The sequence below is a fragment of the [Micrococcus luteus] ATCC 49442 genome (assembly GCF_010367585.1).
Lineage (GTDB): Bacteria > Actinomycetota > Actinomycetes > Actinomycetales > Micrococcaceae > Arthrobacter > Arthrobacter luteus_A.
In genome coordinates, this window is the sequence record NZ_JAAAXP010000001.1 from 2849418 (window position 1) to 2905971 (window position 56554).

The 56554-nt window shown below is 65.3% G+C and carries 55 protein-coding genes (2 of these 55 only partly in view); 19 read left to right on the forward strand and 36 right to left on the reverse strand.

The annotated features are described in order from the left end of the window. The 6 genes in view from GUV69_RS12960 to GUV69_RS12985 are tightly spaced (at most 57 nt apart) and all read right to left on the reverse strand, a layout consistent with a single transcriptional unit that may run on beyond the window. Nucleotides 1–618 carry the 5' portion of a Gfo/Idh/MocA family protein gene (locus GUV69_RS12960; protein ID WP_164202945.1) on the reverse strand. It extends 402 nt beyond the left edge of the window, so 618 of the gene's 1020 nt are visible here — the first part of the coding sequence; the start codon lies at nucleotides 616–618; its stop codon lies off the left edge, out of view. Between the two features lie 39 nt (nucleotides 619–657). Next, the gene (locus GUV69_RS12965; protein ID WP_164202947.1) at nucleotides 658–1674 is read right to left on the reverse strand and encodes a LacI family DNA-binding transcriptional regulator; all 1017 of its coding nucleotides are present in this window, start codon (nucleotides 1672–1674) and stop codon (nucleotides 658–660) included. Nucleotides 1675–1720: 46 nt separating this feature from the next. After that, nucleotides 1721–3163, reverse strand: coding sequence for a GH1 family beta-glucosidase (locus tag GUV69_RS12970; protein ID WP_164202949.1), 1443 nt, complete (start codon nucleotides 3161–3163; stop codon nucleotides 1721–1723). Beyond that, complete coding sequence (locus tag GUV69_RS12975; protein ID WP_208786711.1) at nucleotides 3163–4053, reverse strand: carbohydrate ABC transporter permease; 891 nt, start codon at nucleotides 4051–4053, stop codon at nucleotides 3163–3165. Before GUV69_RS12975 ends, GUV69_RS12970 begins: the two co-directional genes overlap by 1 nt. A gap of 23 nt (nucleotides 4054–4076) precedes the next feature. Further along, entirely contained in the window at nucleotides 4077–5096 is a 1020-nt protein-coding gene (locus tag GUV69_RS12980; protein ID WP_164202953.1) for a carbohydrate ABC transporter permease, read from the reverse strand. Nucleotides 5097–5153: 57 nt separating this feature from the next. Continuing rightward, nucleotides 5154–6476, reverse strand: coding sequence for an ABC transporter substrate-binding protein (locus GUV69_RS12985; protein WP_431197110.1), 1323 nt, complete (start codon nucleotides 6474–6476; stop codon nucleotides 5154–5156). A 179-nt stretch (nucleotides 6477–6655) separates the two neighbouring features. Here GUV69_RS12985 and radA point away from each other — a divergent pair, with 179 nt between their 5' ends. Next, nucleotides 6656–8029: a DNA repair protein RadA gene (gene radA, locus GUV69_RS12990; protein ID WP_164202957.1), complete on the forward strand. Its 1374-nt coding sequence runs from the start codon at nucleotides 6656–6658 to the stop codon at nucleotides 8027–8029. A 45-nt stretch (nucleotides 8030–8074) separates the two neighbouring features. Here the strand turns inward: radA and GUV69_RS12995 are convergent, their stop codons facing one another. The 12 genes from GUV69_RS12995 to GUV69_RS13050 all read right to left on the reverse strand — a co-directional run bounded on the left by GUV69_RS12995 (nucleotide 8075) and on the right by GUV69_RS13050 (nucleotide 19998). Continuing rightward, nucleotides 8075–9190, reverse strand: a complete 1116-nt coding sequence (locus tag GUV69_RS12995) for an L-idonate 5-dehydrogenase (RefSeq protein ID WP_164202959.1) — start codon at nucleotides 9188–9190, stop codon at nucleotides 8075–8077. Then, entirely contained in the window at nucleotides 9190–9960 is a 771-nt protein-coding gene (locus GUV69_RS13000) for an SDR family oxidoreductase (protein WP_164202961.1), read from the reverse strand. The genes GUV69_RS12995 and GUV69_RS13000 overlap by 1 nt, the downstream gene beginning before the upstream one ends. After that, nucleotides 9957–10901, reverse strand: a complete 945-nt coding sequence (locus tag GUV69_RS13005; RefSeq protein WP_164202963.1) for a 2-hydroxyacid dehydrogenase — start codon at nucleotides 10899–10901, stop codon at nucleotides 9957–9959. Before GUV69_RS13005 ends, GUV69_RS13000 begins: the two co-directional genes overlap by 4 nt. A 43-nt stretch (nucleotides 10902–10944) precedes the next feature. Beyond that, nucleotides 10945–11694, reverse strand: a complete 750-nt coding sequence (locus GUV69_RS13010) for an SDR family oxidoreductase (protein ID WP_164202965.1) — start codon at nucleotides 11692–11694, stop codon at nucleotides 10945–10947. Nucleotides 11695–11744: 50 nt separating this feature from the next. Then, nucleotides 11745–13085, reverse strand: a complete 1341-nt coding sequence (locus GUV69_RS13015; protein ID WP_164202967.1) for an MFS transporter — start codon at nucleotides 13083–13085, stop codon at nucleotides 11745–11747. A gap of 76 nt (nucleotides 13086–13161) precedes the next feature. Further along, the gene (locus GUV69_RS13020) at nucleotides 13162–14169 is read right to left on the reverse strand and encodes a 5-oxoprolinase subunit C family protein (protein ID WP_164202969.1); all 1008 of its coding nucleotides are present in this window, start codon (nucleotides 14167–14169) and stop codon (nucleotides 13162–13164) included. Continuing rightward, entirely contained in the window at nucleotides 14166–14897 is a 732-nt protein-coding gene (locus GUV69_RS13025; RefSeq protein ID WP_164202971.1) for a 5-oxoprolinase subunit B family protein, read from the reverse strand. Before GUV69_RS13025 ends, GUV69_RS13020 begins: the two co-directional genes overlap by 4 nt. A 1-nt stretch (nucleotide 14898) precedes the next feature. Next, entirely contained in the window at nucleotides 14899–15687 is a 789-nt protein-coding gene (locus GUV69_RS13030) for a LamB/YcsF family protein (protein ID WP_164202973.1), read from the reverse strand. Between the two features lie 317 nt (nucleotides 15688–16004). Next, nucleotides 16005–16820 carry an ABC transporter permease gene (locus GUV69_RS13035; protein ID WP_164202975.1) on the reverse strand — a complete coding sequence of 272 codons (816 nt, stop codon included), beginning with the start codon at nucleotides 16818–16820 and terminating at the stop codon, nucleotides 16005–16007. A gap of 2 nt (nucleotides 16821–16822) precedes the next feature. Beyond that, the gene (locus GUV69_RS13040; protein ID WP_164202977.1) at nucleotides 16823–17743 is read right to left on the reverse strand and encodes an ABC transporter permease; all 921 of its coding nucleotides are present in this window, start codon (nucleotides 17741–17743) and stop codon (nucleotides 16823–16825) included. Next, nucleotides 17740–18867 (reverse strand): ABC transporter ATP-binding protein, encoded by a 1128-nt coding sequence (locus GUV69_RS13045; protein WP_164202979.1) that lies wholly within the window; start codon nucleotides 18865–18867, stop codon nucleotides 17740–17742. The genes GUV69_RS13040 and GUV69_RS13045 overlap by 4 nt, the downstream gene beginning before the upstream one ends. Before the next feature lie 48 nt (nucleotides 18868–18915). Continuing rightward, on the reverse strand, nucleotides 18916–19998 hold the full coding sequence (locus tag GUV69_RS13050) for an ABC transporter substrate-binding protein (RefSeq protein WP_164202981.1): 1083 nt from the start codon (nucleotides 19996–19998) through the stop codon (nucleotides 18916–18918). Nucleotides 19999–20310: 312 nt separating this feature from the next. On the opposite strand from GUV69_RS13050, the gene GUV69_RS13055 reads away from it, so the two are divergent. Both GUV69_RS13055 and GUV69_RS13060 read left to right on the forward strand, forming a co-directional pair. Next, nucleotides 20311–21231: a LysR substrate-binding domain-containing protein gene (locus GUV69_RS13055; protein WP_164202983.1), complete on the forward strand. Its 921-nt coding sequence runs from the start codon at nucleotides 20311–20313 to the stop codon at nucleotides 21229–21231. A 594-nt stretch (nucleotides 21232–21825) separates the two neighbouring features. Then, nucleotides 21826–23391: an HNH endonuclease signature motif containing protein gene (locus GUV69_RS13060; RefSeq protein ID WP_164202985.1), complete on the forward strand. Its 1566-nt coding sequence runs from the start codon at nucleotides 21826–21828 to the stop codon at nucleotides 23389–23391. A gap of 224 nt (nucleotides 23392–23615) precedes the next feature. On the opposite strand, the gene GUV69_RS13065 is transcribed toward GUV69_RS13060, so the two are convergent. Together GUV69_RS13065 and GUV69_RS13070 are read right to left on the reverse strand one after the other, a co-directional pair. Next, on the reverse strand, nucleotides 23616–24293 hold the full coding sequence (locus GUV69_RS13065) for a 4-carboxy-4-hydroxy-2-oxoadipate aldolase/oxaloacetate decarboxylase (RefSeq protein ID WP_164202987.1): 678 nt from the start codon (nucleotides 24291–24293) through the stop codon (nucleotides 23616–23618). Between the two features lie 25 nt (nucleotides 24294–24318). Then, nucleotides 24319–25527: an aspartate transaminase gene (locus tag GUV69_RS13070; protein WP_164202989.1), complete on the reverse strand. Its 1209-nt coding sequence runs from the start codon at nucleotides 25525–25527 to the stop codon at nucleotides 24319–24321. A 217-nt stretch (nucleotides 25528–25744) separates the two neighbouring features. On the opposite strand from GUV69_RS13070, the gene GUV69_RS13075 reads away from it, so the two are divergent. Next, a complete protein-coding gene (locus tag GUV69_RS13075) occupies nucleotides 25745–26296 on the forward strand; it encodes a hypothetical protein (protein WP_164202991.1) in 552 nt (183 codons plus the stop codon). On the opposite strand, the gene GUV69_RS13080 is transcribed toward GUV69_RS13075, so the two are convergent. Continuing rightward, nucleotides 26283–27512 (reverse strand): beta-ketoacyl-[acyl-carrier-protein] synthase family protein, encoded by a 1230-nt coding sequence (locus tag GUV69_RS13080; protein ID WP_164202993.1) that lies wholly within the window; start codon nucleotides 27510–27512, stop codon nucleotides 26283–26285. The genes GUV69_RS13075 and GUV69_RS13080 overlap by 14 nt on opposite strands. Nucleotides 27513–27580: 68 nt before the next feature. Then, nucleotides 27581–29194 carry a peptide chain release factor 3 gene (locus GUV69_RS13085; RefSeq protein WP_164202995.1) on the reverse strand — a complete coding sequence of 538 codons (1614 nt, stop codon included), beginning with the start codon at nucleotides 29192–29194 and terminating at the stop codon, nucleotides 27581–27583. A 528-nt stretch (nucleotides 29195–29722) separates the two neighbouring features. Here GUV69_RS13085 and disA point away from each other — a divergent pair. After that, the gene (disA, locus tag GUV69_RS13090; protein WP_164202997.1) at nucleotides 29723–30799 is read left to right on the forward strand and encodes a DNA integrity scanning diadenylate cyclase DisA; all 1077 of its coding nucleotides are present in this window, start codon (nucleotides 29723–29725) and stop codon (nucleotides 30797–30799) included. Nucleotides 30800–30879: 80 nt separating this feature from the next. Here disA and GUV69_RS13095 read toward each other — a convergent pair whose 3' ends face one another. Beyond that, nucleotides 30880–31581, reverse strand: coding sequence for a hypothetical protein (locus tag GUV69_RS13095; RefSeq protein WP_164202999.1), 702 nt, complete (start codon nucleotides 31579–31581; stop codon nucleotides 30880–30882). 323 nt (nucleotides 31582–31904) lie between these two features. On the opposite strand from GUV69_RS13095, the gene GUV69_RS13100 reads away from it, so the two are divergent. The 5 genes from GUV69_RS13100 (at nucleotide 31905) to GUV69_RS13120 (ending at nucleotide 34699) form a co-directional block, all read left to right on the forward strand. Beyond that, nucleotides 31905–32741, forward strand: coding sequence for an HhH-GPD family protein (locus GUV69_RS13100; RefSeq protein ID WP_348272266.1), 837 nt, complete (start codon nucleotides 31905–31907; stop codon nucleotides 32739–32741). A 65-nt stretch (nucleotides 32742–32806) separates the two neighbouring features. After that, the gene (locus GUV69_RS13105; RefSeq protein ID WP_164203001.1) at nucleotides 32807–33238 is read left to right on the forward strand and encodes a DUF3592 domain-containing protein; all 432 of its coding nucleotides are present in this window, start codon (nucleotides 32807–32809) and stop codon (nucleotides 33236–33238) included. A 12-nt stretch (nucleotides 33239–33250) separates the two neighbouring features. Continuing rightward, a complete protein-coding gene (locus tag GUV69_RS13110; RefSeq protein WP_164203003.1) occupies nucleotides 33251–33670 on the forward strand; it encodes a DUF3592 domain-containing protein in 420 nt (139 codons plus the stop codon). A gap of 40 nt (nucleotides 33671–33710) precedes the next feature. Beyond that, entirely contained in the window at nucleotides 33711–34202 is a 492-nt protein-coding gene (locus GUV69_RS13115) for a hypothetical protein (RefSeq protein WP_164203005.1), read from the forward strand. 185 nt (nucleotides 34203–34387) lie between these two features. Then, entirely contained in the window at nucleotides 34388–34699 is a 312-nt protein-coding gene (locus tag GUV69_RS13120; protein WP_164203007.1) for a DUF3040 domain-containing protein, read from the forward strand. Between the two features lie 3 nt (nucleotides 34700–34702). On the opposite strand, the gene dhaM is transcribed toward GUV69_RS13120, so the two are convergent. The 8 genes from dhaM to lysS form a co-directional block, all read right to left on the reverse strand. Further along, entirely contained in the window at nucleotides 34703–35395 is a 693-nt protein-coding gene (dhaM, locus tag GUV69_RS13125) for a dihydroxyacetone kinase phosphoryl donor subunit DhaM (RefSeq protein WP_164203009.1), read from the reverse strand. Next, nucleotides 35392–36024, reverse strand: a complete 633-nt coding sequence (dhaL, locus tag GUV69_RS13130) for a dihydroxyacetone kinase subunit DhaL (RefSeq protein WP_164203011.1) — start codon at nucleotides 36022–36024, stop codon at nucleotides 35392–35394. Before dhaL ends, dhaM begins: the two co-directional genes overlap by 4 nt. Nucleotides 36025–36026: 2 nt before the next feature. Then, nucleotides 36027–37028 carry a dihydroxyacetone kinase subunit DhaK gene (dhaK, locus tag GUV69_RS13135; RefSeq protein ID WP_164203013.1) on the reverse strand — a complete coding sequence of 334 codons (1002 nt, stop codon included), beginning with the start codon at nucleotides 37026–37028 and terminating at the stop codon, nucleotides 36027–36029. A gap of 216 nt (nucleotides 37029–37244) precedes the next feature. Further along, a complete protein-coding gene (locus tag GUV69_RS13140) occupies nucleotides 37245–37754 on the reverse strand; it encodes an amino-acid N-acetyltransferase (RefSeq protein ID WP_164203015.1) in 510 nt (169 codons plus the stop codon). Between the two features lie 118 nt (nucleotides 37755–37872). Then, nucleotides 37873–40365, reverse strand: coding sequence for an ATP-dependent Clp protease ATP-binding subunit (locus GUV69_RS13145; protein WP_164203017.1), 2493 nt, complete (start codon nucleotides 40363–40365; stop codon nucleotides 37873–37875). Between the two features lie 664 nt (nucleotides 40366–41029). Then, a complete protein-coding gene (locus GUV69_RS13150; protein ID WP_164203019.1) occupies nucleotides 41030–41359 on the reverse strand; it encodes a histone-like nucleoid-structuring protein Lsr2 in 330 nt (109 codons plus the stop codon). A gap of 132 nt (nucleotides 41360–41491) precedes the next feature. Beyond that, nucleotides 41492–41671, reverse strand: a complete 180-nt coding sequence (locus GUV69_RS13155) for a hypothetical protein (RefSeq protein WP_164203021.1) — start codon at nucleotides 41669–41671, stop codon at nucleotides 41492–41494. 2 nt (nucleotides 41672–41673) lie between these two features. Beyond that, nucleotides 41674–43206, reverse strand: a complete 1533-nt coding sequence (gene lysS / locus GUV69_RS13160) for a lysine--tRNA ligase (RefSeq protein WP_164203024.1) — start codon at nucleotides 43204–43206, stop codon at nucleotides 41674–41676. A gap of 67 nt (nucleotides 43207–43273) precedes the next feature. Here lysS and GUV69_RS13165 point away from each other — a divergent pair, with 67 nt between their 5' ends. The 4 genes from GUV69_RS13165 to GUV69_RS13180 all read left to right on the forward strand — a co-directional run bounded on the left by GUV69_RS13165 (nucleotide 43274) and on the right by GUV69_RS13180 (nucleotide 47154). Next, on the forward strand, nucleotides 43274–44158 hold the full coding sequence (locus tag GUV69_RS13165) for an alpha/beta fold hydrolase (RefSeq protein ID WP_164203026.1): 885 nt from the start codon (nucleotides 43274–43276) through the stop codon (nucleotides 44156–44158). Nucleotides 44159–44221: 63 nt separating this feature from the next. Beyond that, complete coding sequence (locus tag GUV69_RS13170; protein ID WP_373458678.1) at nucleotides 44222–45085, forward strand: alpha/beta hydrolase; 864 nt, start codon at nucleotides 44222–44224, stop codon at nucleotides 45083–45085. A 34-nt stretch (nucleotides 45086–45119) separates the two neighbouring features. Then, nucleotides 45120–45953 carry an alpha/beta fold hydrolase gene (locus tag GUV69_RS13175; protein ID WP_164203029.1) on the forward strand — a complete coding sequence of 278 codons (834 nt, stop codon included), beginning with the start codon at nucleotides 45120–45122 and terminating at the stop codon, nucleotides 45951–45953. A 109-nt stretch (nucleotides 45954–46062) separates the two neighbouring features. Continuing rightward, on the forward strand, nucleotides 46063–47154 hold the full coding sequence (locus GUV69_RS13180; RefSeq protein WP_164203031.1) for an alpha/beta hydrolase family protein: 1092 nt from the start codon (nucleotides 46063–46065) through the stop codon (nucleotides 47152–47154). A gap of 53 nt (nucleotides 47155–47207) precedes the next feature. Here GUV69_RS13180 and GUV69_RS13185 read toward each other — a convergent pair whose 3' ends face one another. Continuing rightward, a complete protein-coding gene (locus GUV69_RS13185; protein ID WP_164203033.1) occupies nucleotides 47208–48695 on the reverse strand; it encodes an MDR family MFS transporter in 1488 nt (495 codons plus the stop codon). A 127-nt stretch (nucleotides 48696–48822) separates the two neighbouring features. Here GUV69_RS13185 and GUV69_RS13190 point away from each other — a divergent pair, with 127 nt between their 5' ends. From GUV69_RS13190 to GUV69_RS13205, 4 genes are all read left to right on the forward strand, one after another. Beyond that, a complete protein-coding gene (locus GUV69_RS13190) occupies nucleotides 48823–49716 on the forward strand; it encodes a LysR family transcriptional regulator (protein WP_164203035.1) in 894 nt (297 codons plus the stop codon). A gap of 153 nt (nucleotides 49717–49869) precedes the next feature. After that, complete coding sequence (locus tag GUV69_RS13195; protein WP_164203037.1) at nucleotides 49870–50967, forward strand: tartrate dehydrogenase; 1098 nt, start codon at nucleotides 49870–49872, stop codon at nucleotides 50965–50967. Nucleotides 50968–51087: 120 nt separating this feature from the next. Beyond that, nucleotides 51088–52578: a C4-dicarboxylate transporter DctA gene (dctA, locus tag GUV69_RS13200; RefSeq protein WP_164203039.1), complete on the forward strand. Its 1491-nt coding sequence runs from the start codon at nucleotides 51088–51090 to the stop codon at nucleotides 52576–52578. A gap of 1 nt (nucleotide 52579) precedes the next feature. Next, nucleotides 52580–53740 carry a glycerate kinase gene (locus GUV69_RS13205; protein WP_164203040.1) on the forward strand — a complete coding sequence of 387 codons (1161 nt, stop codon included), beginning with the start codon at nucleotides 52580–52582 and terminating at the stop codon, nucleotides 53738–53740. Between the two features lie 60 nt (nucleotides 53741–53800). Here GUV69_RS13205 and GUV69_RS13210 read toward each other — a convergent pair whose 3' ends face one another. The 3 genes from GUV69_RS13210 to GUV69_RS13220 form a co-directional block, all read right to left on the reverse strand. After that, nucleotides 53801–54256, reverse strand: coding sequence for a transferase (locus GUV69_RS13210; RefSeq protein ID WP_164203042.1), 456 nt, complete (start codon nucleotides 54254–54256; stop codon nucleotides 53801–53803). 82 nt (nucleotides 54257–54338) lie between these two features. Next, on the reverse strand, nucleotides 54339–54905 hold the full coding sequence (locus GUV69_RS13215) for a type 1 glutamine amidotransferase domain-containing protein (RefSeq protein ID WP_164203044.1): 567 nt from the start codon (nucleotides 54903–54905) through the stop codon (nucleotides 54339–54341). Between the two features lie 117 nt (nucleotides 54906–55022). Next, on the reverse strand, nucleotides 55023–55643 hold the full coding sequence (locus tag GUV69_RS13220; RefSeq protein WP_164203046.1) for a TetR/AcrR family transcriptional regulator: 621 nt from the start codon (nucleotides 55641–55643) through the stop codon (nucleotides 55023–55025). Between the two features lie 130 nt (nucleotides 55644–55773). Here GUV69_RS13220 and GUV69_RS13225 point away from each other — a divergent pair, with 130 nt between their 5' ends. Beyond that, the gene (locus tag GUV69_RS13225) at nucleotides 55774–56055 is read left to right on the forward strand and encodes a hypothetical protein (RefSeq protein ID WP_164203048.1); all 282 of its coding nucleotides are present in this window, start codon (nucleotides 55774–55776) and stop codon (nucleotides 56053–56055) included. 50 nt (nucleotides 56056–56105) lie between these two features. Here the strand turns inward: GUV69_RS13225 and GUV69_RS13230 are convergent, their stop codons facing one another. After that, nucleotides 56106–56554 carry the 3' portion of a GAF and ANTAR domain-containing protein gene (locus GUV69_RS13230; protein WP_164203050.1) on the reverse strand. Its footprint extends 262 nt past the window's final position, so only the last 449 of its 711 coding nucleotides appear in the window; its start codon lies off the right edge, out of view; it ends in the stop codon at nucleotides 56106–56108.

Here is a 56554-nt window from a genome sequence, read left to right on the forward strand (position 1 = left end):
GTCCGGAAAGCCCAGCATGCTCACCGCCCAGGTCAGCGGATAGGCGGCGAGATCCAGCAGGGCACCGCCGCCGGCCGCCGGATCCCAGAGCCTGTCGCGGGGATCGTACGTGGCCGCAAAGCCGAGATCGGCCTGCACCCAGCGGACTGTGCCGATTCCGCCGGCACGGACCACTTCAAGCGCCCGCCGCGTTGACGGCAGGAACCGCGTCCACATCGCCTCCATGAGGAACAGTTCCTGCTCACGCGCCAACAGTATGAGCTCCTGGGCTTCCCGGGCGTTGACCGTGAGCGGTTTCTCGCACACGACGTGCTTGCCTGCTTTGAGGGCCGCCGTGGCAACCTCATGGTGCCGGGCATGCGGCGTCGCGATGTAGACCACGTCCACGTCAGGATCAGCAAAGAGTTGCTCATAGGCTGTCGCCCCGGGCTGGTCGTGATAGCTCGTGGCGAAGCCATACTGCCCCGCGAACGTCTTCGCCGCGGCCGCGCTCCGCGAGCTCACAGCATGCAGGACCGAGTTTTCCAGGCGGGCGAGGTCGGCGGTGACGCGGTGCGCGATCCGTCCGGTGGCCACCACGCCCCAGTTCAGGGGTTGATTTTGGGCAGCAGGGATCATGGGTGGGTTCCGCTCGATAGGTGTGGCCGGCCTTAAAGGTCAGGCAGATGCCCGTATGACCAGCGACGTGGGAATCCGGGTGACCCTGTCCGCGGGTTTTCCGTCGATCAGCTCAACCAGTGTCTCTGCCATTTTTTTGCCCATCTCGATGACGGGGTGATGCACGGTTGTCAGCGGCGGATTCACGGAGGTGGCAAACGAATCGTCGTCGAACCCCACCACCGCCACGTCAGCCGGGATCCGGATCCCGCGCTCCTGGAGCACGGTGTAGGCGCCCGCGGCCATCTGGTCATTGGCCACGAACAGCCCGTCGATGGGCTTGCCGCGCTCAAGGAGCCGCCGCATGGCCTTGGCGCCGGAGGAAAGCGTGAAGTCCCCGTACTCCACCAGGGAATCGTCCAGTCCGGACGCTTCCATGGCCTTCCGCCAGCCGGTAAAACGGTCGACGCCGGGCGGCATGTCCTGCGGTCCGGCGATGGTGGCGATGTGGGTGCGGCCGCCCTCAACCAGCAGCCGGGTTGCGCCTTCGGCGGCGGCCTCGTTGTCAACGTCCACGTAGTAGCTTCCGCCCTCGGCCAGCGGCCTGCCCGCGAAAACCATGGGGATGTGGTCGCTGACGTGGGCCCAGGACCGGTCTCCTGCGTGGTGGGAGACCACCAGGGCACCTGCGACGTTGCCGCCGAGCAGGAACGCCCTGGTCTTTTCGGGTTTGGCTTCTGATGCGATGACCATGTTCAGCGTGTAGTCGGTGTCTGCGAGATAGAGGGCCACGCCCTGGACAACGGAGGCGAAGAACGGATCTGCGAAGACCTTGGAGGTGGATTCCGGCACGATCAGGCTGATGGAATTGGGCTTCCGGCTGGCGAGGGACCGGGCGGCCCGGTTGGGTGTGTAATTCACGGCGAGAATGGCTTGGCGGACCTTCGCGGCGATGTCTTCGTCCACGCTGGGAACGTGGTTAACCACGCGGGAGACGGTGGCTCGGGACACGCCGGCCAGCGCAGCCACCATTTCAAGGGTGGGCGCCGGCCGGCTTCCGCTGGGGTCTTGCTTCAAGATCTTCGCTCCGTGACGTTGAGCGGGCTTCGCCCGGTACTCCAGTTTAGGCAGAGCGCGAGGCCGGGAGCGCGCGGGCATGCTGCTTCGCGGCGGCGATTAGCCGTGCGTATGCGTGGCCGCTGGCCTTCACGGTGCGCTCGAAGGTGCCGTAATCCACCCGGACTATTCCGAAGCGCTTGCCGTATCCCCAGGACCATTCGAAGTTGTCCAGCAACGACCAGACGAAGTAGCCGCGGACATCCGCGCCCTGATCGAGCGCTTCCCCGACAGCCGCTATGTGGTCAAGGATAAAGCCGGTGCGCTCCGTATCCTGCACTGAGCCGTCCGGTTCTACGGTGTCGTCGTAGGCGGCGCCGTTTTCGGTAATGTACAGCGGCGGGAGGCCGGGGTATTCCTCGCCAAGGCGGACCAGCAGCTTCCGCAACCCGTCCGGGTTCACTTCCCAGTCCATGGCGGTCCGCGGCAGCCCCCGGCTGGGGAACGCGATGTCCTCGGACCCGATCCATGGTGAGGCGGCCACACGTTCGGCACCGCCGGAGTGTCCGTCCCCGCCCTCGTGGTCAGCGTGGCCGCTGATCAGGTCATCGTGGTAGTGGTTGACGCCCAGGAACTCCAGCGGTGCGCTGATTACTTCCAGGTCCCCGGGGAGGATGAGTTCCGGGAGTCCGAACGGCGCGAGATCCACCAGTGTGTCCTGCGGATAGCTTCCGAGCAGGATCGGGTCCAGGAAGATCCGGTTCTGCAGGGAGTCGAAGCGCCGGGCAGCGTCCAGGTCGACGGGGTCCGCCGGGTCCCGGGGAATGGAGTTGCTCAGGTTGAGGGTGATCCCCAGGTTTTGGGCGCCGCGTTCCCGCAGGGCGTTAACGGCCAGGCCGTGCGCCAGATGCTGGTGGTGCACCGCCGCGATGGCTGCCCGCGGTTCCTGGCGGCCCGGGGCGTGGACCCCGGAACCGTAGCCCAGCAACGAGGAACAGAAGGGCTCGTTGAACGTGGTCCAGTGCTGCACCCTGTCGCCGAGGACGTCGTAAACGTCGTTGGCATACTCGACGAACCGGTAGGCGGTGTCCCTGTTCGCCCAGCCGCCTTTTTCCTCCAAGGCCTGCGGGAGGTCCCAGTGATACAGGGTGAGCCAGGGCAGGATTCCCGCCTCCAGCAGCTCGTCCACAAGGCGCGAGTAGAAATCCAGGCCCTCCGGGTTTGCTGCCCGGTCCCCTGGCCGGACGCGGGCCCAGCTGGTGGAGAAACGGTAGGAGTCCAGCCCCAGCTCCTTCATCAGCCGGACGTCTTCGGGCATCCGGTGGTAGTGGTCCACGGCCTGCTCCAGGTTCTCGCCCTTGGCGATGGCGCCGGGGATCCGGGCAAAGTGGTCCCACACGGAGTCCTCCTTGCCGCCTTCGTGTCCGGCTCCCTCGATTTGGGCGGCCGCCGTCGCTGACCCCCAGATGAATCCGTCCGGCCACTGCCGTGAGTACGTCGAATGTGGCATTAGCCCTTCACTGCTCCTTGCATAATTCCTGAAATGAGTTGCTTTCCTGCAACGACGAACAGCACCAGCAACGGCAGGGTGGCAAGCACCGCACCTGATAGGACCACAGAGTAGTCCACGTACCGGGCCGACTGCAGTTGGCTGAGCGCCGTCTGCAACGTCGGGTTGCCCGCATCGAGCACCAGCAGCGGCCAGAGGAAGTCCGTCCACGCTGTCATAAAGGTGAACAGGCCCAGGATGGCCATTGCCGGGCGGGCTGCGGGAATCGCCACGTGCCAGAAGGTGGAGATCATGTTGGCTCCGTCCATGCGGGCGGATTCAATGAGCTCATCCGGGATGACATCCACCAGGTACTGCCGCATGAAGAACACACCGAAGGCGGTCACCAGGGTGGGCACCACAACGGCGCCGATCTCACCGGTCCAGCCCAGGGTCCGCATCACCATAAAGAGGGGGATGATGCCCAGCTGGGTGGGGATGGCCATGGTGGCAACGACCATCAGCATCAGTCCGTTGCGGCCACGGAACCGGAGTTTTGCGAAGGCGTAGCCGGCAAGGGTTGAAAAGCTGACCACCGAAACGGTGATGATGCCGGAGATCAGGACGCTGTTTCCCAGTGCCAGCCAGAACGGAATGGTGTCGAAGACCTCCGCTACGTTCTTCCAGAAGTTTCCGCCGGGCAGAAGGGGCGGCCAGGTCTCCCCCAGTGCTTCGTTTGACCGGCTGCCGATGACCACGGACCACCACAGCGGATAGGCGGAGGCTGCCAGGAAGGCCAGCAGCAGGCCGTAGCTGAGGAATCCGGGGCGTTCGCCGGTGCCGAAGACGCGCTTGCGGAACTGGGCGGGCTTCGCCGGCGGCGCTGCAGGGACCGGGCCCCTGCCTGCCATGGGTTCGGCACGGTCCATGATGCTCATCGTTCAGTCCTTTCAGCGCGCTTCCGAAGCGCCTTCCGCCGGGCAGCACGCGAAGGCTTGGGCGTGTCAGCTGTGGCAATCCGGCGGGAGATCAGGTAATTGACGAGGCCGAAAAGCAGGATGATCAGGAACAGCAGCCAGGCGATGGTAGATGCTTTGCCGAAGTTCTGGCGCTGGAAGGCCATTTCCCAGAGGTACAGGACGGTGGTTTGGAACTGGCGTTGCGATCCGCCTGCTGTGGCCGGGTCAAACAGCCTGGGTTCGGTGAAGATCTGCAGTCCGCCGATGGTGGCCGTGATAACAACGAACACCATGGTGGGCCGGATGCTGGGCAGGGTGATGCTGAAGAACCGGCGCATGGCCCCCGCCCCGTCCAGGGCCGCCGATTCGTAGAGATCCCGCGGCACCGCCTGCATGGCGGCCAGCAGGATCAGCGCGTTATAGCCTGTCCAGCGCCAGTTGACCATGGTGGCGATGGCGATGTGGCTGGGGAACGTTTCGTTTTGCCACAGCACAGGGTCAAGGCCGAAGTTGCCGAGGATGTTGTTGATCAGGCCGTACTGTTCGCCGAACATGTTGGTGAAGATCATGGCCACCGCAACCGGGGTCACGATGTACGGCAGCAGGACGCTCATCCGCCAGAAGGTCTTGGCACGGAGGTTCTGGTCCAGTACCGCGGCCAGGAAAAGCGCCACGGCCAGCTGCGGAATGGCGGAGAGCAGGAAAATGCTCATGGTGTTGAGAAGGGAATTCCAGAAGAAGCGGTCCTGCAGGACCTCCGCGAAGTTGTCCAGGCCTACGAACTGCCCTTGGCCTTTGAGGAGGTGCCAGTCAAAGAGGCTGACAAAGAAGGTGTAGACCAGCGGGAAAAGGCCCACGAGGGCGAACAGGATAAAGAATGGCGCGACGTAGAGGTATGGCGATGCCTTGACGTCGAAGATGCTCAGGCGTTGCCTGAAGGTGGCTTTGGGTTTGGTCACCGGGGGCTTGGCGGATCGGTTCAGGGTGGTTGTCATGGGTTCTCGCACTCCATCGGGGGGCCTCCCGGGCGGGAGGCCCCACAGCGGGTCCTGCTAGTTGTTGACGACCAGGTCGTTGAGGAGGCGCAGCGCTTCAGTCCAGGCCTGGCCCGCATCGGCCTTGCCGGCGTCGAGGCTCTTCAGCGCGGGGCCGAAGACGTTTTCCTGGATGACTGAATCCTGCGGGCCCTTGAATTGGGCCACTACACCCTTGGCGCGGTTCGCCAGGATAACGCCGGTGGGAGCGTTGTTGAACAGGACGTTGGGGGTGGCATCCGATACCAGCTTCTCCTGGGCCTTGAGCGTGCTGGGGAAATTGTTGGCTGCAGCGGACTGCTTGACCTGCTGCTCGGGAGCCGTCAGCCAGGCGGCCAGTTTTGCGGCTTCTGCGGGGTGCTCGGAGGTCTTGGGCACCGTGAGGAAGGCTCCGTCCCAGTTGGAGGCGCCGCCCGGGAAGACGTCCGCGAAGTCCCAGCCGCTGTCTGCGCCGCCGCCGGCCGATTCCAGCTGGCCCTTGATGGTGCCGAGCATCCAGCCGGGGCAGACGAAGGTGGCGAAGGAGCCGTCAACGAATGCCTTGCCTTTGCCCCAGTCGAACTGGGTCTGGTTGGCTGAGAGCCCGGCTGCGGTGCCGGCGGCAAGCATCTCGAACTTGCCCTTCATCTCGGCGTTACCGTCGATGTTCAGCTCACCGTCCTTGCTGTAGTACCCCTCCTCCATCTGGTTCACCATGGAGTTCCACACAAAGCCGGACTGGTCGTACCAGGCCTTGCCGGTGGCGGCCTTGTACTGCTTGCCCAGTTCGAAGTACTTCTCCCAGGTGGCGTCCTCGCCGCCAAACAGCTTGGCAACGGATTCGCGGTCGCTGGGCAGTCCGGCGGCTTCAAAGAGTTTGCCGTTGTAGCAGAGGCCTTGAGGCCCGATGTCGGTCCCGTATCCGATGACGCGGCCGTCAGGATCGGTTCCCTGCTTGAATTTCCAGTCCACCCAATTGGCTTTGATGTCGGCCGCACCGTGTTCGTTGAGGTCCGTGAACTGGTCCGAGACCTCCATGATGGAGCCCAGCCAGCCTTCCTCGATGGCTACCACGTCGCTGAGACCTGAGCCTGCGGCCAGCTTCGTGAAGGCATCGGTGCGGGCGTTGGCGCCGCGGTCAATGTTTGTCGCCTTGATCTTGACGCCGGGGTTTGCGGCCTCGTACTGGCCGTACAGGTCGCCGTAGCCAAATGTTCCGAACGTGGTGACCGTCAGCTCAACAGGGTTCTCTGAGCTAGCAGGCTGATCGGAGCTGCTCCCGCAGCCCGTGGCGATAAGGGCCAAAGCTGCTGCGCCCGCTATGGCGGCAGCGGTATTTCGTCGTGAAAATTTCACGTTCACTCCTTTGTGGGGGAAATTGCCCGGGCTGAGAGAGCGCTCTCTCGGAAGTTCCACAACTCTAAAGGTGGCGCTTATCACTGTCAAGAGAGCGCTCTCTCAGAGGTGTCTAATTGGCTGCCAGTACGTCGCTTCGCCGGACCGGGAGAGCAATGTCAGGCCCGGCCGTTAGGGTGGAACCCATGGCAACAAAGACTTCGCGCGCATCCAAGGCGCCCGCGTACAAATGCGCCGAATGCGGCTGGACCGCCGTCAAGTGGGTGGGGCGCTGCGGCGAATGCCAGGCGTGGGGCACCGTTGAGGAAACCGGCACGGCTGTGGCGCGCACGACGGCGGCAACAACAGTTGTGGAACCGGCGCGCCGGATTGCCGAGGTAGACGCCACCACGGCGGCTTTCCTGCCCACCGGCGTCGACGAACTGGACCGCGTTTTGGGCGGCGGGCTGGTCCCCGGCGCCGTGATCCTCCTGGCCGGCGAGCCGGGTGTGGGCAAGTCCACGCTGCTGCTCGATGTCGCCGCGAAGTTCGCCCGCACCGCGCAGGACGTCCTCTACGTCACGGGCGAGGAGTCCGCGGCCCAGGTGAAGCTGCGCGCGGAACGGATCGACGCCGTCGCGGATTCCCTCTACCTGTCAGCGGAAACGGACCTGGGCCAGGCCCTGGGGCAGGTCGAAAAGATCGAGCCGCGGCTGCTGATTGTGGACTCGGTCCAGACCCTCAGCAGCGCGGACGTGGACGGCAGTGCCGGCGGCGTATCGCAGGTGCGCGAGGTGGCAGCGTCCCTCATTGCGGCCGCCAAGCGGCGCAACATGACCACGCTGCTGGTGGGCCACGTGACCAAGGACGGCTCCATCGCCGGGCCGCGCCTGCTCGAGCACCTGGTGGACGTGGTGTGCCAGTTCGAAGGCGAACGCCATTCCCGGCTTCGGATGCTGCGCGCGGTGAAAAACCGGTACGGTCCCACGGATGATGTGGGCTGTTTTGACCTGAACGAGAACGGCATCGAAGGGCTTACGGACCCCAGCGGGCTGTTCGTCAGCCGAACCAAGGAGCCCGTTTCCGGCACCTGCATCACAGTAACCATGGAAGGCCGGCGGCCGTTGCTGGCAGAGGTGCAGTCGCTGCTGGCCGAAAGCCCCAACTCCCAGCCCCGGCGTGCCACCAGCGGCCTGGACAGTTCCCGGGTGTCCATGCTTTTGGCCGTCCTGCAGCAGCGGGCCGGCTGCCTCCTGCACAAGGACGATTCCTATGTAGCCACGGTGGGCGGCGTGAAGCTCAGCGAACCCGCCACGGACCTGGCCGTTGCCCTGGCCGTGGCCTCTGCCAAGGCCCGCAAGCCCCTGCCCATCCGCCTGATCGCCTTCGGGGAAGTGGGTTTGGCGGGCGAAGTGCGGCCCGTGCCCGGGATCAACCAGCGGATCCAGGAAGCGCACCGGCTGGGCTTCACGCACGCCGTGGTTCCCGCCAGCCATAACGGCCCCGGCCCTGTCCCTGCAGGGTTCTCCGTCCGCGAAGTGGAGCACCTCACGGAGGCACTGAGCCTGCTGATCGGGTAGCTGGCGGGATCTGGTTCCTCACGGGCCGGCCAGGTGGTGCCCCGCTCATTCCGGTTTGAAGTTGAGGAGGACTTTGCCGGATTGGGCGGAGTTTTTGGCGGTGGTGAAGGCGTCGAGTCCCTGGCTGAGGGGGTAGTCGTGGGTGATGACGGGCCCGATGTGCAAGGTGCCGTCGGCGAGGGCGGTGATGACGTCGTCGATCTCGTTGTTGAACCGGAATGAGCCTTTGAGGTCCAGTTCGCGGGTGATGGCCAGGGAGATCAGGACCGGCTGGGGTCCGGTGGGCAGCAGCCCGACCATGACCACTGTCCCGCCGCGGGCCGCGCCCCGGATGGCCGAGGCCAGGCCGTGGTGGCTGCCGGAGGATTCGATCACGATATCGGCCTGCACGGCCGCGATCGTGTCCGCGTCCGGTGCCTGCAGGACCGCGTCCGCCCCGACCGCTGTGGCGATCTCCAGCGGCCTGGGGTGCATGTCGACGGCGGTGATCCGGGCCGCGCCGGCACGTTTGAGGACCGCAACACACAGGGCCCCGATCGGGCCGGACCCGATCACCAGGGCGGACTTGCCGGCTACGTCCCCGGCCCGGGCCACCGCATGCCAGGCCACACTGGCGGGCTCGATCAGCGCCGCGGTGCGCAGGTCCAGGGCCTGCGGCAGGGCCCGGAGCATCCGGGCGGGCAGGTTCACGTACCGGGCGAACGCCCCGTCGGTGTGCGGGAACCGCGCCGCGGACCCCAGGTAGGTGCAGCCCGGAGACAGGTTCGGCCGGTCCGGCGGGTACCGGACCGTCCCGTCACCGGGGCCGGGGGTCGCCGGGTGGACCGCGACCGGGGTCCCCGCGGCCGGGCCCGTCCCGTCCACGGCGGCGACCACCACAACACCGGAAATCTCGTGCCCCAGCACCATCGGGGCCTTCAGGATCGACTCGCCGGCCGCGCCGTGGAGCCAGTAATGCAGGTCCGACCCGCAGATCCCGCCGTACGCGACCTCCACCACCGCCTCATCCGGTCCCGGCGACGCGAGCGGCACGTCCTCAATCCGCAGATCCCCCGCCGCGTACGCCACCACCGCCGGACCCGAGACGGGCAGGGCTGTCCCTGCTGCCGGGGCTGTCCCGTGGGTTTCCCGGGCTGACCCTGTCACCGCTGAGGCCTCCATCAGACCACCACCGTCATGCCGCCGTCGATAAAGACCGTCTGGCCGTTGACAAAATCCGACCCGTCCGAGGCCAGCCACACCGCGGGCCCGGCCAGGTCCTGCACGGTCCCCCACCGGTGCGCCGGGGTCCGGCCCAGGATCCAGGCATTGAACTGCTCATCGTCCACCAGGTTCTGCGTCATTTCCGTATGGATATACCCAGGCGCGATCCCGTTGATCTGCAACCCCGAGCCCGCCCACTCGGCCGTCATCGCCCGGGTCAGGTTCCGCAACCCGCCCTTGGCCGACACATACGGGGCGATCGTGGGCCGGGCCAGGTCCGTCTGCACCGAACAGATGTTGATGATCTTGCCCTTCCCCCGCGGGATCATGTGCCGGGCAGCCGCCCGGCCCACCAGGAACGCGCTGGTCAGGTCCGTGGCGATCACCCGCTCCCAATCCGCGACGTCCAGCTCCAGCATCGGCACCCGGTGCTGGATCCCGGCGTTATTCACCAGGACCCGCAACGGGCCCACATGCTCCTCCACCCACGCCACACCCCGGGCAGCCTCCGCATCACTGGTGACATCAAACGCGACACTATGGACCCGGCCCGGCGCGAAATCGGCAGCCAACGCAGCCTCCGCCGCCTTCAACCGCTCCGGATTAATCCCGTTCAACACCACCGTCGCCCCGGCCTCAGCCAACGCCCGCGCCAACGCAAAACCAATCCCCCGGCTCGACCCCGTCACCAAAGCAACCCGACCCGTCAAATCAAAAAGCCCGCTCATGCGAACGGTCCTGCCTGTACCAGGTTGGCCGGGGCCTGTCCCGCGGCCAGCGCCTCGAGCTGCTTCCGGAGGAGTTTCAGGATCCGCGGCTGGAACGCCGAGGCGTTGCCGCCGACGTGCGGGGTGATCAGGGCGTTGGTGGCGGACCACAGCGGGTGGTCCTGCGGCAGCGGTTCGGGATCAACGACGTCGATGGCGCAGTTCAGGCGTCCGGACAGAACCTCCGCGGTCAGCGCGGCGGTGTCCACCACGGAGCCGCGGCCAACGTTCACCACCAGGGCGCCGTCCGGAAGGGCCGCCAGGACCTCTTCGCCGATCAGCTGGTGGGTGTGCTCGTTCAGTGGCAGCACCGATACAAGAATGTCGTGCGTGGCGGCCAGCTCAGTCAGCTCGGACGAGGCATGCACGTCGCCGTGTTCGTCTGTGCGGGCCGAGCTGCCGACGCGGGTGACGGTGACTTCGAACGGCGCCAGGCGCAGGGCAATTTCGTGACCGATTCCGCCCACACCCACCAGCAGCACCCGACGGTCTGCCAGGGACTGGCGGCGCTCCGGCCGCCAGAGGCCGTACTGCGCATCGCGGACCGCCTGGTCGATGCCGCGCAGTTTGGCGAGGATCAGACCAATGGCAAGTTCCGCCGTCGCGGCCGCATGGACACCCGAGGCGCTGGCCACGCCGGCGGCCGGGCCGGCAGCCTCAATCACGCCGTCGTACCCCGTGGACTGCGTCTGCACGTACTTCAGGTTGGGGGCTTTGCCCAGGGATCCCAACACCGCGCCGGCGTTGATATACGGCAGGATGACGCCGTCAATCTCAGCCAGCGTCCCGCCGTCGGGATCCGATTCCAGGTCCCAGACCACTCCCCGCAGCCCTCCTGGCAGGGGTGAGAGATCGTCGAGGAGCTGCTGGTCGGGGAAGCTGACGGTGCGGACTGTTTGCATCGGGTAAACCTGTTTCAATCGGTGGTAGGTGGGTGCGGGCCGTTTAGCGCCGGTCGAAGGTGAGGCCGCCGGGGACCTGGAACGTGGGCATAAGCTCCAGCATGCCAACATTTACGTGCCGGGGTGTTTCGATGGCGTAGTCCATGGCGTTGACGATGTCGTCGGTGGTCAGCGACTCATAGCCTTCGTAGTAGGTCTTCCACGCCTGTTCCATGGCCTCGGGTGTGCCGCCCATGTTGCGCCCGAAAATTTCCGTTTCAACGCGGCCGGGGCAGATTTCGGTGACTCGGATGCGCTTGCCCACGGTGTCGTTGCGCAGCTGGCGCGAGATCTGGTGCACCGCGGCCTTGGTGGCGTGGTAGACCGTGTGGCCGTAGAAGTTGTAGAGGCCGGCGATGGAGCTGACGTTGACCACGTGGCCCCGGTCGCGTTCCACCATGCCCGGCAGGACCAGCCTGGTCAGCTGGAGGAGGCCACGCAGGTTGACGTCAATGAGTTCGTCGATGTCGCTCTCGCTGGAGTCCAGGATGTTGCCTGGCCGTGACACACCGGCACAGTTCACCAGGACATCCACCTCAAGATCACCGACGACGGCGGCCAGCGCGGCAGTGTCAGTCAGGTCCACCACGTGCGGGACGGCGCCGGTCTTGTCCGCCAGTTCCTTCAGGCGTTCCTCGTTCCTGGCCAGCGCGTGGACCGTGAGTCCCCGTTTGGTCAGGCGCTCGGCGATGGCGGCGCCCATTCCGGTGGAGGCACCGGTGACAACAGCCGTTGAGTAATCGGAAAAAGACATGAAGATCTCCTATGAGGGTGCAGCCCAGTGCTGCTTGATGAAGTGGAAGATTAGGCGTCGCGGAGCGGCAGGTGTGCCCGGTCCTTGACGGTGCTGACGGCCGCGAGGGTGCCCAGCGCCGTGATGACGGCGTAGAAGGCGGGCATGTAGATGTTGCCGGTGGTGGAGATGAGCCAGGTCAGCAGCAGCGGCGCCGTGCCGCCGAAGAGTGCCGAAGAGATGTTATAGCCCAGGCCGTAGGCGGAGTAGCGGACCCGGGTGGGGAACAGTTCGACGATCAGGATGTGGATCACGGCGGTGTGGCCGGCGAAGACCACAGCCATAAGGCAGGCGCCCAGGATGGCCAGTGCCATCTCGCCCGTGGCGATCAGGGCGTAGGCGGGTATGCCGATGACAGCCATGGCGATGGCCGAGCCGGCGATGACTTTCTTGCGGCCGATGCGGTCCGACAGGGCGCCCATGAACGGAATCGCGATGCAGATGACCACCAGGCTGCAGGCGGTCACGAGGAGTGCTTCGCCGATGGTGAAGTTCAGCTGCTTGCCCTTGAGGAACGTGGGCATGTAGGAGAACAGGACGTAGTAGCCCGAGCCGTTCATCAGCGGGATGAAGAGGGCCAACAGCATGGCGCGGCGGTGCTCAGGTGAAGCGAAGGCTTCCTTCAGCGGGTTATTGGACAGCCCGCCCTCTTCCTTCAGCTTCTCGAAGTTGGGGGTGTCGCTGATCGCCTTGCGGATGTACCAGCCAATGACGCCCATGGGGATGGCAACCAGGAACGGAATGCGCCATGCGAACGAACCGAAGCCGCCGCCGTCGATCGCTGCCTGCGTGAGCCAGGGCGACATGGAGAACGCGACCAGCGTACCGGTGAGCAGGGCTGCGAACGAGGCGATCTGGGCGTAGGAGGTGATGATGCCGCGCTTGCCTTCAGGGGCGTGCTCGGCGAGGAAGGTCATGGCGCCGGCGGCTTCGCCGCCAACGGAGAAGCCTTGGAGCATGCGGAGCAGCACCAGGAGGACCGGTGCGGCGATGCCGATGGCCGAGTAGGCCGGCAGTAAGCCGATGCCCGCGGTTGCCACACTGATCAGCAGGATGACAAAGACCAGCAGCTTTTGCCGCCCGATCCGGTCACCCAGGTAACCGCAGACCACGGCGCCAAGGGGACGTACGAAGAACGACACGGCGTAGCCGGCGAAGACGAACAACAGGGCGTTGTCCGGGTTGCCGGGAGCCAGGAAGACGAGGGCGAGTGTTCCAGCCATAAAGGCGAAGATGCCGTTGTCATAAAGTTCCACGAAGATGCCGACGCAGCCGGCCGTGACGACCTTGCGGGTCTGCTTGCTGCTGAGCCGCTCTTGGTGCGGCTGGGCCGCGTGCGTAGAGGTGGACATGGCGTTCCTTACTTATGGGGATGGTAACAATGCTTTGTGGATGAAGCGAGGGCTTTTAGCTTCCGGCAGCCGACGTTTAGCCTCCGGCGGCCGGCGCGAGCTGGTGCCAGCCCGGCTGGTCGCCGATGCCCAGGAGCGAGAACACTGTGCCGACGGTGGAACGCAGTGTTTCCAGTTCCCTGATCGCCGCCCGGTGTTTCGCAGTTGCTTCGGGGACGGTGGTTCTTCTGAACCGGATCTTGTGGCCCGGCCGGGCCTGGGCCAGGACGTCCAGCGAGCGGCTGGTGACAACGGCGAGGACGGGGTAGCCGGCGGTGACCCCACGTCCGCGGTGCAGCACCAGGAGTTCTTCGCGGGACGGCACCTCGATGGCTCCCACGGGGACGCCCCGGGACAGCACCTCGGCTGTGGACTGGCGTTCAGGGAGTGCTCCGCCCAACCGCAGGCCGATGTGGTTGCTCCGGCCGCTGACCGTATATTCGGTGCTGTAGAGCAGGTCCGCGGTGTCGCCGAACTCGTCCACATCCGGGCCGTCCGTCACGTCCACCACCGCAGTGCTGCTGAATTCCGGCCGGATGAGGCCCAGGCGGAACAGCGGGAGGTCGAAGTACGGCTGGCGGATCGGCGGGATAGTGCGGAAGGTCTTCAGTTCGGTGCCTTCCGTCAGCCGCAGCCCGAAGCCGACGACGGTGTCCGGCGCGCAGCTGCCCAGGAGGACCGGTGCCTCAACCGAGCCGTGGACAGCGACGTAGGCGCGGAGGCCGCCGTCGATCCTTCGCAGCGCTACGGTCTCCCCCGCCCGTACGGACACCGGCTCCCACTGCTGGCACTCGCGCCCGCCCACCGTGAGGTGCAGGGGTGCGCCGGTGACGGCGATGAGGATGTCCGTGGTGGCCTTCATGCGGAAATCCAGTGCGGTGGCCTCCAGCAATGGAGCGTTGTCAGCGTTTCCGGCCAGGATGTTGGCGGCCCGGGCGGAGAACTGGTCCAGCGCACCGTTGACGGGGAGCCCGAACCGGGGACCGCGGAAACGTCCCAGATCCGTGACCACGGTGTTGCCCGGCTGCTGGATGATCAGGCTCATTGCGCCGCCTCCATTTTCCGGCCTGCATACTGGGCGAACTCTTCGGGCTGGATCCGGTGGAACCGGAGGGTGTCGCCGGGGACGTAGGGAACCAGCGGCTCGGCTGTGGCGTCAAGGACGGTCAACGGGGTCTGGCCGATGACGCACCAGCCACCCGGTGCCACGGCGGGGGCGATGACCGCCTGCCGGCCGGCCACCGACACGGCGCCTGCCGGGACGGACAGCCGGGGGTCCTTCAGCCGCGGCACGGGGAAGGGAAAATCGGGACCGTCCATCATGGGCGAGCCGGCCGGAGCGCCGAGGCAGCGGATCACGTAGGACTTGGTGGTGTGAAGCTCGATGATCTGCTCGACCGAGAGCTGCTGCTGCCCGGCAACGCGCTCCAGGTCGGGGCCGTACTCGCCGCCGTACACCACGGGAACAATAAATTCGCGGGGTGTACGGGCGGGGGCACCGGTGAATTCGAGCTGGCGCAGGCCCAGAAGGACAAAGGCCCTGACCTGCCGCGCGGACGTGACGCCGGGATCAAATTCCACCAGCAGCGAGTCGTAGGTGGGCACTGCGCCGTGGACGCCGTCGGCACCCGCAGCATCCAGCCACTCAGCCAGGGCGTGGACGGTGGCCCAGTTGGCCTCCCGGTCCGGAGAGGACGCGACGACGCGCAGTGCGGCGTCGCCGGATTCAAACACCTCCACCGGAGGCAGTGCTGAAGTTGGCGTGGCGGTCATGTCAGGCGGCTTTCACTTTGGCGGCGAGCACCCGGGCGAGCGGGCCAATGGTCACGCCGGCGCGTTCCAGTTCAGCGCGGACCTGACGTGCCAGCTGGACGGCGCCCGGGGTGTCACCGTGGAGCAGGATGGTGTCTGCAACGATCGGCAGGTCGGTTCCGGCGACGGTCTCGATGACGCCTTCGCAGACCATGCGGATGGTTCGGGCCACGATGGTTTTGGGATCGTGGATCACGGCGCCGGGCCGGCTGCGCGGCACCAGGGTCCCGTCTGCTTCGTAGGCCCGGTCTGCGATTCCCACGATGCCCACGGGGAGCCGGCGGGCTGTGGCAGCGTCAGCGAGTTCGCCGTCCTGGGCCAGGACAATCAGATCCGGGTTGATGCGGGCGGCGGCGTCAGCCACGGCCTCCGCGTAGTCGGGGCGGGTGGCCACGAGGTTGCCCAGGCGGCCGTGGGGTGCGAGGTGGACGACGCCGGCGCCATGGTAGGCAGCGAAAGCGCTCAGCGCCCCGAACTGGTACAGGACGTCGTGGCGGACTTCATCTGCTGTGAGGTCCATGGCGCGGCGGCCGAAGCCGCGGAGGTCAGGGAAGCTGGGGTGCGCGCCGATGGCCACGCCGCGGCGCACGCATTCGGCGACAGTGGCGTTCATGATGTCCGGGTCGCCGGCATGGAAGCCGCAGGCGATGTTGGCGCTGGAGACCACGTCGAGCAGGGCCGCGTCGTCGCCCATCGAGTAGGCGCCGAAGCCTTCTCCGAGATCCGCTACGAGATCAACCATGGGTCCCATGTGAGCCCTCCTTGGGGGTGTTGGCACGGCGCTGGCCGGGCACAGCGGCAGCTGCCGGAAGCGGAAGTGGGTGGACCGGCCTGATGGAGCTTGGGTCCCGTGGCCCGGATTACCGGGCTTGTAGAAAAAGTCTGACACCGGGATTTGGATCACACAAAGACGTAATAGGTGTCACGGGATAGGTGCCGGTTATGACCCGCACCTCTTCCGGAGCATGACCCGGACGGCGTTCTGCCCGGTCCGCTGGCGCGGACCGGGCAGCACTGCTTGGTTGTTGGGTTGTTGGGGCTGGGTGGCTTGGCGGGTAGCCCGCCGCGCTAGCGGAGGGCCTTGCGGAGCCCCATGACGCGCTCCACAACCACCACCACGGCGAGCGAGATCAGGATCAGGATGACGGACAGGGCAGCGACGGCGGCATCGGCGGAGTTTTCGACATACCGCAGCACCTGCACGGGCAGGGTGGGCAGGCCCGATTCGGCCACGAACAGGGAGATCACCGCTTCGTCGAAGGAGACGATGAACGCTATGACGCCGCCGGCAATGACACCCGGCTGGATGATGGGCAGCGTGACTCGCCGGAACACCGTCCAGGAGCCGGCGCCCAGGATGCGGGCCGCCGCCTCGCAGGACGTGTCCGTGGTGGCCAGGCTCATCAGGGTGGTCCGGATGACGAACGGGATGGTGATGGCCACGTGGCCGATGATGATGCCGGCATAGGTGTTGTTCAGGTCCAGCGGCCCGAACAGCAGGACCATGCCCAGGGCCAGGACGATGCTGGGAATCAGCAGCGGTGAGAGGAAGAAAGACTGGACGGCCGCCTTGGCCTTGAACTCGAACCGGTCAAGGGCCAGCGCCACAGGCACCCCCAGGGCCAGCACAATGAGCGTGACAATCACGGCCACGATCAGGCTGACCTTCATGCCCTCCATGAACGTGCTTTCCTCCGGAAGCATCTCGTACCACTTCAGGGTGAACCCTTCGGGCGGGAAGGACAGGTACTGGTTGGAGGCGAAGCTCACCACGAACACGATCAGCAGGGGTGCCAGCAGGAAGAGGTAGAGCAGGAAAACCAGCAGTCCGAACGCGGGTTTGGCAGGGTTGAAGCGCGGCTTGAATACCTTGACGTCGCTCACGGTCAGCCTCCGATCTTCTTGGTGAGGCGCTGGTAGACGGCGATGATCAGGCCGAAGAGCACCAGCAGGATGACGGACAGGGCGGCGGCGAAGGGCCAGTTGAGCAGGCCGGTGGTCTGGTCGTAGATCTCCGTGGCGAGGACCTGCACGCTTCCGCCGCCCAGGAGCCGCGGCGTGATGAAGGTGCTGATGGAGAGCACGAAGACCAGCAGGAACGCGGTCAGCAGACCCGGGAGGCACAGCGGGAGCGTGACCCTGGTGAACACCCTGAACTTGCTCGCTCCCAGCGATCCGGCGGCTTCCTCGAGCTGCGGGCTGAGCCGGCCGAACCCGGAGATCATAGCCAGGATGGCGTAGGGCATAAAGATTTCAACCAGGCCGATTGTCACGCCGGTCATGTTGTTAGTGAGCTTCAGGGGCGTATCGATCAGGCCCAGCCCGTCCAGGGAGGAGTTGATCAGGCCGTTGGTTCCCAGGATGACCATCCAGCCGTAGGTGCGGACAACGGCTGAGGTGAGGAGCGGTGCGATCGCGATGGCAATGAGCAGCCCGCGGTACTTGCTGGTGCTGCGGGCCAGGAAAAGGGCCACCGGGTAGGACACGATGACACACAGGATGCCGACCGTGACGCCCATCTGGAACGTGTCCAGGGTGACCTTCCAGTAGTACGGGTCCGTCAACGGCTGGATGTAGGTGTCCAGCGTGAACGTCTCAACGATGACCCCGTCCGGGGCGCCCTGGTTGAAGGACATCCGCACCATGTAGGCCAGCGGGAAAACGAAGCTGACCAGCAGGCCGAGGAGGCCTGGCAGCAGGAGGGCAAGGTAGGTGCGGCGGTTGCGCCGTTCGGTGGCTTTCTCCAGCTGGCCCTCGTCCTGGCCCCGGGGCTTTTCAGTGGCTGCGGGGGTTTGCAGGAGGGTCATGCCGCCACCAGCTTTTTCGCGGCCACCGGGGTGGGGAGGAGGTAGGCGTCTTCGGGAGCCCAGGAGAGGTAGGCGGCGTCGCCGATGCGGGGCAGGTCCCCGCTGCTGGTGAGCATCTGTGCCTGGAGGTGCTGGTCCCCGACACGGACGGCCACGGCGAGGGCGTCACCGGTGTAGCTGACCCGCTCGATGGTCCCGGCGAGGGGTGCCTGTGCGGCCCCCGGGTGCAGGGCGACGTTCAGCCGGTGGGGGCGGATGACCAGCTCATGGGCGCTGCCTGTCAGCCCCGCGGATCCGACGGCGCCGAACTGGCCCAGGCCCTCGACGTCCACCGTGTAGTAGCTTTCGCCGGCCAGGCCGGCCCGTCCGCTTTCGGGACCCACGCGGGCGGTGAGGAAGTTGGCCTGGCCGATGAAGTTGGCCACGAAGTGCGTGCGCGGCCGTTCGTACACTTCGGTGGGGGAACCGAACTGTTCGATCAGGCCACCGTTCATGACGGCGATCCGGTCCGCCATGTCCAGGGCCTCGTCCTGGTCGTGGGTGACAAAGAGGGTGGTTGCCCTGGTGCGTTGCTGGATGGACCGGATTTCGGCTCGCATGGTTTCGCGGAGTTTGGCATCCAGGTTGGAGAGCGGTTCGTCCAGCAGGAGGAGCGTGGGCTCCACCACCAGGGCACGGGCCAGGGCGATGCGCTGCTGCTGGCCGCCGGAGAGTTCCTTGGTCTGCCGCTTGCCAAGGTGGCCAAGCTGGACCATATCCAGGGCCGCCGCAACGCGTGCCTTCTGCTCATTCTTGGGGACCTGGCGCATTTCCAGGCCGAATCCCACGTTCTGCTCCACGTTCATGTGCGGGAACAGGGCGTAGGACTGGAAGACCATGCCCATTCCCCGCTTGTTGACCGGGGTGTGGGTGATTTCCTTGCCGTCCACCACGATGGATCCGGCGGTGGGATCCATCAGGCCGGCAACCATGCGGAGGGTAGTGGTCTTGCCGCAGCCGGACGGGCCGAGAAGCGCCACCAGGTGCCCCTCCTCCACTTCCATGTTCAGGCGGTCGACGGCGGGTTCCAGACCTGCTGCGTATCGTTTGGTCAGATCTACGATCGACAGTTTTGATTCAGTCACGGGTTCAGTTCTCCTGAAGGGAAGTTTGGGGAGGGGCAGCGGCGGGCGCTACTTGGTGATGATCTGGCGCTTCCAGGTATCGGTCCACTTGTCGCGGGCCGAGGACAGGAAATCGACGTCCAGGGGGACGATGTTCAGGGAGCCGTCCGTGGGTACCACGCGGTCCTTGACGTCGGCGGGCAGTTCGGCGTTGGTGACCGAGGGTGCGTAGAACAGTGCTTTGGCAAAGGCCGTCTGTGCCTCGGCGGAGAGCGCGTAGTCGATAAACGTCTTGGCCGCCGCGGAGTGCGGGGCATCCTTCACCAGGTTGACGGTATTGATCTGGTAGACAGTGCCTTCTTTGGGGAAGGTAACGCCCATTTTCTTGTTGCTCTGGTCGCTGTAGAACTGGCCGCGGGCGTTCTGGCCGAGGCCCAGCACCGTTTGTCCGGTGATCACGTTCTGGTATTCATCCGGGTTGGGCGCGAAGGTCTGCACGCCCGGTGCCATCTCCTTCAGGCGTTCCACTGCGGACTCAATGCCCTGGGTGTAGTCCTCGCCCTCCATCTTGGACGTGATGGCGGTCAGGGACAGGCCCAGCAGCGACGGCGGGGCGTTCACGTTGATCTTGCCCGCGTATGCAGGGTCCCACAGGACTTCCCAGCTGTCGGGGGCCTCGGGGAAGGTTGCAGTGTCGTAGACCAGGCCGACGGCGTCGAGCATGGCCACCGGGCCGTACCCGTCCTTGTCCTGGAACTTCTCGGCAACGTTGGCAAGGTTCGGGACGCCGTCGGCATCAATCTTTTCGAAGAGTCCCTGCTTGTTGCCCGTTGTGGAAACGGAGTTGTCCATAATGGCGACGTCGGTGGCCGGGTTGTTCTTCTGGCCCTGCAGGGCGCTGAGCATCTCTGCTGAGGAGCGCTTGGAGGAGTAGTTGATTGTGATGTCCGGGTACTTCGCCTTGAAGGGTTCAATGACGGCGGCGGTGTACTGGTCCTGCCACACACCGGAATACGCAATCAGGTTAACTTCGCCGGAAGTGGCGCTGCCGGTGCTGGCCGCCTCGGTGCCACCCCCGCAGCCTGAGAGGACCAGGGCCGCTGCGGAGAGCGCGGCCACGGCCGCCATTTTGCCTTTGATGGTTACTCGCATGTGCTATCTCTTTCTTAAGAAGATCCGGACTGTGATGGCGGATCCTGGATGCTCCGAAGCTATGGACTGAATATTTCGGAAATGTAAAAGAAAACGTCTATTCCGGTAAAAGGCACATTTATGCAATATGCGTCTTACGTCATCGTAAAAATGCATATCTGCCGGGGGTAGAATGTACTGCTAGTGAAATAGCGTTCTGGGTTCAACCTAGTGTCAGAGATGTGGATCACACAAAGACCATTTGCGTATCCCTCCATAGCATCCGGTTATGACCTTTCTGGGTTCAGGACGTCGCGGAGAAAGAGGGCGGCAGTGGATACGCGCAAGCTTGCGTACTTTGTGCAGATTGTGGATTCGGGCAGCATCACCAAGGCCGCAGCAGCGCTGCACGTGGCCCAGCCGGCCCTGAGCCAGCAGGTGTCGGCCCTTGAAACGGACTTGAAGCAACGGCTGCTGATCCGCAGCAAACAGGGTGTAAAGCCCACCGCGGCCGGGCACACGCTGTACCGGCACGCCCAGTCGATCCTCCGCCTGGTGGACCAGGCACGGTTGGACGTCGCCAAGTCCGGGGCGGCACCCTCCGGCCGGGTGTCCATTGCCATTGCGCCGTACAGCATGGCCTCGAGCCTGACGCCCAGGATCATCAGCGAGGTGGCCAGCAGGTACCCCGACATCACCCTGCATGTCACGGAGATTTACGGCGGTGTGCTCAGTGAGGCCATCAAGAACGGCCGGCTGGACATGGCGCTGATCTACGAGCCGGGAGCCATCCGCGGCGTCCAGTTCACCACCATGATCGTGGAGGACCTGCACTTTGTGGTCAACGCCAACAGGGCTGGTTTGAACCACGCTGACGGCGAAATTCCGTTGGAGGAGGTGGCACAGCACGGGCTGTTCTTGCCTGAGCAGATCCATACCTTACGGCAGACAGTGGAGGCCGGCTTCACCAGCAAGGAACTCAAGGTCAAGCTTGTGGGCGAAGTGGAATCCGTGCCCTCGCTCGCCAGGCTACTCCGGGCCGATCTCGGCGCCACCATCATGCCCAAATCAGCGGCGGACGCCTTGTTCCACGAGGAGGACTTCCAGGTGCTTCGGATTGTGGATCCGGCACTGCAGTGCAAGATTGCACTGTGCACACCTGACCATGACCCGCTTTCCGAAGCTGCCTCGGCGGTTCTCCTGGTACTGAAGGAAATGCTCCAGGAAATGCTCACCAACAAATACGCGCGCTAGCCCTTCCATATCATCCGCTTATTGGGTCACGCATCATTAGTCTTAGTAAGGAAACTCCCCGGATCCTAAAATTGTGCACAGCCGGTAAATTACGGCGGTTACATTTTGAAGGATTAATTGGAGCGAGCCGTGAAAAAAATCAGTACCCTCCGGAGAGTCTCCGGTAAAGGCTTGGGCCTTATGGCCAAAACCGGTTTCCACTGCCCCGCAAATGGCTTTTGGCGCCCGGAGGACGGATCAACGGGCCCCATCTTTGTCTTCGAAGGCAGCATCATGCCGGCAGCCAGGGGCGGGTCAGCCATCTGGCTTTTGGAGGATGCAGTCTTTGGTCCCCCGACCCATCTGCTCCCGACGCAATAGGACTTTGCGGTTGCCCGCGCCTTGTCTCAGTAGCTGGCTGGCAAACGGAGTTTGCGACGGCGAGGGGCGGGATACCCGGCCGGACCGGCACCCTGCAGTTGATGGGCACCCGGCCGGACCGTGACCCGAGGGACCGTCACCCGAGGATGACGGACGACGCCGGAAAGTACCGCCCGCTGTCCGCGCCCGCGGCCGCCTCGCTTCAATGTCAGACCCTCGTTGGATGATGAAGACATGAGGAACCCGGCAGTGGCGAAGGCGTATGCGGAGATCACCGCTGCCATTGCAGTGCTCACCGGAGTCGTCAACGGCGTGCTCACCGGTGTGGCGGGCGAATCTGATCCGGCGGAGGTTTACCCGGAGGGCGATCCGTTGCAGGAATTATCCGAGGATTGCCTGGATATCCTGACCGGGGCCGCGGGAGCGGACGCGCAGCTGGCCGGGCTGAAAGCCCTGACTGCCGCGACATTTGTCGGGACAGCGGAGACGGCGGCTCCGCCGGACGCTTCACTACAGGCCCGGGAGATGGCGGTCACGGCCGAGGTCGCGTGTGCCCTGACCATCGGCGGCCGGGCGGCTGGTTCGTTCCTGGCTGTTTCCCACGCCCTGACCACTGCCTTGCCGCTGACGTTCCTGGCACTGCAGGCGGGCACCATTTCGTGGCAGCACGCGCGGGTCATGGCGGACGAGGCCGCCACCCTCGACCCCGCCGGCGCGGCCGCACTGGAGGCCCACTTCCTGGCCCCTGACGTGCCGGGGGCGGCCACTGGCTGTCCTGCGGGTGAGATGCCGGCGTCCCGGTTCCGGCACCGGGCCCGTACCTGGCGCGAACGCCACCACACCGAGAGCCTCGAAAAGCGCCACGCCAAGGGCCTTCTGGACAGGCGGGTGGAGTACTGCCCGGACCAGGACGGGATGGCCTGGCTCTCGGCCTACCTGCCCGCGGATCAGGCGGCGGCAATCTGGAACCGGACCACCGCGATCGCCCGCGGCCTGCAGGACCCGGACGAGGACCGCACCCTCACCCAGCTCCGCGCCGACGCCTTCGCCACCGCCCTCCTCAGCCACGGAAACCAGGACAGTGGCGGCGACCAGGCCGGCAACGGAGACCACGAAGGATTCGATCCGGGGCGGGTTCCGCCGCCCCGGGCCCAGGTCCTGGTGACGGTCCCGGTGTTTTCCCTGCTCGGCGTCACCGAGGAACCGGCGATGCTGGACGGTTACGGCCCGATTCCGGCGTCGATGGCCCGGGACCTCGTGGCGAACGGGGCGGACTCGTTCTTCCGGGTCCTGATCGATCCGCGGGACGGGGCGCCGCTGGAAATCGGCCGGACCAGTTACCGGCTCACCAAAGCCATGCGGAACTGGCTGCGGCTGCGCGACGGTAAGTGCTCCTTCCCGGGCTGTTCCAACCAGTCCCTGGACAACGAAGCGGACCACCTCCTCGCCTGGGCCCAGGGCGGGACCACCGGCATCAGCAACCTCGGCCAGGCCTGCCCGGCCCACCACAAACTCCGACACACCACACCCTGGACCCCCACCCCAGCCACCCAAAACGAACCACCCGGCTGGATCTCACCCTCCGGCCGACGTTACCGAAGCGAACACCAGGACTGGGAACCACCACACTGGCCAGACTTACTGAAACATCCAGACGTACAGGAACATTCGGATCTACAGGACCAGCCAGGCCCCCCGAAAAGGCGTAAAGGACCACGGGGCGGCCCGCCGGACTTCGTCCACCTCGGGGTATCCCTCGGAGAAGACGGCCTGGAACGCCTCCTCCACGCCCGCAGCTGATCACGCCCGCGACTGACCACGCTCACAGCCGACCATGCCCGCGACTGACCACGCTCACAGCCGACCATGCCCGCGACTGACCACGCTCACAGCCGACCATGCCCGCGAGACTGGGTTTAGCTCCCCAACGAAGCCACCGTGAGTGCAGCAAAGCCGCCGCAGGACGAACCCTGCGGCGGCTTCACGGGCGCTCTTCCGCCCGGGTGCGCTTCCGCCCTGGCGTGCTAGGCCTGCTCGACCAGCAGTCCCTTGGCCTTCAGGACGTCGGTCAGGTTGCACAGGTCAATGGTGGTGCCGCCGGCCTTGTACAGGCTGATGAGCTCACGCTCGGCGTCGTCCCGTTCCTGCGAGAGGCGGATGACTTCCTCGATCTCGTCCTTGCGGACCACCACCACACCGTCAGCGTCGCCGCGGAGGACGTCGCCCGGGTAGATGATCTCGTCGCCGAAGACCACGGGGTGGTTGATCGGGCCGATGGTTTCCTTGACCGTGCCCTTGATGGAGACACTGCCTGAGAAGACCGGCAGGCCCAGCTCGATGAGGTCCTGGGTGTCGCGGACCCCCGAGTCCGTCACCAGGCCGGCCAGTCCCTTCGCTTTCATGGCGTTGCCGAGGACGTCGCCGAAGGTTCCGGCCTCCTCGTACTCCCCCGCCGCGGCCAGGATGACATCCCCCGGCTGGGCGTAGTGGATGGCCACCTGCAGCATCAGGTTGTCACGCGGCGCACACCGGACTGTGGTGGCCGGGCCGCAGAAGGACATGGACCTGTCGATGGGTTTGATGCGGGAGCTGAGGGCGCCCTTGCGTCCCTGCGCCTCGTGGATCGTGGCTGACGAGAACTTCGCGAGCTGGCTGATGGCGTCCGCGGTTGGGCGTTCGATGGTGGTTTTGACGTGGATCACGGTGTTTTCCTTCGGTGGGTTTGGATCAGTTAAGGGCCCGGACGGCCTTGTCGATGGCAGCGATGGACTCCTCGATGACATCCAGGCTGGTGGCGTAGGAGATGCGGAAGTACGGGCCCAGGCCATAGGCGGAGCCCTGGATGACGGCTACGGAGGCGGCATCCAGCAGGTAGAGGGTGAAGTCCTGGTCGTCGCCGATGACAGTTCCATCCGGAGCCGTCCTGCCGATGACGCCCGCACAGTTGACGTAGGCGTAGAAGGCGCCTTCCGGCGTCGTGCACGACAAACCGTCGACGGCGTTCAGTGCGGCGACAGCGGTGTCCCGCCTGGTGATGTAAACGTCCAGGCTCTCGCGGACAAAGGACTGGTCCCCGGTCAGGGCGGCGACGGCGGCGGCCTGGCTCACTGAGGAGGGGCACGAGGAGATCTGGGACTGCAGTTTGTTGATGGCGGCAATCACCGGGGCCGGCCCGGCCGCGTACCCCAGCCGCCAGCCTGTCATGGCGTAGGCCTTGGACACACCGTTGACGGCGAGGATGCGGTCCTTCAGGTCGGGGGCCACCTCCACCAGGCTGGTCAGCTTGCCGGCGCCGAAGTAGATCTGGTCGTAGATTTCGTCGGTAAGGACGTAGACGTGCGGGAAGGCAGCCAGAACATCCGCAAGGGCCCGGAGCTCATCGCGTGAGTAGACGGCCCCGGTGGGGTTGGACGGTGCGTTGAGGATGACCCATTTGGTGCGCCCGGTAATGGCGCCGGCCAGGGCCTCCGGTGTGAGTTTGAATCCGGTGTCCTCGCCGCAGGCTACAACGACGGGGGTGCCTTCGTTGGCCAGCACCATGTCCGGGTAGGAGACCCAGTAGGGTGCGGGCACGATCACCTCGTCCCCGGCGTCGAGGGACGCCATGAACGCCGTGAAGATGACCTGTTTGGCCCCGCCGCCAATCGTGATCTCGGCCGGGGTGTAGTGCAGGCCGGTGCGCTGTTCAAGGGTCTGCAGGATGGCCGTTTGGAGGGCCGGCGTTCCGGTGACGGAGGTGTACTTGGTTTCGCCGCGGCTGATCGCGTCGACGGCCGCCGCCTTGATGTGTCCGGGGGTGTCGAAGTCCGGCTCGCCGACGGTGAGGTCGAGGATTCGGCGCCCTTCCGCTTTCAGCTCCCGCACACGGGCGGCCGCGGCCACGCTGGCGGAAGACTTGATGCGGGACACCCGCGAGGCAGGTACAAATTCAGACATGGTCTCTTCCTAGGGAGTCGAAGCGAGCGGTACTCGTTTCCTTCGACACTAGGGAAATCCTGCGGGTATGGATAAGACCAATACTGCGTGGGCGGATAAGCAACCCTTATGGCCCGGCGGCCACACAATCCGCTTATCGCGGCAACGGATATAGGTATTTCCCGCAGAAGAGCGCCCCTGCCTAGGGTTGGACCTGATGTTTTGAGGAGAGGAACATATGGCAGGCCAGCAGAGCGCCAAGGCGGTCGCGGGAGGCTACCGGTACCGCGGCGGCCGGCCAGCGCAGTCGCCTGATCAGCAACGGAACGAACTGAGTCAACAGTTGCTGGACAAGCAAAGTGCCATCCGTTTCAGGTCCAGCCGGATCCGGGATCTCGCGGCAAACCTCAACGTGCTGGTGGCGCAGGCGCTCCGCGACGGCGCCCCGGTGACAGCGCTATCGCGTATTACCCGGCTTTCCACCGGGGCGGTGCGCAGAACCGGCCTCGCCTTCGACGATATGCAGCCCTCGGGCCTTCCCGCGGCCGAGCATCTCCGGCTGATCTCCCACCTGCTGCACGAACTGACAGCCCTGGAGGAATCGAGGGCAAATGTCGAGGAAGAGCGCCGGCAACTGCTTGCAGCGGCCAGCAGGCAGCGGCTCCTGGACGACTTCGAGTTGGCGTCCCTCACAGGGCTCCGACCCGAACACATCAGGAAAGTAACCCGCGGTGTCACTCCCCGGCCGCGAACAGTGGCGGCCTGCGATGCGCCGCTCAGCTCCCGGTAATCACCAGGGCAACGCTGTGTCCGCCGAAGCCGAAGGCGTTGACCAGGCCGGCGGGGGCTGTTCCGGGCGCAAGCGTGTGGGCGTTTTCGGTGATGACGTTCAGGTTCACTTCGGGATCCAGCGCCTCGATATTCACCGTGCCCGGGAGCTGTCCGGTTTGCAGCGTCTGCACCACCACGACGGCGGCCAGCGCACCGGCGCCGCCCAGCAGGTGGCCGGTGTGGCCCTTCGTGGAGGTCACCGGCACGTCTGAGCCGAAGATGGCGTTGATGGCCTGCGCCTCAAGCCGGTCCCCCACCGGGGTGGAGGTGGCGTGGGCGTGGACAAAGCCGATGTCCGCGGCCTGCAATCCCGCGGAGTCCAGCGCCTTCTGCATCACGCGCCGCTGCATGGCCGGGTCGGCTGCCACGATGTCGTTTGCGTCGGAGGTGACCGAGCCACCCGCTACGGCCCCGAGGACGGCGGCGCCACGCGCGCGGGCATGGGCCTCGCTTTCCAGCACCACAATGCCGGCGCCTTCAGCGAGCACAAAACCGTCGCGGCCGCCGTCGAACGGCCGTGAGGCGCGCTGTGGCTCATCGTTGCGGGTTGAGAGTGCGCGGATCTGGGAGAAGCCGGTGATCACCAGGTCGTTGACGGAGGCGTCCACACCGCCGGCGATAACGACGTCGGCTGCACCGGATCTGATCATTTCGGCGCCCTGGACAATTGCTTCAGCGCCGGACGCGCAGGCGCTGACAGGGGTGCGGGCACCGCCGCGCGCGCCAAGATCGATGGACACCCACGCGGCAGGGCCGTTGACCATCAGGCGGGTGAGCGTGTGCGGCGATACCCGGCGCGGGCCGCCGCTGGCCAGTGCGCGGTCCTGTTCCAAGGTGGAGCCCAGTCCGCCGTAGGCCGAGCCGATCACCACGGCGAACCGCTCGGGATCAACCTCGGGCTCCCCTGCCTGCTTCCAGGCTTCGCGGGCTGCAACCAGCGCCAACTGGCCGCAGCGGTCCATCCGCTTCAGCTCGCGGGTGGTCAGGTGCTCGGAGAGGTCGGCGGTGATCTGCCCGGCCATCCGGACCGGCAGCTGCTCAGCCCAGTCCGCCTCCAGCGCGGCGATTCCCGATTTCCCTGCCACCAGGCCGGACCATGTCTCGGCAACGGTGGAGCCGAGGGGATTGATGGTCCCTGCGCCGGTGATCAGCGCGCGGGGTTGATTTGCAGACATCGTTGTTCCTGGCTCTCGGGTTTTTCAGGGGTGTTGGTGGGCCTGCCGGCGCAGCTTGGGTGGGACGGCTACTTTGCCGGGTTATGGGTGCCGATGGGCACAAGGGTCAGATCCGGGTGGTTCTTCTCGATCCGGCGAAGCGCCCAGACGTCGTTGAACAAGGCGAGGTATTCGCCGTCGGACCTCAACAGCACCTCGGCGCCCGGCACATTTGCCAGCGCGGGCATGGCATCCGCCGTCGAAATCCTGGCGATGGAATAGGGCAGGCGTTCCAGCCGCATGGGCGCGCTGAAGTCATGAGCCATCCGGTCTTCCACCACTTCAAACTGCATGGGGCCGACGGCGGCAAGCACCGGCGCCTGGTCGCCGCGGAGGTCGGAGCGGAGCAGCTGGATAACGCCCTCGTGCTCGAGCTGCTCGATGCCGCGGCGGAACTGCTTGAACTTGCTGGGGTCCTTGGACCGGGCCACCTGGAAGTGTTCGGGGGCGAACAGCGGGATGGCGGGGTACTCCACCGCTTCTTCGAGGAAGAGGCTGTCGCCAACGCGCAGGGAAGAGGCGTTGACCAGGCCCACAACGTCGCCGGGGTAGGCCTCGTCGATGACCTCGCGTTCGCGGCCGAAGACCTGCTGGGCGTATTTCGTGGCGAAGGACTTCCCGGTCCGGGTCTGGGTGACCACCATGCCCCGCTCGAAGACGCCCGAGCAGACGCGGATGAAGGCCACGTGGTCGCGGTGGGCCTTGTTCATGCCTGCCTGGACCTTGAAGACGAAGCCGGAGAATGGCGACTCGACTGCGCGGGGGCTGCCGTCGATGTCCGGTCGGGGAGCCGCCGGCGGCGCGAAGTCCACCAGGGCGTCCAGGATTTCCTTCACGCCGAAGTTCAGGGCGGCGGAGCTGAACAGGATGGGCGTGGCCGAGCCCGCGTGGAAAGCATCAACGTCGAACTCGAGGTTGGATTCGATCACCAGGCCGGCTTCGTCCACGGCGTCGGACCAGTTATTGCCCTGGCTTTCCGCGGCTTCCTCCGGTGTGAAGTACTCAGTCAGCGCGATGTTGGCCCCGGCGTTGTTGCGCTGGAACCGGGCAAAGCGGTCGTTACGGAGGTCCCAGACACCGCGGAAGTCGCCCGAGATACCCACGGCCCAGGTCAGCGGCATGGGCTGCAGGCCGGTCCGCTCGGTGATCTCGTCCATCAGCGCCAGGGCGTCCAGGCCGGGCCGGTCCCACTTGTTGATCACGGTGATGATGGGCAGGTTCCGGGCCTTGCAGACTTCGAACAGCTTCATGGTCTGCGTTTCCAGGCCCTTGGCGGCGTCAACCAGCATCACGGCGCAGTCGACGGCGGCGAGGACGCGGTACGTATCCTCGGAGAAATCAGCGTGGCCAGGGGTGTCCAGCAGGTTGATGACGGTGTCCCGGTAAGAGAACTGCAGGGCGGCGGAACTGATGGAAATGCCGCGGTCCTTCTCCATCTGCATCCAGTCCGAGACCGTTTCCTTGCGGTTGGCCTTGCCGCTGGAAGCACCGGCGGTGCCGATCACCTTTGCGTGCAGTGCCAAGGCCTCGGTGAGCGTGGACTTGCCGGCGTCGGGGTGCGAAATAACAGCAAAGGTCCGACGCCGGGCCGCCTGTTTGTGAATCTCGTTGACCCGGGCGGGGCTTAGGACATCTTGGGACACGGTGCTACTTTCGCTGCGACGGGGTTACCCCAAGGCGATCGGCAGGCCTTAAGGGGAAGCATGGCTCTGAGACAGCCAAGCTCAAGTTTATCGCAGTGCCGGGCAGGCGCCGAAGACTGGGCATGGTACCCGTCTGTTCAAGAGGCGGCGACGGCTTTCGACGCGCTTTTCCGCTTCTTTTCCACTTCGACCCGCATCTTCCTGCGGACCCTGGTTTATTGGGATCGCCAGAATATGCGAGTCGCCAGCCAGATGCGCGTCGAAATCCCGCGGCGGCGGCGCTGCGTCGTGTGCCGGGCCCCCGGGCAGGGGCGCCAAAATGCCTCCCCGGCCGGCCGCCGTCGAAGGCAAACCTTGCCTGTTGCGGGCACCCCCGTATGGGGCACTTTGGGGCTTGCCCGTGCGGTTGTTCGGGTTTTCTACCCCTATCATTGACCTAGCGGGAAAATGAGTATTTTTTGTCCTGCCGGCTGAGCGTGAATTCCGGCATTCTGCGGGCGTCGGTCTGCACCTTTGAAGGGAACACCTATGGCGCGGAGCCCCGAAGAATCGCTAAAGGCGACTCTGGGCAGAGTGGCTCCAGGAACGCCGCTGCGGGACGGACTCGAACGCATCCTCCGCGGGCGCACCGGCGCCCTGATAGTCCTGGGCATCGATCGGACCATCGAATCTATCTGCTCCGGCGGCTTCGACATCGGCATCGACTTCTCCCCCACAAGGCTCCGCGAACTGGCCAAGATGGACGGTGCCATCATCTGCGACAAGGACGCCGGGAACATCCTCCGAGCCGCCGTCCAGCTGGTCCCGGACTCGAGCATCGAAACCCAGGAGTCCGGCACCCGGCACCGGACCGCCGAACGCGTGGCCATCCAGACCGGCGTTCCCGTGATTTCCGTCAGCCAGTCCATGCAGATCATCGCGCTGTACGTCAACGGCCTCCGGCACGTCCTGGAAGGATCCGAGAAGGTCCTGGCCCGCGCAAACCAGGCCCTCGCAACCCTCGAGCGGTACCGTTCGCGGCTGGACCAGGTCACCAGCTCCCTGTCAGCCCTGGAGATCGAAGCCATGGTGACCGTCCGCGATGTTGCTGTCACCCTGCAGCGCCAGGAAATGGTACGCCGCATCTCCGAGGAAATCTCGCAGTACGTCCTGGAACTCGGCGAGGACGGCCGGCTCTTGTCCCTCCAGCTGGACGAGCTCACAGTTGGCCGAGGCCCGGGCAGCGACGTCATCATCCGTGACTACGCCTCCCCGGACGCTTCCGCCGAAGACATCGAAAAGGCCGTGAACGCCCTGGTAAGCCTTGGGCCCACGGAGCTGATCGACCTGGGCAAGATCTCAGGAATTGTCGGCTTTGCAGGCGGCGAAGCCAACCTCGACGCCGTGGTGCAGCCCCGCGGCTACCGGCTGCTCTCCGGGCTCAAGGCCGTCCCCAAGGCCGTTGCGGACCGCCTGGTGGACCACTTCGGCGGCCTGCAGTTCCTGATGGCGGCCACCATTGATGACCTGATGACCGTGGATGGCATCGGCGACCAGCGCGCCCGCACCGTCCGCGAGGGCCTGAGCCGGATGGCCGAAGCCAGCCTGCTGGACCGCTTCCTGTAGCCCCACCCATCGACTGCTCCGTAGGGGCCGTTTTGGGCGCTCAAAAGGACCGTTACGGAGCAATCGATGGGAGGGCAGCGTCAGTTGAGCTGAAACACTGCCTTGGGGCTGGCTTTCGAGCCGAGCTTGGCCGTGAAGATGTAGTAGGCCCCGCCGCCCCCTGGCTTTGCCGCAACCGGCTGGCACCCTTCCAGCGACCTGTTCATGGCCCACGGGAAGTTGGCCGTTTCGCTGGCACCCGGCGCGATGGTCTTCACAAGGTCTTCGCTCTTGGTCTGGCAGTCCCTGGACGAGAAAATCCGGTCTGCCCCGCTGGTCACCAGGAACTCCATCTGGGAAGTCCCGATGTTCACTTCACAGGGCATCGTGCCGCCGTTTGTCACCTTCAGGCTCAGCAGCGGTTTTTCGTCAAGGCTGTACGCCGGCTTGTCCGTGGAACCCGAAACTGTGACCAGGTTCTGGTTGCACGTGGGAGTCGGTGTGGGCGTGGGAGTGGCGCTGGGCGCGGCCGACGGCGAACCGCCGGGAGCGGGGGCCGCTGCGGTAGCGCCGGGGTTGGGGTTGTCCGTGGCTGACACCTGCTCAGTGCCTTTGAAGGCCCCGGCCATGGCAAATCCGCCAAACACCAGGCCCGCCACGATAAGGAGGGCTACTCCCAGAAACATGCGACGGCGGCGATAGACGGCGGGGCTGGGCTTGCGCGGCACCCCGGAACCGGTCCGGTCACCCGAACCGGAAGCGGAAGCCGTGTTGCGCTGTGATGAATTGCCTTGCCTGCCCATCCTTCTAGGCTAGAGAACCCGTCGAATTCTGCCCGCCCACCACGCCGTTGCCCGGCCAACGCTCAGGTCACAGTTTCCCGGCGGCGGCATGCCCGGCACTTTGGCGTGCCCTCCGGAGCATCAACTACAGTGTGGGGATCGACGCTACAACCCTTTCCCCAGCCCTGCCCTCGGACGGCACACCCCTTCGTGACGCCGGTGCCGGCCTCGCCGCTGAAGCCGGCACAAGCCACCTCACCGGCCTGCACCGCCGGATCACCGGCTGGTTTGCGGATACGGCGCGGGAGCTTCCCTGGCGCGAACCGGACTGCCCGCCGTGGGGCATCCTGGTCAGCGAGGTCATGCTGCAGCAGACTCCGGTGGTCCGCGTGCTGCCTGTCTGGAGTGAGTGGCTGGAGCGCTGGCCCACCCCGGCAGAACTTGCGGGCGAACCGGCGGGCGAAGCAGTCCGCGCCTGGGGCCGCCTCGGCTACCCCCGGCGCGCGCTGCGGCTGCATGCAGCGGCCACTGCCATTGTCCGCGACCACGGCGGCGAGGTCCCCGGAGCCTATGCCGAACTGCTGGCCCTGCCCGGGGTGGGCAGCTACACGGCCGCAGCGGTGGCTGCCTTTGCTTTCGGACGCCGTGAGACTGTGGTGGACACCAACATCCGGCGCGTGCACGCACGCCTCATTTCCGGCGTCGCGCTTCCTGCACCGTCGCTGAGCGCCGCGGAGATGCGGCTTGCGGCGGAACTGCTGCCGGACGACGACGGCGCCTCCGTGCGCTGGAACGCAGCGGTTATGGAGCTGGGGGCGCTGGTGTGCACGGCCCGGGCGCCAAAGTGCGCGGACTGCCCCGTACGGAATTCCTGCGCCTGGCTGGCAGCCGGCGAGCCGCCGCCGTCGTATGTTCCCCAGGGCCAGGCGTGGCACGGCACTGACCGCCAGGTCCGCGGGGCCGTGATCGCCGTGCTGCGGCTGGCCCACGCCCCGGTGCCGGCGGAATTGTTCCAGCAGGAGCCCGCGGATCTTGGCTTCGCAGCGGAAGGAATCAGTGTGCCGCTGGCCGCGCTGCACCGGCTGGGCCCCGCCCCCGAGCAGCTGGAGCGTGCGCTGGCAGGCCTGCTGGGTGACGGTCTGGCCGAACTGCACCAGGGCGGTTACCGGCTGCCCGCGTGACGAATTTTTAGGGCACCGAAGGTCCGGGTGACATACTTTCTGGTGACTTGAACCGGGGGAAATACATGAGAATCGTGCTCTACATCATCTGGGCGCTGTTTGTTGTCACTGCCACTTACCTGCTCGCCAAGCACCTGCGGCAGGCAAGGCGGCATGAACAGCAGATCGCCGGCTGGCCAAAAGTGCAGGCCACCGTGACGGGCAACGTCGGTGGCTGGACAAACGGCGGCGGTAACGGCACCCGAAACCGGGTTTTTTACCCCACCTACCAGTTCCTTCACCCGAACGGTGCCCTGTATGCCGGTGAATCCGAGGTGTCGTACCGCAACCGGCAGGAACCGGGGTCGCTCCTGAATGTGGCCTACAACCCGGCGAACCCGAACCAGTCGTTCGAGATGTCGTCCGACTCCAAGGCAATGATCGGCTGCGCTATCCCGGCATTCGCTTTCTTCGCCCTGGTGCTGTTTTGGGCCGCCGGCGCCTTTCCGCTGGGCTGAACCATGGACTCCGTGAAACTGATTTTTATCGTCCTGCCCGGCCTGTTCCTTGCCCTCGGCCTGATCCTGGTGGGGATGTCACTGGCACCGTCGTTCCGGCGCCGCGCCTCTACGCGCGGGTGGGTGGAGGCCTCGGCAACCGTCACCGGAAACCTCCACGGCCGGGACGGCCACGGCAGCAACGGCCGTAACCGCTTCGCACCGTCCTTCGAATTCAACGACGCTGCCGGCAAGCGGTGGCTGGGCCAATCCGATATCTACGGCCCGGACCAGGAGATCATCGGCAATGCCATTCCAGTGCGCTACAACCCGGCCAACCCGGCCGAGTCCACCCGTCCGGGTTTTTTGGTCGCCAAGGGCCGCCTCTCCACAGGTCTCATTCTGGTGCTCTTTGGGGCCGGGGCCATAACAATGTTTGGCACACTTCTCTGATAGCAGTGCGGTGCGGATTCCGCCGGATCTACGCTGAAGTATGCGCAAGTCCGGACTGCTCCCGGCGCTGATGACCACAGCGCTTCTCACCTCCTGCTACTACTACGAGGGCCCTCAGCCCTGCCCGGCGATCGCGCAGGCGACGGCTGTCTCGGTAACCATCCCGGCTTCGTACGTGCCGCAGGTGGCGACACTTCGTCTGAAGGCCTGCCAGGACGGCGTGTGCAAGGAAGACGCCGTGGAACTGCGCCCGGGCTCGGTATCCGTGGACCAGGGCTGCACGCCGGACGGTGTCTGCTCCGCCACGGCCTCCCCCGACGGAACGTTGACCGGCGCGCTCTTCCTGGACTCCCTCACCGAGGCTCCGATGGCGGTGACAGCTACCGGAACCTCCCCCGACGGGAAGGCTCTTCCGGTGCGGACGCTGGACTTCCGGCCGCGCGGAGACTACCCGTTTGGCGAACAGTGCGGGAGGTTCGTCACCGCCTCCGTAGTGCTCGACGCCGAGGGGTTGCGGGAGGCCCCGGCATAGGGCGCGATGCCCCTCCACGCGGTCATTTCGGGGCAAATCTGCGGGGTGCGAGGCGGCTCCCGGGAGGCCTTCGGCGCACCCCGAAGCGGGCTCTTGACTTCCATCCGCAACACTCTTAGCGTCAGTTTTACTAACACTGTGAATGTTAGATTTAGTGACTTAACTGGACACCAATGGGGGTTCCGATGCCACTCTCAGATCGGGAGCGCAAGCAGTTGGAAGAGCTGGAAGCTGACCTGGCAGCGGACGATCCCCGACTCGCGCAGAGGCTCTCGTCGGGGTCCCTTAAGTCCAGGCTCAAGGCCCGCATGTCTATCGGAGCACTCGTGTGTTTGATCGGACTGGTTGTGCTGATAGCCGGTGTCAGCACGCAAATTGTTGTGGTGGGCGTCGGTGGCTTCCTTGTGATGGGCGCAGGTGCCTACCTGCTCGTGGGCGCCCACTCCTTCCGGTTCCCGAAATCCCCCAAGAGCCCTGACGCCGACCCCAAGGGGTGAAGGCTATGGCTCGCCGAAGCCTGCCTGGACCAGTCCGCCCACGTAGTTCAGCGCGCGTTCGGCGTCAGGCCCCCAGGCCTCGACATGAAGCACGGATCCCTTGCCCGCGGCCAAGGTCATGAGCGATGTCATTGAGGCGCCATCCACCCCGTTGACAGTGACTTCTGCGTCCATGGCCGCCAGACCACCCGCGATTTTCGCTGCGGGCCGGGCATGCATGCCGGCCTGATTGATGAGCTCAAAGTTCCCGGTGAATTCCGGTCCGGCACCCGTTACGGAGCCTTCCGAAACAGAGCTGACCGGGGACGACGCGGGCGAAACCCGGCCATATACAGCCTCAGCGGCCCGCTTAACAGCTTGCGCATCGGCGCCGCCCTGGGCGGCCACCGCGGCCGCCACCAGGCCTTCCACCAAGGGCGCGTCCGCCAGAAGAACCCCGGAGGGGTCAGCTGCGAGTTCCAGTGCGGACTCCGCAGTCAGCACGGCCGAACCGAGATCAGTCAGGACCACTACGCCCTCGCCGCCGGCGGCCTGGTCCATGGCGGACATGACTTTCTCCAGGCTCGTACCGATCCTGCCGTCCGCGGTGCCCCCGGCGGCCAGCATCACCACGTCGGGCGCCATTTGGGCGGCAAGCTCCACGGCGCCGTCGGCTATTTTTTCACTATGGGAGACCACCACCAGGCGAACCGTCACGCGGCGGCCCCGACAGCGGCGCGGAGTATCAGGGCGCTGGAGGCAGCACCGGGATCGCGATGGCCGGCACTGCGCTCCCCCAGATAGCTGGCCCGGCCCTTGCGGGCCACCAGCGGTTCGGTTGCCACGGCGCCTGCTTCGGCGGCCTCGGCTGCGGCCACGAGCACTGCCAGGACATTACCGGTACCGTCCGCTGCGACGGCCTGGGCTGCCTCCACAGCGGGCGTCCACGCGTCCACCATGGTTTTGTCGCCCGACTCCGCCTTTCCCCTGGCCACGATCCCGTCACGCGCAGCCAGCAATGCTGCAGCCAGGGCCGAGGGATCCACTTCGCGGGCGTCACCGAGTGACGTGGAGGCGCGCAGGAACGCTGTGCCATACAGGGGGCCGGCCGCGCCGCCCACCTTTGACATCAGGGTCATGGCGGTCAGCTTGAGTGCCGCACCGGGTGTCTCCGGCGGCGCTTCGGCCAGCTTCTCCAGCACGGCCTGGAATCCGCGGTCCATGTTCTCGCCGTGGTCCGAGTCGCCGATGGCGCGGTCGAGCTCGATGAGCCACACCCGGTTTTCGGCCATCGACTCGGCGCACATTGTCAGCCATTTCACGGCCCATTTGACGTCGAGCAGCATCGTTAGACCCCCCATCGCAGCGCGGCCGTGTGGACCGGGGCGTCCCACAGCTGCGTCAGTTCGTCGTCGAGCCGGAGCACCGAGATGGAGCAGCCCTGCATCTCCAAAGAGGTGATGTAGTTTCCCACCAGTGAGCGCTCCACGGTGACTCCGTGTTCCGCGAGCACCTGCGTTGCGCGGCGGTACACGATGTACAGCTCGCTCAATGGCGTGCCGCCCATTCCGTTGACGAACAGCAGGACCTTCTCGCCACCGGAAATGCCCAGGTCGCTGAGCACAGGCTCCAGCAGCCGGTTCGTGATGCCGTCCGCGTTCTCCATCGGGATCTTGTGGCGGCCGGGTTCGCCGTGGATACCAATGCCGATCTCGATCTCGTTATCGGCCAGGTCGAAGCTCGGCGACCCGGCGTGCGGAACGGTGCAGGCCGACAGTGCGACGCCCATGGTGCGGACATTGCTGTTGACGCGGTCACCGATCGCGGCCACGGCATCAAGGCTGTCACCCCGCTCGGCTGCCGCACCGGCGATCTTCTCTACCAGGACGGTTCCGCCCACTCCGCGGCGGCCCGCTGTGTAGAGCGAGTCCTCCACAGCGACGTCGTCGTTGACCAGGACCGTGCGGACCTCCACCCCCTCGGCCTGCGCCAGTTCGGCGGCGGTCTCAAAGTTCAGGACGTCACCGGTGTAGTTCTTAACGATGTGCACGACGCCGGCACCGGAGTTGACAGCAAGCGTCGCCGGAAGGATCTGGTCCGGCGTTGGTGAGGTGAACACCGCACCGGGCACGGCGGCGTCGAGCATTCCCTGCCCCACAAAACCGGCGTGCAGTGGTTCGTGGCCGCTTCCCCCACCGGAAACCAGCCCGACTTTGCCCGCCACGGGAGCGTCTTTGCGCGTGACGTATTTGGGGTCGGCACTGACGTTGACGAGGTGCGCATGGGCAAGACCAAAGCCCTCTACAGACTCGTCGACTACGGAACGTGGGTCATTGATGAGCTTCTTCATGGCAGAACTCCTGGGGTCTGGGCTCGTCCTACACGATGCACTTTGACCCTACTACCGCGGCATGGACTCCGGTAGCCTGCGGAATCAGCGCAGAGGTAAGGGACAGCCCCCAATGACTGTCCCTTACCGGCAGGCCCCAAACTGCGGCCCGTCTAGTTTATCTATCAATTCGACTAAAAGCAGCAAAAGTGACCCACGGTTAACGACAGGTGCTCCCTAAAGGGACTTGATCATGCGCGTATTGCCCAGGGTGTTGGGCTTGACCCGCGCCAGGTCAAGGAATTCGGCCACGCCTTCGTCATGGGAACGCAGCAGTTCGGAGTAGACCACGGGGTCCACCGCTGACTGATCGGCCATGACCTCAAAGCCGTGACGTTTGAAGAAGTCAACTTCGAACGTAAGGCAAAAGACCCGGTCAACGCCGAGCGCGCGTGCTTCCTCGAGCAGGCTCTCCACAAGCACGTGGCCCACGCCCTTGCCGCGCCACGCATCCAACGCAGCCAGGGTGCGCACTTCCGCCAGGTCTTCCCACATCACATGCAGGGCCCCGCAGCCGATGACTTCGCCGTCGTCCGACTCAGCAATCCTGAATTCCTGCAGGCTCTCGTAGTAGGCAACCGTCTCCTTGGCCATCAGGATCCGCTGATCCGCCAGCGGTGCCACCAGCCTCTTGATCGCGGCAACATCGCCAGTGCGGGCAGGGCGGATATGGAAGGAGTCAGTCACACTAACCATCCTACGAGGCGGAACTCTGACACCGGCGGCGCCGGACCCAGCCATTGGGACATAAACGGCGAAAGCCCCGCCGCTCCTGGTGGAGTGGCGGGGCTTTCGCGGTTGCTGGTTAGACGCTCGGGGCGATCTCCGGGATGCGCGGCTTGGCGTTGCCGGCGAAGGTGAACTTGGCGTCGTCGCCTTCGCCGTCCACATCCACCACCACGATGTCGCCGGCGTGGATCTCGCCGAACAGGATCTTCTCGGAAAGCTGGTCCTCGATCTCGCGCTGGATGGTGCGGCGAAGCGGCCGGGCACCCATGGCGGGGTCGTAGCCGCGGGTCGCCAGGAGCACCTTGGCCGCGGGCGTGAGCTCGATGCCCATGTCCTTGTCCTTGAGGCGCTTCTCCAGCCGGCCAACGAACATGTCCACGATCTCGATGATCTCGTCCTGGGTCAGCTGCGGGAACACCACAACGTCATCCACACGGTTCAGGAACTCGGGGCGGAAGTGCTGCTTGAGCTCCTCCGTCACACGGGCACGCATCCGGTTGTAGCCGGTCTGGGTGTCGGTGCCGGACTGGAAGCCGGTGGCAACGCTCTTCGAGATGTCGCGGGTGCCAAGGTTGGTGGTCATGATGATCACCGTGTTCTTGAAGTCCACCACTCGGCCCTGGGAGTCGGTCAGGCGGCCGTCTTCGAGGATCTGCAGGAGCGAGTTGAAGAGGTCAGCGTGTGCCTTCTCCACTTCGTCGAACAGGACCACGGAGAACGGACGACGGCGGACCTTCTCGGTGAGCTGGCCACCCTCTTCGTAGCCGACGTAGCCCGGAGGGGCACCGAACAGCCGCGAAACCGTGTGCTTCTCGGAGTACTCGGACATGTCCAGCGTAATGAGGGCATCCTCTTCACCGAACAGGAACTCAGCCAGGGCCTTGGCCAGCTCGGTTTTGCCGACGCCGGTGGGGCCGGCGAAGATGAACGAACCGCCCGGACGCTTCGGGTCCTTCAGGCCTGCACGGGTGCGGCGGATTGCCTGGGACAGGGCCTTGATGGCCTCGTCCTGGCCAACCACACGCTTGTGCAGTTCGTCTTCCATCTTCAGCAGGCGCGAGGATTCTTCCTCGGTCAGCTTGAAGACCGGGATGCCCGTGGAGTTGGCCAGCACCTCGGCGATGAGGTCCTCATCCACCTCGGAGATGTCGTCCATGCCGCCGGACTTCCAGTGGCGTTCCTTCTCGGAACGCTCGGTGATGAGCTTCTGCTCCTTGTCACGGAGTGCCGCTGCGCCTTCGAAGTCCTGCGCGTCGATGGCGGATTCCTTCTCCATCTTCAGCTGGGCAATCCGCTCGTCCATGGCCTTCAGCTCCGGCGGAGCGGTCATCCGGCGGATACGCAGCCGTGCACCGGCCTCGTCGATCAGGTCGATGGCCTTGTCCGGCAGGAAGCGATCCGAGATGTAGCGCTCGGCGAGGCTGGCGGCCGAGGCAAGGGCGCCGTCGGTGATGGTGACGCGGTGGTGTGCCTCGTAGCGGTCACGCAGGCCCTTGAGGATCTCGATCGCGTGCGCGACAGAGGGCTCCTTGACCTGGATCGGCTGGAAGCGGCGCTCCAGCGCGGCATCCTTCTCGATGTGCTTGCGGTACTCATCCAGTGTGGTGGCACCGATGGTCTGCAGTTCACCGCGGGCCAGCATGGGCTTGAGGATGGACGCAGCGTCGATGGCACCTTCGGCGGCACCCGCACCCACAAGGGTGTGGATTTCGTCGATGAAGAGGATGATGTCGCCGCGGGTGCGGATTTCCTTGAGGACCTTCTTCAGGCGCTCTTCGAAGTCACCGCGGTACCGCGAGCCGGCCACCAGGGACCCGAGGTCCAGGGTGTAAAGCTGCTTGTCCTTGATGGTCTCCGGGACGTCGCCGCGGACAATCGCCTGGGCGAGGCCTTCGACGACGGCGGTCTTGCCGACGCCGGGCTCACCGATCAGGACGGGGTTGTTCTTGGTACGGCGCGAGAGGACCTGCATAACGCGTTCCATCTCGGACTCGCGGCCGATGACGGGGTCCAGCTTGTTCTCGCGCGCAGCCTGGGTGAGGTTGCGGCCGAACTGGTCCAGGACGACCGAACCGGCCGGGGCGCCTTCGGGCTGGCCCGGGCCGACGCCGGCGCCGGTGGTTTCCTTGCCCTGGTAGCCGGAGAGCAGCTGGATGACCTGCTGGCGGACCCGGTTGAGGTCAGCACCAAGCTTGACCAGCACCTGGGCAGCTACGCCCTCACCCTCGCGGATGAGGCCCAGCAGGATGTGCTCCGTGCCGATGTAGTTGTGGCCCAGCTGCAGCGCTTCGCGCAGGGACAGCTCCAGCACCTTCTTGGCGCGTGGCGTAAAGGGAATGTGGCCGGATGGGGCCTGCTGGCCCTGGCCAATGATCTCCTGCACCTGCTCGCGGACGCCGTCGAGCGAAATGCTCAAGGACTCAAGAGCCTTTGCAGCCACACCCTCGCCCTCATGGATCAGACCCAAGAGGATGTGTTCGGTACCAATATAGTTATGGTTCAGCATGCGTGCCTCTTCTTGGGCAAGCACAACGACGCGACGGGCACGGTCCGTAAATCGCTCAAACATTTCGCCACACTCCTAGCTACAACGTACTTTGATGCTACGTGCCCGATCCCGACTTGTGGAGCGTGTTCGCCACAGGGGAAACCGTGGTGATTCTCAGGTGACCGGAATCGCCGCGGCCGGCCGCCGCCGCCGGTATTCCTGCGGCTATTCCTGCGGCGCGGACGGCAGACCATCCTTCGAACGCTAGACCCTCTGGAACGTCCACCGCGCGTGGCTGTCGCTGCCGGCCCTTGCGGCGCTCAGTATTGCGTGGCCTTCGCTGGGGCGCCCCTGAAGCTGGTTACTTCCGGAAATAGAACAGCGAAGTGTCAGCCGGCTGCTGCCAATTGCAGGACGAATTCCGACAGCCTCCGGAACATAGGGAACAAAGCGGCTGTAACTGCAATGACTCGCCGCGCCCTGCCATTTCCCTCCATTTCAGCCTCGCGCCGGGCGTGCGAAAGGATAGGCACAAATTGGACGGGCGTCCCAGTCCGAGGTCCCGGACCCGAGTCACCTAAATAGCAGGGAATTTGCGGACGATTCACTCACGGCAACACTCAGGGCCGTTTGGCGGCTACGGTTTTCCGCCCGATGCGCGGACAGCCGCATTATCCAAAGGCAGCAAAAAGCCCCGTCCCGCCGCAGGGCAGAACAGGGCTCTCAGCGTTCAAAGCCATCAGTGTCAGGAATTGGCCTTTTGGTAGGCTTCCTGGATTTCAGCCTGAATTCGGCCGCGGCTGTTGACCGTGTAGCCGTTATCCCGTGCCCATTGACGGATCTGCGCCGAATCATTGCCACGGCCCGTCACTGCTGCCTTCGTACGCGTAGCCCGGCCCGCAGATGTTTTGCGTGCGGCCGCGACAAACCGTTCAAGGCTGGAACGAAGTTCGGCCGCATTTGCCGCCGACAGATCAATTTCGTAGCTGACCCCGTCAAGGCCAAACCGGACATTCTCGTCCGCGGATCCCCCATCCAGATCATCTACGAGGATGATGTTTACTTTCTGTGCCATTTAAAGACTTCCTCTTTGAGGTTCGGGTGTGCAGAAAAGCAGGATGTTTCTACAAAAAGTATGAACCTCTTTATGGCACCGCGTCAAAGCGACAAATGTCCGCTGTGGATATTCACGCGAACTTCGGCTGCTTTATTTACCCGCGTCCGGATCCGAACCATTCAAAGGCTTGGCGGCGCGCCCTTCGGCTTCAGCCTTGGCGCGCGCTTCAGCCTGGCGCTCGGACTTATCGGCATTGAAGATCGATTTCATGGCGAACCAGAAGATCAGGCCCACCACTATTGACGGCAGCAGTACGGCTACGTATTCCATGCTTAGTGTCCCTCAGGCTTCAGGAGCGGGAAGAGGATAGTCTCGCGGATGCCTGCGCCGGTAAACAGCATGACCAGGCGGTCGATGCCCAGCCCGATTCCGCCCATGGGCGGGGCACCGTATTCGAGCGCGCGGAGAAAGTCCTCATCCAGCTGCATGGCTTCGACGTCGCCTGCAGCAGCGTGCCGGGACTGTTCGGTGAGCCGCTCACGCTGGATGACCGGGTCAATGAGTTCGGAGAAGGCCGTGCCGCGTTCCATGCCGCCGATGATCAGGTCCCAGGCTTCGATCAGCCGTCCGTCTTCGCGGTGTGGGCGGGCCAGGGGCTGGGCCGACGGCGGATAGTCATAGACAAACGTCGGGTTCAGGAGCGTGGGCTCCACGATTTCACCGAAGAGTTCCACGGCCAGTTTCTCGGCGTCCCACTTCGGGTCCACCTTAACCTCGTGCTTGGTGGCAATGTCACGAAGCACCTCAAGCGGCGTGTCAGGGGTGACTTCCTGGCCAACGGCGTCGGACAGCCCCGGGTAGACCGAAACCCAGGCCCAGTCGCCGTCGAGGTTAATCTCCCCGGCCTCGGTCTGGAGGGTGCGGCCGGCGCCCACGGCGTCAGCGGCGTCGAGGATGATTTCCTTGATGCGCCCGGCCATAACGAACTGGTCCGCCCAGGCCTCGTAGCACTCAAGCGTGGTGAATTCGGGGCTGTGCGTGGAGTCCACGCCCTCGTTGCGGAACACGCGGCCCATGTCGTAGACACGGTCGATGCCGCCCACGACGGCCCGCTTGAGGTACAGCTCGGTGGCGATGCGCAGGGTCATTTTCTGGTCGAACGCGTTCATGTGCGTCTCGAACGGACGCGCCAGGGCGCCGCCGTGGACCAGCTGCAGGATGGGAGTCTCCACCTCCACATAATTGTGGCGGTAGAGGCTCTCGCGGATGGAACGGGTGATGGCGGCGCGGGTGTAGACCATCTCGCGGGCTTCGTCGCGCACCATCAGGTCCACGTAGCGCTGGCGGACGCGGGTCTCCTCATTCAGCTCTGCGTGGAGCACAGGCAGCGGGCGCAGTGCCTTCGAAGCCATGGACCAGGATTCGGCCATCACGGACAGCTCGCCGCGCCGGGAGGAGATGACCTCACCCTTGATGAACACGTGGTCCCCAAGGTCAACCAGGGCTTTCCAGTCCGCGAGCGCTTCCTCGCCCACGTTGGCCAGGCTAAGCATGGCCTGGAGCCGGGTGCCCTTGCCGTCAACGCCGCCTTCCTGCAGGGTGGCGAAGCACAGCTTGCCGGTGTTCCGGACAAAAACCACGCGGCCGGTGACGCCCACGGTGTCGCCGGTGGTGTCGTCGGCCTCGAGGTGTGCGTACTTTTCGCGGATCTCGGTGAGTGAGTGCGTGCGCTCCACACCCACCGGATACGCCTCGGTGCCGCGCTCGATCAGCTTGGCGCGCTTGTCCATGCGGATGCGCATCTGCTCGCTGGCGTCGAGGGGCTCTGGGGCATTTTTGGGGGTGGGGGTGTTTTGGGAAGTCACAATCCCCAAGTTTACCGGGAGTTCAGCTGACCGGCTTCCGGTCAGCTGCCGGGCATAGACTCAGGCTGTGGAGTCGTGGAGAGTTGCAACGGAGGACGGTGGCCACCTTGAGGGCCATTCATTCCTCACCCCTGCAGAACCGGACCCGACGACGGCGGGACCTCCCGGCGTCGTACTTGTCCACGGCACATTGGTCACCGATGCCCTCTACCGCCCTTTCGCGCGGAAGCTCAGCGTCCTGCTCGGACGCCCCGTGCACTGCTACAACCGGCGCGGCCGCGCCGGGTCATCGATCCAGCCTGACGACTATTCGGCAGATACCGAAGTCAGCGACCTTGCCGCGGTGATGGACAGGACAGGCTCCACCGATGTTGTGGCGCACAGCTACGGAGGCTTTGTGGCGCTGCTGGCGGCAAGGACCCTGCCGATCCGCCGGCTGGTGACCTACGACGCCGCCGTGTCACTGTCCGGAAACCTCAGCCACCGCTGGCGGCCCGAGCTCGAGGACGCCGTCACCGCGGGCCAGCTCAACCATGCCTGGGCGCATCTGGTCCAGGGCCTGGGCACTGCCGGGCCGCTGTCCTACCTGCCGCTGGGCGCGCTGCGGATGCTGAGCATCCTTTCAGCCAGGACAAACCTGGGAACGGAAATGCGCCAGCTGCTGCCTACCGCCGTCAAGGAAATGCGTGCCGTTCTCGATGCAGACGCCGAGCTGGACGATTTCACCGTGCTCACCACACCCATCCTGATGCTCAGCGGCGGCTGGAGCCCGGCGTACTTCGCCGAGACCGGACGCCAGCTGGCCGCGGCCGTGCCGTCCATCGACTTCCGTGTGGTTCCGGGACAGCTGCATGAAGGACCCATCCGCCCCGGCAAGGGACTCGCTGTGCGGATTGCCCGGTTCATCAACGCCAGCGACGGCCAGGTGCGGCCGCTGGGACGGCGGCGGTAGGTTTGCGAAGAGCATCGGCCCCCGGCGCACCGCTGCCAGGAGGCGCAGCGCCATCCGCCTAGGATGGGAACCGTGAAAGAGCAGGAAGTCCCCACGCACGACGGCGGCAGGCTGGCATTGTACAGCTACGGCACCGAGGATGCACCGGGGAAACGCCGTGTGGTGGTCATTGGCGGAGCTTTCCTCACGGCGCTGATCTACCGGCCGTTTTCGATGGCGTTGGCCGACGGCCTGGGCGAGGGGTGGGCCGTGGATGTTTATGACCGGCGCGGCCGGGGAAAGTCCACTGAACAGCCGGCCGGCTATTCCATGGCAACCGAAATCGCCGATGTCCGCACCATCATGGAGGCCACCGGCGCCCGGAACCTCCTCGGCCACAGCCTGGGCGGTTCGGTGGCCCTCAACGCCGTCCAGGAGTTTGCGGGAACGCCGCACGAGCCGGACAAACTGGCGGTGTACGACGCAGCCGTGAACATCGAAGGCAGCATTGATACCTCGTGGCTGGGCGACTTCGAGGCTGCGGTGAATGCAGGCAAGGTGGCGCATGCCATGGCTCTTCTGAAGAAGGGCATGCAGCCGTCCACTGCGCTCTCGAAGATCCCCGAACCGGTCCTCGCCGGGCTGATGGCACTGGTCTCCCGTACCAAGGTCAACAGAATGGCGCGGGAGCTGATGCCCACGGGCGTGGGTGAGCTGCGGGCCGCCTACGACGAGGTGGACCATGCACGCGACTTCGCAGTGCTGCCCGCCAACACCCACTTCATGGCCGGCGGCAAAAGTCCGCGGTTCTACAAGGTCACGGCGCAGCGGTTGCATGCCGCGGTCCCCGGCAGCACGTTCGAACTGTCGCCAAAGGGTTTCCACGGCTCCATCCCGGCCGCGGTGAAGGAACTGGTCACAGACATCGCGGAGTACTTCAAGGGCTAAGACATTCTTCAGCCGGCTCGGCTAGGCTCGAATCATGACGCGCGAGAACATCAAGACCCCCGACGGCGGCACCCTGGAGCTCTTCACCACCGGTGCGGAACTGGCCTCTGCCGGCTCTGGCGTAGTTGTGGTGCCCACGTCCATGGTGACCGCGGCTGACTACACCAAGTTCGCCCAGAAACTCAGCGCCGCCCTGGGCCGCCCCGTCCACACTTTCAACCGGCGCGGCCGCGGCTCGTCCTCGCCGCAGCCCGAGGATTACACCCTGGACGTGGACATCCGCGACCTTGACGCCGTGATGAAACACACGTCCAGCACCGATGTCTTTGGCCACAGCTTCGGCGGCGCAGTGGCCTTGCATGCGGCCCGAACGCTTCCCGTGGAGCGGCTGGCCGTGTATGACCCGGCCGTGTCCGTGAACCACAGCGTCAAGGCGGACTGGACGACGGAATACGAGCGTGCCACGGCCACCGGAGACGATGACCGTGCCCTCGCCGTCCTCACCAAGGGACTGGAAACCGGCGGCGCCTTTTCCCGGATGCCGCTGTCCATGCTGACCATCGCGAACAAGCTCACGGCCGGGACGCACCTTGGCAAGCAAATGCGGGAAATGATGCGCACCGGTGTCCGGGAAGTCAAGGCGATCATTGCCGCGGACATGCCGGCCGAGCCGTTCCTGGAGCTGCCGCTGGAGACACTGATTGTGGTGGGTGAAAAGAGCCCCGCCTACTTCGGGGTTGCCTGCGGCCAGATCCACGACGTCCTGTCCGGTTCCAGCTACACCATCCTGCCTGGCTTCGGCCACGACGGCGCCCTCCGCGCCCCGGACAAGCTCATCACCGAGCTCAGCGACTTCTTCGCCGGCTGACCCCGGCAGGGCAACCAGCAACGCGGAGTCAGATGATGCCCTTTCCGGTCCGTTTACTGGGCTCTAAGTGACCCCGCGCTGGTTGGGCCCCGCGTGTGGAGCAGCGGCAGTGGCGGCAGCTTCCTTAGCCGGCTGGGTAAGCGTGCACATTGCGAGGACGCTGGTGACCCCGGTGGAACGGCGTCCCGAACGGATCCGCATTGTGGGGAGCGCCAACGGCACCGTGACCCTTAAGGCCGACCGGGACACAATGGCTCCCGGCGCCTACAGCCTCTATTGGGGCAACCGCACCGGGCACGCCCGGATCGGCCAGGTGATATCCAGCGACAAAAAGGCCGGCACAGTCACCCGGCGCGTCCTGAAAATCTACAGCGGCGAGCTCAGGCCGGGCACTGCGGGGTACTGGTCCGGCTACGTCTACCCGGACCCTGGAGCGGCGGGCCTGCCCTTCGATGACGCGCCCCTGCCGGGGCCGGCTCCGGCGTGGCTCATCCCCGGTACCGGCCGGGGCTCTTGGGTAATTCACGTCCACGGGCTTGGCGGACGGCGGGCCACCGGCCTTCGTACCGCTCCGTTCTTCCACCGGCTGGGATTCACGCAGCTGCTCATCTCATTCCGCGGCGACCCGGACGCTCCCCCGACCGCGGACGGAAAACACCATCTCGGCCTCAGCGAACTGGCGGACGTGGAAACCGCCCTCGAGTATGCAGCGTCGCATGGTGCAGCCCGGATCATCATCGCCGGCTGGTCGATGGGCGCAACGATGGCCCTGGCCGCAGCCCACACCTCGGCCTACCGGGACCTGATCGTTGGCCTGGTTCTGACTGCCCCGGTCCTGGACTGGCGCCGGACGCTTTCCTCGCACACGGCAGCGTGGCTGCTTCCGGCCGCGCTTGCCACCGGAGCGTTCCGGATCCTCGGCGGGCCGCTGCACCGCCTTGCGGGCCTGGTCCAACCGCTGGACCTCCGGACCTTGGATTTCAGCGGTATGGCGCCGCCTGTGCCAGTGATCATCCTTCACGGCGTCGGCGATGCCAGCACGCCGATCCGCATCAGCGAGGACTACGCGGCCCGTTTCCCTGACCTCGTCAGCCTGGTCAAGTTTCCCTCCGGACGGCACACCCAGGAGTGGAACACTTGGCCACAGCTCTGGGAAGGTTCCGTGGCCCGCTGGATGAGGGACTCAACCCCAAGTAAGTAGCAGTAAGTGTCGTTTTGAGCGCTCAAAACGACACTTACTGCTACTCAGTTGGGTTAGTGGGCTGGCCCGTGGCCCGGAGCCGCACCTTCTGTTTTGCGCATCATGGCAGAAAGTACGACGGCGGCGAGCGCTATGACGGTTGCCGTCAGGAAGGCGGCACTCATCCCCGCCACCGGACCGGACGAGGCGGACACGACAGCGAAGATGGACACCAGCAGCGCGGTGCCGGCGGCACCGGCGACCTGCTGGGTGGTGCTCATGATGGCCGAGCCGTGGGAGTACAGGTGCGGCGGCAACGGGTTCAGGCCCGTGGTAAATGCCGGGGTGAACAGCAGCGCCAGCCCGAAACTCAGCCCCACGTGCAGGGTAACGATCCACCACACGGGAGTACCGGCGTCGAGCATGGAGAACTGCCACAGGCTCAGCACCATCAGGACGGAACCGGTGACGGTGAGCGGCAGCGGGCCGATCCTGTCAAACAGCCGGCCGATGAACGGGCCCAGCAGGCCCATCGCCAAGCCGCCGGGCAGCAAGACAAGGCCGGTCTCCAATGAACCAAGTCCGCGGATTTCCTGCAGGTACAGCGGCAGCAGGATCACGCCGCCGAACAGCGCCATCATGGCCACCACCATCAGCAGCACCGAGACGGTGAACATGCGGAAGTTGAAGGCACGGAGATCCAGCAGCGGAGCCTCCGCCTTCTGGAGCCGGAGCTGGCGGAGCACAAAGACCGTCAGGCTGGCCACGCCGATAACCAGCGCGGCGATGGCCACGGTGCCCGGACCGCTCTGGCCGCCGTGTCCGCCGCCGATCTGGCTCAGGCCGTACACCAGGCCGCCGAAGGCAGGAACTGTCAGAAGTACCGAGAGGATGTCGAGCTTCGTCTTCTCCGTCTCACCGATATTGGTCAGGTACCTGGCACCGATGGCAAGGGCCGCCAGTGCCACCGGCAGGACAAAGACAAACATAAAGCGCCAGGTGAAGTGCTCCAGGATCATTCCGGAGACGGTGGGCCCCATGGCCGGCGCCACGGAGATGGCGATGCTGACGTTGCCCATGACGGCGCCGCGCTTGGCCAGCGGCACCAGGGTGAGGATGGTGGTCATCAGCAGCGGGAGCATAATGGCCGTTCCGCCGGCCTGGACAATGCGGGCCAGGAGCAGGATCTCGAAACCTGGCGCAACGGCAGCCAGTGCGGTTCCGCCGGCGAACAGGCCCATGGCCAGCATAAAGACAGCCCGGGTGGAGAGGCTCTGCAGGATGAAGCCGGTAGTGGGAATGACCACGGCCATGGTGAGCATAAAGCCCGTCGAGAGCCACTGTACGGTGGGCGCGTCGACGCCAAGGTCAACCATCAGCCGCTGCAGGGCTACGTTCATGATGGTCTCGTTGAGGATCACCACAAAAGTCGCCACCAGCAGGGTGGCAATGATCGTCACCGACTCGCGGGACATTTTCTCCGGCGAGGAGGGCCTCGACGCCGCCGCCTGGCCGGATTGGCCCGGCTGGCCGGAGGCGTTCGAAGAGACTTCTGTAGACATGGGTGTTCCCTCAGGGCGTAAGAATGAAGTGGCGCGCGAGCGTCGTCGCTGCAGATTCCAACACTTTACCGGCTGCAGTCATTCCTGCGCACGGGATTTTTCTTCCTGCGCGCGTAGGCTGATCTGCGTGGACACCCGGAAACTGAAGTATTTCCTGGCCGTTGTTGACCATGACGGGTTCAACCGGGCAGCCGAGCATCTGCTGATCGCCCAGCCTTCGCTGTCGCAGACCATCGCCAGCCTGGAAAAGGAACTGGGTGTGCCGCTCTTCCACCGCATAGGACGGCGCGCGGTCCTCAGCGAGGCGGGCAAGGAACTGGTGGGCCCGGCCCGGCTGGTGATGCGGGATTTGGACGCCGCTCAATCTGCCGTCCAGGCACTGAGGGGAGTTCGCAGCGGAAAGCTCGACATCATCACCATGCCGTCCCCCGGCATAGAGCCCCTGACGTCCATGATCGCCGGTTTTACGCGTATTCACCCGTCCGTACGGCTCAACGTCAGCGCCGCGTTCACTCCGGAAGAAGTCATCGAATCGGTGCGCAGCGGTAGCACGGAGATCGGCCTGGCCGGATCCTCCACGCCCATCAGGGTGCCCGGCGTCGATGTACTCGATCTTGAGCGCCAGCCGCTCATCCTGATCGTCAACCCGGAGGCAGACTCGTTCCCTCCGGGGCAGGCCATCCAGCGCGGGGACCTGGGCGGACACCGGCTGATAGCGAGCCAGCGCGGGTCCCTGATGCGCTGGCTCGTGGATGACGCCCTGGCCCACGGCGTTGCCACCGAGATCGTGGTGGAGGTGGCCCACCGGACCTCCATCCTCCCCTTGGTGCTGTCCGGCGTAGGGCACGCCGTCATGCCCTCGTCCTGGGCGCCAACGGCCCATAAAGCCGGCCTCCGCACACTGCTGATCGAACCGGTGTCCTACCTGGACGTTGCCATCCTGAGCCGGAAGGACGGCCTGACGCCCGCGGCCCTGGCATTCCTGAAAGTGGCGGCTGAGCACGCCAGCGCCTCCCCGTAGGCCATACAGCCCGATCGATAGGCTGAACCTATTTAGCGGATCGGATCTTGGTCTTGGACGCCGCCTGCGCACCGGCCGTCTACTTGAAGAGGAAGAACAGTGTGACCCGGCTTACAGGTTCACTGCCAACACACTCAACGAGGAGGTAGGCACATGAGCGCCACCCAGAAATTCAGCATCGCATCCATCCCCGCAGACGGCGTGGGCAAGGAAGTTGTTTCGGCCGGCCGCCGCGTCCTGGACGCCCTGGCGGAGAACTCCAACGGCAAATTCGCCTTCGATTGGACCGAGTTCCCCTGGGGCTGCGGCTACTACGAGAAGACCGGCCAGATGATGGACCCCAAAGGCCTGGAAGCCCTGAAGGGCTTTGACGCCATCTACTTCGGCGCCGTCGGCTGGGAGAACGTCCCGGACCACATCAGCCTCTGGGGCCTGCGCCTGAACATCACCCAGAACTTCGACCAGTGGGCCAACATCCGCCCCGTGAAGTTCCTCCCCGGCATCCAGTCCCCGCTGCGCAAGGCCGACAACACCGAGCTTGACTGGGTTGTAGTCCGCGAAAACAGCGAAGGCGAATACGCAGGCCTCGGCGGCCGCAACCTGAGCGGCCGCGGCCCCGGCAACGAGGTGGCCCTGCAGACCGCACTGTTCACCGAGAAGGGCTGCGAGCGCATCATGCGCTTCGCCTTTGACCTCGCCCGGACCCGCACCGTAAAGAAGGTTTCCTCTGTCACCAAGTCCAACGCCCAGCAGTACGGCATGGTCCTCTGGGACGAAGTCTTCAACCGCGTGGCCCTGGACTACCCGGACGTGCAGACCGAGAGCGTCCTGGTGGACGCCATGAGCGCCAAGTTCATCCTTAAGCCCGAGGACCTGTCCGTGGTGGTCGCGTCCAACCTGAACGCTGACATCCTCTCCGACCTGGGGTCCGCCCTCGCCGGCAGCCTGGGCCTGGCCGCCAGTGCCAACCTGAACCCGGAACGCCGCTTCCCGTCCATGTTCGAACCGGTCCACGGTTCCGCACCGGACATCGCCGGCCAGGGCATCAGCAACCCGATCGGCGCGATTGCCAGCGCCGCCCTGATGCTGGACCACTTCGGCCTGCACGGGGAAGCCCGCCAGGTGGAAGCGGCCATCGAGGCAGCCACCGGCTCAGGCCACCTGACCCGCGACGTCGGCGGCGACGCGAGGACTGAGGACGTCACCGAGGCCATCATCAAGGCACTGACGCTCGCCCCCGCAGCGGTCTGACTGCGGCGCGTAGCACCTTGAGGTAACGTTCGCCGGCGGCTTGCGGGCCGCCGTCGGACGCTCCCCTCCCACACTTCTTCACTCACCCCTCCAGCGATATTCCACAACGAGGTAGGAATCATGGATCACAGCAGCACCACAGCCGCGGCAGCCACGGGCGCGGCCCCAAAGACACGTTGGTACCGGCAGCTCTACTTCTGGGTGCTGACCGCCATTGTTGTCGGCATTCTGGTCGGCTGGCTCGCACCGGCCACCGGCGTCGCGATGGAACCCATCGGCACCACCTTCGTGAACTCCATGAAGATGCTCATTGGCCCCATTGTCTTCCTCACCATCGTGGGCGGCATCGCCAGCGTCGCGGACCTGAAAAAGGTCGGCATGACCGGGCTGAAGGCCCTCACCTATTTCCAGGTGGGCACCATCTTCGCCATGATCTTCGGCCTGGTTGCCATCAACATCTTCCGGCTCGGTGAGGGAGTCAATGCTGATGCCAGCACCATCAAAACGTCCGAATCCGCGGCCAAGCTGATCGATGCCGGCCAGCACCAGGAGTGGTGGCAGTTCCTCACCCACATCATCCCCGACAGCATCGTTGGTCCCTTCGTAGAAGGGGACATCCTCCAGATCATCTTCATCGCCGTTGTCTTCGGTATCGCCCTGAACGCCATGGGCAAGGTGGGCGCCCCGGTCCTTGACGGCGTGCAGCGCCTCACCGGCGTGATGTTCAAGATCCTGGGCTTCATCATGAAGGCCGCCCCGCTGGGTGCCTTTGGTGCCATGGCCTTCGCCGTGGGCAAGTACGGAGTCTCCTCGCTCACCAGCATGGGCGGGCTCATCGCACTCTTCTACGTCACGTCCATCCTCTTCGTGGTGGTGGTCCTCGGCTCGGTGATGGCCTTCCTGAAGCTGAACATCTTCAAGATGATCCGCCACCTCAAGGAGGAGTACATGCTCATCCTTGGCACCTCCACTGCAGAGCCGGCCCTGCCAGGCCTGATGCGCAAGCTCGAGCACGCCGGCGTCAAGAAGGAAACCGTGGGCCTCGTTGTCCCCACCGGCTACAGCTTCAACCTCGACGGCGCCGCCATCTACCTGTCGCTGGCCGCCCTGTACATCGCACAGGCCACCAACACGGACCTGACGCTCGGCCAGCAGCTCGGCCTGCTCGCCGTTATGCTCCTGACTTCCAAAGGCGCGGCAGGTGTGGCCGGCGGCGGCTTCATCGCCCTGACCGCCACGCTGACCACCATCGGCACTATCCCGGCGGCCGGCATCATGCTCATCTTCGGCATCGACAAGTTCATGTCCGAATGCCGCGCCCTGGTGAACTTCACCGGCAACGCCGTAGCCACCCTCTTCATCGCCTGGTGGGACCGCACCCTGGACGCAGACCGCGCCCGCCGGGTTTTCAACGGCGAAACCGTCGAGCCCATGCCGTCGGAGGACCCCATCCACCTGGACGAAGTCATCGACATCGATGAGGATCTTGCCGAGTACGGCCACCATGCACCCAGGCATCCGGACCCCGAAGATCCGGCACCCAAGCATTCTCCCGGCGTCGGGCCCTCCACAACCGCTGACCGCCGCCCCGCCTACTCGAAATCCGTCTGACATGAATCACACCACCGCCCCGCAAACCGTCCGGACCCTCATTGCTCCCGACAAGTTCAAAGGCAGCCTCACCGCCGGAGAGGTAGCGGAGGCCCTGGCCGCCGGGCTTCGCTCGGCAACCGGGCCGTCCGGCAGGGCCGGGACGGTGCACTGCGAGCTGCTGCCTCTGGCGGACGGCGGTGACGGCAGCGTTGACGCCGCCGTCGCGTCCGGCTTCACCCGGCACAGCTACACGGTTGCCGGACCCACCGGGGAGCCCGTCCAGGCGAGCATAGCGTTCGACGGCGTCACTGCAGTTGTGGAGGTGGCGAACACTTGCGGACTGGGGCTCCTGCCCGGCGGCCGGCTCCGGGCCTTGGATGCCTCCAGCCGCGGCTTCGGCGAAGCAGTCCTGTTCGCGCTTCGCCTCAACCCGGCCACGGTAGTGCTGGCGCTGGGCGGCAGCGCCAGCACCGACGGCGGCATGGGCATGCTCACGGCCCTGGGTTTTACTTTCCGCGACGCGGCCGGCCACGAACTCGAAGGCAGCGGCAGGGCCCTGCCCCTGATCCGTTCCATCCACCGGGCAGCACTCCCGGAACTGGCCACCGTGGACTTCGTGGTTGCCAGCGACGTACACAATCCGCTCCTAGGAACCGAGGGCGCTCCCGCAGTCTTTGGGCCGCAGAAGGGCGCCGGGCCGGTTGAGGTTTCCGGGCTGGAGGCAGGCCTGGCTCATCTCGTAGCCCGCCTGGCCGACGCCGGATTCGCTGACGCAGCGGCGCTTGCGGAGCATCAGGGCGCCGGCAGCGCTGGCGGGATCGGCTACGCCTGCCTGCTGCTTGGGGCCAAGCAGGTTTCCGGCGCAGACTATTTCCTGGATCTGCTGGACTTCGACACCCGCAAGGACAACTGCGACGTCGTGATCACCGGCGAAGGGAGCATCGACGAACAGACACTCGCGGGAAAGCTTCCCGCCGCCGTCGCCCGCCGCTCCGGAAGCCGCCCGATCATCGCAGTCGCCGGGCGTTCCCTGCTGCCGCAGGAGCGCTGGTCCGACCTGGCGCTCACGAACGTTTACACCCTGGCCGGGTACACCGAACTGGATTCATCCAAGGATCCTGTACTTTCGGCGGCGCTGCTGCGGCGGATCGGCCAGGACATCGGCGCCAGCCTGCTCTAAGCCCGGCACATGACCGACGGGCCGCCCAACCGGCACTGTACCCAGGAGAACCTGGCCGCCCTAAGCGGCTAGGTTCTTTTTCGGCTTCCGGGACCTCTGCCGGACTTCCGTGCCCGCGCCTGTCCGGCGCCGCGGCTGGGCGGCGATGCGGCCGCCGTCGGGCACCCTGCTGTCAGCGGCCAGCCGGGCGCCGTGGCCGATGACGGCACCGGCTCCGATCCGTGAATGGCTGCCGATATGCACGCGGTTACCGATGATCGTTCCATGGCCCACGCGCACGGCGTCGCCGATGATGGTCCGCTCCCCCACCTGCGCCTGGCGGTCGATCCAGCTCCCGTGGCCAACGAGGACGCCGGCTCCGATCCGCGCGTGCGGTTCAACGTAGGTCATCAGCCCCAGACGGGCTGAGTCAGCTACAACCGCGCCGCGGCCCACATAGCCCCCGCCGTTCTGGTGCCGGTGATAGGACACCACTCCGCCGGAGTCGTCCTCAAACGATTCAACCTGCCTGGTCATACCCGATCCCTGTTCGTGTTTCATCAAAACGGGTGGTTCCCCCGCTCACCTGTATTAACGGCGGGGGAACCGGGCAGATTCCTTAGACGGTCTGGCCTGCGTGCCGGCCTTCGGAGATTTCCTCCACGAGTTTGCCGTTGAAGGCCTCAAGATCGCCCGGGTGACGGCTCGTCACCAGGCCTTGGTCAACCACGACTTCCTCATCACTCCAGTTGGCGCCGGCGTTCTTCAGGTCGGTCTGGAGCGTGTGGTACGAGGTCACGTTCCGGCCGCGGATCACGCCGGCGTCGATCAGCAGCCATGGTCCATGGCAGATGGAAGCCACCGGTTTATGCTGCTCAAAGAAGCTGCGGGTAAAGGCCTGGGCGGCCTTATCCACACGGAGGTGATCGGCGTTCACCACGCCGCCGGGGAGGACCAGAGCGTCAAAGTCGGACGCATTGGCCTCGGCCAGCGTCAGGTCGACGTTGAACGTGTCGCCTTTGTCCGTCCCGTTGTAACCCTGTAGCCGTCCGCTGCCGGGAGCGACCAAAACGGGTTCGCCGCCGGCGTCCTTGACTGCCTGCCACGGGCTGGTGAGTTCGACCTGCTCCACGCCGTCCGTCAGCAGGAAAGCGACTTTTTTGCCAGCGATGCTGTGTTCTGACATTTTTCCTCCTTCAGCGAGGCGGATCGGCGCATTCCAGCGCACGGGTGACCGCTTCGAGAGTTGTGTGCCTGACAGCATCCAGCCTAGGAAAGCCCAAAGTGATAAGCAAGCTGACTATCAGCTGCTGTGGTGCTCGATCAGCCAGCCGGCCATCTCCTGGGCCCGCCTCGCCGCCTGAGTATCCCCTTCAGAGGCGGAAACGATGGAGCCCTTCATCAGGATGTGCCATGAGCGGGCAAAATCCTCGGGCCGGTCCAGGCCGGCCTGCTCCGCCAGGGCCTGCACGTGCCCCCGGATCCTGGACAGGTAATCGATGCTGGCCTGGCCCAGCGGATGCGCCGGACCCATCTCAAGCAGGATGTTGATGAACGAGCAGGCTTCGAAGTCGTCCCGAAGGAACCATTCGCCAAAGACGTCGAAAATTGCAAGCAGCTGTTCCGTCGGCTTGGTGGCCCGACGTTTGGCCTGCCCAACGATTGCGTCCACAGTCCAAAGTTGGTCCCGAAGTTCCAGAAACGCGAGAACCAGCGCATCCTTGGACGGGAAGTGCCGGTAGAAAGTTGCCTTGGCCACGCCGGAGCGTTCAATGAGTTCGTTGACCCCGACATCCCGCACTCCGCGCCGGGAAAACAGTTCGTAGGCCACGGCGAGGATCCGCTCCCGGGAATCGGCAGGACGAACAGCCACCGCTGCATCGTTCTCCGCAAGCGGCAGTGTGGCTTCTCCATCGGAAATCATCGTGGTACTACTTTACTCCCAAGTGCAGACAGACCGGTCTTCCTGCATGTAGTGTTTTTCCCAGACGCAAGTGCTTTGACTCCGACGGGTTCCCTTCCAGGGCCCGTCGGCCTGGTGCAAGGAGGCCCCAATGTCAGCAGAGCGAACGTTCGAGTTCATTCCGTGCAACGACCCGGACCCGTGGATTGAAACCACCGCAGCCTCGGCTGAGGTGAGACAGTTTGCCCGCGAGTCTCTTCGGTGGCAGGCGCAGGAAATCATTGACGAAGTTCTCAACGGGACGGACCCCGGCGAAGAGCTGGCCAGGGCCCGGCTGCGCCGCTGCGTCGCCCAGAACCCCGGCCGGCCGGAACGCGCACTCCTCCAGCAGCTGATGCTTAACCGGGACCGCCAAGGTGGATCAACACTGTAAGGCGGCCCGCCTCCGCCCTACCCGCAAAATGTTCTCTCACTGCGTGCGGTTCACAACGTCAGGCTGCGGTCCACAATCTTTCCGGCGGTTACCTGCAGGCTCTGGCTGTTGGCTCGCGCGTGGCTGCGCAGCCGGTTGAATGCCTCGTCCATATCCACACCTGCCGTATGGGCAATGACGCCCTTGGCCTGCTCAATCAGCACCCGGGTATTGAGCGCCCGCTGGAGCTGCTCATTGACCAGCGCAGCCTCCCTGAGGGTGCGTTCCTGCATAAGGCTGATGGTGGCGACGTCGGCCAGCGCCTGGCCGATTGCAGCATCCTCTTTCGTCAAGGGGCGCGCACTGGCGCCAAACAGGCCCATCGCGCCGATGGTGCGTCCCTGGACCCTCATGGGCACGGCATGGACCGAACGGAAGCCTTGGGAAAGTGCTGCTTCCCGGAAGCCCTGCCAGGCGGTCAGGCTATTGATGTCGGCCACTTCCACGGCTTTCCCGGTCA

Excerpts from the sequence above, each read along its gene's own strand:
- GUV69_RS13205 (WP_164203040.1), top strand. The coding sequence starts at position 52,580 with ATGAATCACACCACCGCCCCGCAAACCGTCCGGACCCTCATTGCTCCC.
- GUV69_RS13175 (WP_164203029.1), top strand. The coding sequence starts at position 45,120 with ATGACGCGCGAGAACATCAAGACCCCCGACGGCGGCACCCTGGAGCTC.
- GUV69_RS13095 (WP_164202999.1), bottom strand. The coding sequence starts at position 31,581 with ATGGGCAGGCAAGGCAATTCATCACAGCGCAACACGGCTTCCGCTTCC.
- GUV69_RS13115 (WP_164203005.1), top strand. The coding sequence starts at position 33,711 with ATGCGCAAGTCCGGACTGCTCCCGGCGCTGATGACCACAGCGCTTCTC.
- dhaL (WP_164203011.1), bottom strand. The coding sequence starts at position 36,024 with ATGCTGCTCGACGTCAAATGGGCCGTGAAATGGCTGACAATGTGCGCC.
- GUV69_RS13060 (WP_164202985.1), top strand. The coding sequence starts at position 21,826 with ATGAGGAACCCGGCAGTGGCGAAGGCGTATGCGGAGATCACCGCTGCC.
- GUV69_RS13000 (WP_164202961.1), bottom strand. The coding sequence starts at position 9,960 with ATGAGCGGGCTTTTTGATTTGACGGGTCGGGTTGCTTTGGTGACGGGG.
- dctA (WP_164203039.1), top strand. The coding sequence starts at position 51,088 with ATGGATCACAGCAGCACCACAGCCGCGGCAGCCACGGGCGCGGCCCCA.
- GUV69_RS13075 (WP_164202991.1), top strand. The coding sequence starts at position 25,745 with ATGGCAGGCCAGCAGAGCGCCAAGGCGGTCGCGGGAGGCTACCGGTAC.
- GUV69_RS13170 (WP_373458678.1), top strand. The coding sequence starts at position 44,222 with ATGGGAACCGTGAAAGAGCAGGAAGTCCCCACGCACGACGGCGGCAGG.
- GUV69_RS12970 (WP_164202949.1), bottom strand. The coding sequence starts at position 3,163 with ATGCCACATTCGACGTACTCACGGCAGTGGCCGGACGGATTCATCTGG.
- GUV69_RS13120 (WP_164203007.1), top strand. The coding sequence starts at position 34,388 with ATGCCACTCTCAGATCGGGAGCGCAAGCAGTTGGAAGAGCTGGAAGCT.
- GUV69_RS13215 (WP_164203044.1), bottom strand. The coding sequence starts at position 54,905 with ATGTCAGAACACAGCATCGCTGGCAAAAAAGTCGCTTTCCTGCTGACG.
- GUV69_RS13020 (WP_164202969.1), bottom strand. The coding sequence starts at position 14,169 with ATGAGCCTGATCATCCAGCAGCCGGGCAACACCGTGGTCACGGATCTG.
- GUV69_RS13025 (WP_164202971.1), bottom strand. The coding sequence starts at position 14,897 with ATGACCGCCACGCCAACTTCAGCACTGCCTCCGGTGGAGGTGTTTGAA.
- GUV69_RS13030 (WP_164202973.1), bottom strand. The coding sequence starts at position 15,687 with ATGGGACCCATGGTTGATCTCGTAGCGGATCTCGGAGAAGGCTTCGGC.
- GUV69_RS13070 (WP_164202989.1), bottom strand. The coding sequence starts at position 25,527 with ATGTCTGAATTTGTACCTGCCTCGCGGGTGTCCCGCATCAAGTCTTCC.
- GUV69_RS13220 (WP_164203046.1), bottom strand. The coding sequence starts at position 55,643 with ATGATTTCCGATGGAGAAGCCACACTGCCGCTTGCGGAGAACGATGCA.
- GUV69_RS13050 (WP_164202981.1), bottom strand. The coding sequence starts at position 19,998 with ATGCGAGTAACCATCAAAGGCAAAATGGCGGCCGTGGCCGCGCTCTCC.
- GUV69_RS13015 (WP_164202967.1), bottom strand. The coding sequence starts at position 13,085 with ATGTCCACCTCTACGCACGCGGCCCAGCCGCACCAAGAGCGGCTCAGC.
- radA (WP_164202957.1), top strand. The coding sequence starts at position 6,656 with ATGGCAACAAAGACTTCGCGCGCATCCAAGGCGCCCGCGTACAAATGC.
- disA (WP_164202997.1), top strand. The coding sequence starts at position 29,723 with ATGGCGCGGAGCCCCGAAGAATCGCTAAAGGCGACTCTGGGCAGAGTG.
- GUV69_RS12995 (WP_164202959.1), bottom strand. The coding sequence starts at position 9,190 with ATGGAGGCCTCAGCGGTGACAGGGTCAGCCCGGGAAACCCACGGGACA.
- GUV69_RS13210 (WP_164203042.1), bottom strand. The coding sequence starts at position 54,256 with ATGACCAGGCAGGTTGAATCGTTTGAGGACGACTCCGGCGGAGTGGTG.
- GUV69_RS13150 (WP_164203019.1), bottom strand. The coding sequence starts at position 41,359 with ATGGCACAGAAAGTAAACATCATCCTCGTAGATGATCTGGATGGGGGA.
- GUV69_RS13195 (WP_164203037.1), top strand. The coding sequence starts at position 49,870 with ATGAGCGCCACCCAGAAATTCAGCATCGCATCCATCCCCGCAGACGGC.
- GUV69_RS12975 (WP_208786711.1), bottom strand. The coding sequence starts at position 4,053 with ATGGCAGGCAGGGGCCCGGTCCCTGCAGCGCCGCCGGCGAAGCCCGCC.
- GUV69_RS13105 (WP_164203001.1), top strand. The coding sequence starts at position 32,807 with ATGAGAATCGTGCTCTACATCATCTGGGCGCTGTTTGTTGTCACTGCC.
- GUV69_RS13185 (WP_164203033.1), bottom strand. The coding sequence starts at position 48,695 with ATGTCTACAGAAGTCTCTTCGAACGCCTCCGGCCAGCCGGGCCAATCC.
- GUV69_RS13225 (WP_164203048.1), top strand. The coding sequence starts at position 55,774 with ATGTCAGCAGAGCGAACGTTCGAGTTCATTCCGTGCAACGACCCGGAC.
- GUV69_RS13080 (WP_164202993.1), bottom strand. The coding sequence starts at position 27,512 with ATGTCTGCAAATCAACCCCGCGCGCTGATCACCGGCGCAGGGACCATC.
- dhaK (WP_164203013.1), bottom strand. The coding sequence starts at position 37,028 with ATGAAGAAGCTCATCAATGACCCACGTTCCGTAGTCGACGAGTCTGTA.
- GUV69_RS13005 (WP_164202963.1), bottom strand. The coding sequence starts at position 10,901 with ATGCAAACAGTCCGCACCGTCAGCTTCCCCGACCAGCAGCTCCTCGAC.
- GUV69_RS12980 (WP_164202953.1), bottom strand. The coding sequence starts at position 5,096 with ATGACAACCACCCTGAACCGATCCGCCAAGCCCCCGGTGACCAAACCC.
- GUV69_RS13145 (WP_164203017.1), bottom strand. The coding sequence starts at position 40,365 with ATGTTTGAGCGATTTACGGACCGTGCCCGTCGCGTCGTTGTGCTTGCC.
- GUV69_RS13155 (WP_164203021.1), bottom strand. The coding sequence starts at position 41,671 with ATGGAATACGTAGCCGTACTGCTGCCGTCAATAGTGGTGGGCCTGATC.
- GUV69_RS13010 (WP_164202965.1), bottom strand. The coding sequence starts at position 11,694 with ATGTCTTTTTCCGATTACTCAACGGCTGTTGTCACCGGTGCCTCCACC.
- GUV69_RS13040 (WP_164202977.1), bottom strand. The coding sequence starts at position 17,743 with ATGACCCTCCTGCAAACCCCCGCAGCCACTGAAAAGCCCCGGGGCCAG.